This is a genomic window from Streptomyces sp. WM6386, assembly GCF_000972385.1.
Classification (GTDB): domain Bacteria; phylum Actinomycetota; class Actinomycetes; order Streptomycetales; family Streptomycetaceae; genus Streptomyces.
On sequence record NZ_JXTE01000010.1, the window covers coordinates 1 to 55,894 of the forward strand.

At 70.7% G+C, this 55,894-nt stretch carries 52 protein-coding genes and 2 pseudogenes (1 of these 54 cut by a window edge); 38 read left to right on the top strand and 16 right to left on the bottom strand.

Translation table 11 applies throughout. The features are described from left to right. The first annotated feature begins 79 nt into the window (after positions 1-79). The gene (gene sucB, locus TN53_RS08365) at positions 80-1,138 is read left to right on the top strand and encodes a 2-oxoglutarate dehydrogenase, E2 component, dihydrolipoamide succinyltransferase (protein WP_420719089.1); all 1,059 of its coding nucleotides are present in this window, start codon (positions 80-82) and stop codon (positions 1,136-1,138) included. A gap of 63 nt (positions 1,139-1,201) precedes the next feature. Here the strand turns inward: sucB and TN53_RS08370 are convergent, their stop codons facing one another. Next, entirely contained in the window at positions 1,202-1,903 is a 702-nt protein-coding gene (locus TN53_RS08370) for a hypothetical protein (RefSeq protein WP_046257781.1), read from the bottom strand. Between the two features lie 286 nt (positions 1,904-2,189). Between TN53_RS08370 and TN53_RS08375 the strand changes: the two genes are divergently transcribed. The 5 genes from TN53_RS08375 (at position 2,190) to TN53_RS08395 (ending at position 8,309) form a co-directional block, all read left to right on the top strand. Continuing rightward, complete coding sequence (locus tag TN53_RS08375) at positions 2,190-2,822, top strand: GntR family transcriptional regulator (RefSeq protein WP_046257782.1); 633 nt, start codon at positions 2,190-2,192, stop codon at positions 2,820-2,822. Between the two features lie 464 nt (positions 2,823-3,286). Beyond that, positions 3,287-5,992, top strand: coding sequence for a pyruvate dehydrogenase (acetyl-transferring), homodimeric type (gene aceE / locus TN53_RS08380; RefSeq protein WP_046257783.1), 2,706 nt, complete (start codon positions 3,287-3,289; stop codon positions 5,990-5,992). A gap of 204 nt (positions 5,993-6,196) precedes the next feature. Next, positions 6,197-7,174 carry a helix-turn-helix transcriptional regulator gene (locus tag TN53_RS08385; RefSeq protein ID WP_046257899.1) on the top strand — a complete coding sequence of 326 codons (978 nt, stop codon included), beginning with the start codon at positions 6,197-6,199 and terminating at the stop codon, positions 7,172-7,174. A 56-nt stretch (positions 7,175-7,230) separates the two neighbouring features. Then, entirely contained in the window at positions 7,231-7,749 is a 519-nt protein-coding gene (locus tag TN53_RS08390) for a DUF4240 domain-containing protein (protein ID WP_046257784.1), read from the top strand. A 20-nt stretch (positions 7,750-7,769) separates the two neighbouring features. Then, positions 7,770-8,309 (top strand): carboxymuconolactone decarboxylase family protein, encoded by a 540-nt coding sequence (locus TN53_RS08395; RefSeq protein ID WP_046257785.1) that lies wholly within the window; start codon positions 7,770-7,772, stop codon positions 8,307-8,309. Between the two features lie 3 nt (positions 8,310-8,312). Here TN53_RS08395 and TN53_RS08400 read toward each other — a convergent pair whose 3' ends face one another. Together TN53_RS08400 and TN53_RS08405 are read right to left on the bottom strand one after the other, a co-directional pair. Then, positions 8,313-8,525, bottom strand: coding sequence for a hypothetical protein (locus tag TN53_RS08400; protein ID WP_046257786.1), 213 nt, complete (start codon positions 8,523-8,525; stop codon positions 8,313-8,315). Between the two features lie 70 nt (positions 8,526-8,595). Further along, positions 8,596-9,432, bottom strand: coding sequence for a hypothetical protein (locus TN53_RS08405; RefSeq protein WP_063776239.1), 837 nt, complete (start codon positions 9,430-9,432; stop codon positions 8,596-8,598). 158 nt (positions 9,433-9,590) lie between these two features. Here TN53_RS08405 and TN53_RS08410 point away from each other — a divergent pair, with 158 nt between their 5' ends. Further along, the gene (locus tag TN53_RS08410) at positions 9,591-9,914 is read left to right on the top strand and encodes an ATP-binding protein (protein WP_267886527.1); all 324 of its coding nucleotides are present in this window, start codon (positions 9,591-9,593) and stop codon (positions 9,912-9,914) included. Here TN53_RS08410 and TN53_RS08415 read toward each other — a convergent pair. Next, positions 9,906-10,919: a methyltransferase gene (locus TN53_RS08415; protein ID WP_046257901.1), complete on the bottom strand. Its 1,014-nt coding sequence runs from the start codon at positions 10,917-10,919 to the stop codon at positions 9,906-9,908. The genes TN53_RS08410 and TN53_RS08415 overlap by 9 nt on opposite strands. A 332-nt stretch (positions 10,920-11,251) precedes the next feature. On the opposite strand from TN53_RS08415, the gene TN53_RS08420 reads away from it, so the two are divergent. Then, positions 11,252-12,379, top strand: a complete 1,128-nt coding sequence (locus TN53_RS08420; protein ID WP_046257788.1) for a lipid II:glycine glycyltransferase FemX — start codon at positions 11,252-11,254, stop codon at positions 12,377-12,379. 235 nt (positions 12,380-12,614) lie between these two features. On the opposite strand, the pseudogene TN53_RS08425 reads toward TN53_RS08420, so the two are convergent. After that, a pseudogene (locus TN53_RS08425) lies at positions 12,615-13,526 on the bottom strand (peptidoglycan recognition protein); the annotation flags it as partial. A gap of 142 nt (positions 13,527-13,668) precedes the next feature. Here TN53_RS08425 and TN53_RS08430 point away from each other — a divergent pair. Continuing rightward, on the top strand, positions 13,669-14,862 hold the full coding sequence (locus TN53_RS08430) for a MarP family serine protease (protein ID WP_046257789.1): 1,194 nt from the start codon (positions 13,669-13,671) through the stop codon (positions 14,860-14,862). 12 nt (positions 14,863-14,874) lie between these two features. Here TN53_RS08430 and TN53_RS08435 read toward each other — a convergent pair whose 3' ends face one another. After that, positions 14,875-15,660 carry an SDR family NAD(P)-dependent oxidoreductase gene (locus TN53_RS08435; RefSeq protein ID WP_046257790.1) on the bottom strand — a complete coding sequence of 262 codons (786 nt, stop codon included), beginning with the start codon at positions 15,658-15,660 and terminating at the stop codon, positions 14,875-14,877. Positions 15,661-15,743: 83 nt separating this feature from the next. Here TN53_RS08435 and TN53_RS08440 point away from each other — a divergent pair, with 83 nt between their 5' ends. Next, complete coding sequence (locus TN53_RS08440; RefSeq protein WP_046257791.1) at positions 15,744-16,376, top strand: TetR family transcriptional regulator; 633 nt, start codon at positions 15,744-15,746, stop codon at positions 16,374-16,376. A gap of 198 nt (positions 16,377-16,574) precedes the next feature. Here TN53_RS08440 and TN53_RS08445 read toward each other — a convergent pair whose 3' ends face one another. Next, positions 16,575-17,054, bottom strand: coding sequence for a GNAT family N-acetyltransferase (locus tag TN53_RS08445; RefSeq protein ID WP_046257792.1), 480 nt, complete (start codon positions 17,052-17,054; stop codon positions 16,575-16,577). 62 nt (positions 17,055-17,116) lie between these two features. On the opposite strand from TN53_RS08445, the gene TN53_RS08450 reads away from it, so the two are divergent. Beyond that, positions 17,117-18,013: a TIGR01777 family oxidoreductase gene (locus TN53_RS08450; protein WP_199924533.1), complete on the top strand. Its 897-nt coding sequence runs from the start codon at positions 17,117-17,119 to the stop codon at positions 18,011-18,013. A gap of 149 nt (positions 18,014-18,162) precedes the next feature. After that, positions 18,163-19,518, top strand: a complete 1,356-nt coding sequence (locus TN53_RS08455; protein ID WP_046257793.1) for an NAD(P)/FAD-dependent oxidoreductase — start codon at positions 18,163-18,165, stop codon at positions 19,516-19,518. A 90-nt stretch (positions 19,519-19,608) separates the two neighbouring features. Here the strand turns inward: TN53_RS08455 and TN53_RS08460 are convergent, their stop codons facing one another. Beyond that, the gene (locus TN53_RS08460; protein WP_046257794.1) at positions 19,609-21,042 is read right to left on the bottom strand and encodes a hypothetical protein; all 1,434 of its coding nucleotides are present in this window, start codon (positions 21,040-21,042) and stop codon (positions 19,609-19,611) included. Positions 21,043-21,258: 216 nt separating this feature from the next. On the opposite strand from TN53_RS08460, the gene lipB reads away from it, so the two are divergent. From lipB to TN53_RS08480, 4 genes are all read left to right on the top strand, one after another. Further along, complete coding sequence (lipB, locus tag TN53_RS08465; protein ID WP_046257795.1) at positions 21,259-22,056, top strand: lipoyl(octanoyl) transferase LipB; 798 nt, start codon at positions 21,259-21,261, stop codon at positions 22,054-22,056. Positions 22,057-22,248: 192 nt separating this feature from the next. Continuing rightward, the gene (gene lipA / locus TN53_RS08470; RefSeq protein WP_046257796.1) at positions 22,249-23,214 is read left to right on the top strand and encodes a lipoyl synthase; all 966 of its coding nucleotides are present in this window, start codon (positions 22,249-22,251) and stop codon (positions 23,212-23,214) included. Positions 23,215-23,482: 268 nt separating this feature from the next. Beyond that, entirely contained in the window at positions 23,483-23,683 is a 201-nt protein-coding gene (locus tag TN53_RS08475; protein ID WP_046257797.1) for a hypothetical protein, read from the top strand. 60 nt (positions 23,684-23,743) lie between these two features. Continuing rightward, entirely contained in the window at positions 23,744-24,445 is a 702-nt protein-coding gene (locus tag TN53_RS08480; RefSeq protein WP_046257798.1) for a DUF4191 domain-containing protein, read from the top strand. 65 nt (positions 24,446-24,510) lie between these two features. Here TN53_RS08480 and TN53_RS08485 read toward each other — a convergent pair whose 3' ends face one another. Beyond that, the gene (locus TN53_RS08485) at positions 24,511-24,981 is read right to left on the bottom strand and encodes an RDD family protein (protein WP_046257799.1); all 471 of its coding nucleotides are present in this window, start codon (positions 24,979-24,981) and stop codon (positions 24,511-24,513) included. Positions 24,982-25,180: 199 nt separating this feature from the next. Here TN53_RS08485 and glnA point away from each other — a divergent pair, with 199 nt between their 5' ends. The 4 genes from glnA (at position 25,181) to pspAB (ending at position 28,598) form a co-directional block, all read left to right on the top strand. Then, positions 25,181-26,590 (top strand): type I glutamate--ammonia ligase, encoded by a 1,410-nt coding sequence (glnA, locus tag TN53_RS08490; protein WP_046257800.1) that lies wholly within the window; start codon positions 25,181-25,183, stop codon positions 26,588-26,590. Positions 26,591-26,711: 121 nt separating this feature from the next. Beyond that, on the top strand, positions 26,712-26,969 hold the full coding sequence (locus TN53_RS08495) for a hypothetical protein (RefSeq protein ID WP_046257801.1): 258 nt from the start codon (positions 26,712-26,714) through the stop codon (positions 26,967-26,969). 121 nt (positions 26,970-27,090) lie between these two features. After that, positions 27,091-28,008, top strand: a complete 918-nt coding sequence (gene htpX, locus TN53_RS08500) for a zinc metalloprotease HtpX (protein ID WP_046257904.1) — start codon at positions 27,091-27,093, stop codon at positions 28,006-28,008. 5 nt (positions 28,009-28,013) lie between these two features. Further along, a complete protein-coding gene (gene pspAB, locus TN53_RS08505; protein ID WP_046257802.1) occupies positions 28,014-28,598 on the top strand; it encodes a PspA-associated protein PspAB in 585 nt (194 codons plus the stop codon). A gap of 31 nt (positions 28,599-28,629) precedes the next feature. Here pspAB and TN53_RS08510 read toward each other — a convergent pair whose 3' ends face one another. Further along, positions 28,630-28,914: a hypothetical protein gene (locus tag TN53_RS08510; RefSeq protein WP_046257803.1), complete on the bottom strand. Its 285-nt coding sequence runs from the start codon at positions 28,912-28,914 to the stop codon at positions 28,630-28,632. A 229-nt stretch (positions 28,915-29,143) separates the two neighbouring features. Here TN53_RS08510 and TN53_RS08515 point away from each other — a divergent pair, with 229 nt between their 5' ends. Further along, positions 29,144-29,656 carry a DUF1269 domain-containing protein gene (locus TN53_RS08515; protein ID WP_046257804.1) on the top strand — a complete coding sequence of 171 codons (513 nt, stop codon included), beginning with the start codon at positions 29,144-29,146 and terminating at the stop codon, positions 29,654-29,656. Between the two features lie 29 nt (positions 29,657-29,685). Next, complete coding sequence (locus tag TN53_RS08520) at positions 29,686-31,290, top strand: alpha/beta fold hydrolase (protein WP_046257805.1); 1,605 nt, start codon at positions 29,686-29,688, stop codon at positions 31,288-31,290. A gap of 18 nt (positions 31,291-31,308) precedes the next feature. On the opposite strand, the pseudogene TN53_RS08525 reads toward TN53_RS08520, so the two are convergent. Beyond that, positions 31,309-31,563 (bottom strand): annotated as a pseudogene (locus TN53_RS08525) (DUF2252 family protein); the annotation flags it as partial. Positions 31,564-31,608: 45 nt separating this feature from the next. Next, a complete protein-coding gene (locus tag TN53_RS08530; protein WP_046257807.1) occupies positions 31,609-31,917 on the bottom strand; it encodes a hypothetical protein in 309 nt (102 codons plus the stop codon). A 174-nt stretch (positions 31,918-32,091) separates the two neighbouring features. Between TN53_RS08530 and TN53_RS08535 the strand changes: the two genes are divergently transcribed. The 10 genes from TN53_RS08535 (at position 32,092) to TN53_RS08580 (ending at position 42,149) form a co-directional block, all read left to right on the top strand. After that, positions 32,092-32,451: an arsenate reductase family protein gene (locus TN53_RS08535; protein ID WP_199924534.1), complete on the top strand. Its 360-nt coding sequence runs from the start codon at positions 32,092-32,094 to the stop codon at positions 32,449-32,451. A gap of 58 nt (positions 32,452-32,509) precedes the next feature. Then, positions 32,510-33,301 (top strand): hypothetical protein, encoded by a 792-nt coding sequence (locus TN53_RS08540; protein ID WP_234441528.1) that lies wholly within the window; start codon positions 32,510-32,512, stop codon positions 33,299-33,301. A 96-nt stretch (positions 33,302-33,397) separates the two neighbouring features. After that, complete coding sequence (locus tag TN53_RS08545; protein WP_046257809.1) at positions 33,398-34,066, top strand: hypothetical protein; 669 nt, start codon at positions 33,398-33,400, stop codon at positions 34,064-34,066. Between the two features lie 341 nt (positions 34,067-34,407). Then, positions 34,408-35,436 carry a glutamine synthetase gene (glnII, locus tag TN53_RS08550; protein WP_046257810.1) on the top strand — a complete coding sequence of 343 codons (1,029 nt, stop codon included), beginning with the start codon at positions 34,408-34,410 and terminating at the stop codon, positions 35,434-35,436. Between the two features lie 87 nt (positions 35,437-35,523). Further along, positions 35,524-36,444, top strand: a complete 921-nt coding sequence (locus TN53_RS08555) for a DUF6891 domain-containing protein (protein ID WP_046257811.1) — start codon at positions 35,524-35,526, stop codon at positions 36,442-36,444. A gap of 299 nt (positions 36,445-36,743) precedes the next feature. Further along, on the top strand, positions 36,744-37,307 hold the full coding sequence (locus TN53_RS08560) for a winged helix-turn-helix domain-containing protein (protein ID WP_046257812.1): 564 nt from the start codon (positions 36,744-36,746) through the stop codon (positions 37,305-37,307). A gap of 69 nt (positions 37,308-37,376) precedes the next feature. After that, a complete protein-coding gene (locus tag TN53_RS08565; protein ID WP_046257813.1) occupies positions 37,377-38,384 on the top strand; it encodes an SDR family oxidoreductase in 1,008 nt (335 codons plus the stop codon). A gap of 106 nt (positions 38,385-38,490) precedes the next feature. Next, a complete protein-coding gene (locus TN53_RS08570) occupies positions 38,491-39,756 on the top strand; it encodes a sensor histidine kinase (RefSeq protein WP_046257814.1) in 1,266 nt (421 codons plus the stop codon). Next, on the top strand, positions 39,741-40,394 hold the full coding sequence (locus TN53_RS08575; protein WP_046257815.1) for a LuxR C-terminal-related transcriptional regulator: 654 nt from the start codon (positions 39,741-39,743) through the stop codon (positions 40,392-40,394). The genes TN53_RS08570 and TN53_RS08575 overlap by 16 nt, the downstream gene beginning before the upstream one ends. Before the next feature lie 180 nt (positions 40,395-40,574). After that, the gene (locus TN53_RS08580) at positions 40,575-42,149 is read left to right on the top strand and encodes a DUF1996 domain-containing protein (RefSeq protein WP_046257816.1); all 1,575 of its coding nucleotides are present in this window, start codon (positions 40,575-40,577) and stop codon (positions 42,147-42,149) included. Positions 42,150-42,203: 54 nt separating this feature from the next. On the opposite strand, the gene TN53_RS08585 is transcribed toward TN53_RS08580, so the two are convergent. Then, positions 42,204-42,617 (bottom strand): hypothetical protein, encoded by a 414-nt coding sequence (locus TN53_RS08585; protein ID WP_046257817.1) that lies wholly within the window; start codon positions 42,615-42,617, stop codon positions 42,204-42,206. A gap of 116 nt (positions 42,618-42,733) precedes the next feature. Between TN53_RS08585 and TN53_RS08590 the strand changes: the two genes are divergently transcribed. From TN53_RS08590 to TN53_RS08610, 5 genes are all read left to right on the top strand, one after another. After that, positions 42,734-43,246 (top strand): tetratricopeptide repeat protein, encoded by a 513-nt coding sequence (locus TN53_RS08590; protein ID WP_199924535.1) that lies wholly within the window; start codon positions 42,734-42,736, stop codon positions 43,244-43,246. Positions 43,247-43,295: 49 nt separating this feature from the next. Next, positions 43,296-45,215, top strand: a complete 1,920-nt coding sequence (locus TN53_RS08595; RefSeq protein ID WP_046257907.1) for a hypothetical protein — start codon at positions 43,296-43,298, stop codon at positions 45,213-45,215. Between the two features lie 99 nt (positions 45,216-45,314). After that, complete coding sequence (locus tag TN53_RS08600; protein WP_046257818.1) at positions 45,315-46,202, top strand: metal-dependent hydrolase; 888 nt, start codon at positions 45,315-45,317, stop codon at positions 46,200-46,202. Then, complete coding sequence (locus TN53_RS08605) at positions 46,202-47,215, top strand: PDR/VanB family oxidoreductase (RefSeq protein WP_046257819.1); 1,014 nt, start codon at positions 46,202-46,204, stop codon at positions 47,213-47,215. The genes TN53_RS08600 and TN53_RS08605 overlap by 1 nt, the downstream gene beginning before the upstream one ends. Before the next feature lie 56 nt (positions 47,216-47,271). Then, on the top strand, positions 47,272-47,961 hold the full coding sequence (locus tag TN53_RS08610) for a TetR/AcrR family transcriptional regulator (RefSeq protein ID WP_095046374.1): 690 nt from the start codon (positions 47,272-47,274) through the stop codon (positions 47,959-47,961). Here the strand turns inward: TN53_RS08610 and TN53_RS08615 are convergent. From TN53_RS08615 to pulA, 3 genes are all read right to left on the bottom strand, one after another. Continuing rightward, a complete protein-coding gene (locus TN53_RS08615) occupies positions 47,958-48,311 on the bottom strand; it encodes a 5-carboxymethyl-2-hydroxymuconate Delta-isomerase (protein WP_046257821.1) in 354 nt (117 codons plus the stop codon). The genes TN53_RS08610 and TN53_RS08615 overlap by 4 nt on opposite strands. Positions 48,312-48,377: 66 nt before the next feature. Next, positions 48,378-50,000: a fused response regulator/phosphatase gene (locus TN53_RS08620; RefSeq protein WP_046257822.1), complete on the bottom strand. Its 1,623-nt coding sequence runs from the start codon at positions 49,998-50,000 to the stop codon at positions 48,378-48,380. Positions 50,001-50,071: 71 nt separating this feature from the next. Further along, entirely contained in the window at positions 50,072-55,471 is a 5,400-nt protein-coding gene (pulA, locus tag TN53_RS08625) for a pullulanase-type alpha-1,6-glucosidase (protein WP_046257823.1), read from the bottom strand. A gap of 190 nt (positions 55,472-55,661) precedes the next feature. Between pulA and TN53_RS08630 the strand changes: the two genes are divergently transcribed. After that, positions 55,662-55,894, top strand: partial view of a hypothetical protein gene (locus TN53_RS08630; RefSeq protein ID WP_046257824.1) — the 5' portion only. It continues 133 nt past the right edge of the window; 233 of the gene's 366 nt are visible here — the first part of the coding sequence; it begins with the start codon at positions 55,662-55,664; its stop codon lies off the right edge, out of view.

The window sequence follows — 55,894 nt, forward strand, 5'->3', positions numbered from 1 at the left end:
GCCCCCGCCCCCCCCTCCCCCGCCCCCGCCCCCCCCGCCCCCCCCCGGGCCCCCGCCGCCCCCGGCCCCCGCCGCGCCCGTGGCCCCGCCGGCTCCGGTCGCCGCCGCCCCGGCTCCGGCTGCGCCGGCCCCCGCGCCGGCCGCTCCGGCTCCGGTCGCCGCCGCTCCGGCCGCGCCCGCCGCCACCGCGGGTGACGACGGCGCCTACGTGACCCCGCTGGTGCGCAAGCTCGCCTCCGAGCACGGTGTCGACCTGGCCGCCGTCAAGGGCACCGGCGTCGGCGGTCGTATCCGCAAGCAGGACGTCGTCGCCGCCGCCGAGGCCGCGAAGGCCGCCGCCGCTGCCCCGGCTCCGGCCGCTGCTGCCGCCCCGGCCGCCCCCGCCGCCAAGAAGGCGCCGACGCTGGAGGCCTCGCCGCTCCGTGGCCAGACCGTCAAGATGCCGCGCATCCGCAAGGTCATCGGCGACAACATGGTCAAGGCGCTGCACGAGCAGGCGCAGCTCTCCTCGGTCGTCGAGGTCGACGTCACGCGTCTGATGAAGCTCCGCGGCCGGGCGAAGGACTCCTTCGCCGCCCGTGAGGGCGTCAAGCTCTCCCCGATGCCGTTCTTCGTCAAGGCCGCGGCCCAGGCACTGAAGGCGCACGCGCCCGTCAACGCCCGGATCAACGTGGACGAGGGCACGATCACCTACTTCGACACCGAGAACATCGGTATCGCGGTGGACTCGGAGAAGGGCCTGATGACCCCGGTCATCAAGCACGCGGGCGACCTCAACATCGCCGGCATCGCGAAGGCCACGGCCGACCTGGCCGGCAAGGTCCGCGCCAACAAGATCACGCCCGACGAGCTGTCCGGCGCGACCTTCACCATCTCCAACACCGGTTCGCGCGGTGCGCTCTTCGACACGATCATCGTGCCGCCGGGCCAGGTCGCGATCCTCGGCATCGGCGCCACCGTCAAGCGCCCGGCCGTCCTGGAGACCGAAGAGGGCACGGTCATCGCCGTCCGCGACATGACCTACCTGACCCTCTCCTACGACCACCGTCTGGTGGACGGCGCCGACGCGGCCCGCTACCTGACCGCGGTCAAGGCGATCCTGGAGGCGGGCGAGTTCGAGGTCGAGCTCGGCCTGTAAGCCTCAGGAAGCAGTGCCTGTACGGTGCCCCGTCCGGAGCTTTCCGGGCGGGGCACCGTCGTGTCACCGGGGCGTCAGCCGCTTGTCCGACCAGCCCCACAGCAGCTCGATCCACACGTTCGGGACGGACAGTTTGTCGGCGCGCGTGAGTCCCTTCGTGCGGTACGCCTTCAGGACGTCGTACGTCGCGTCCAGGCAGTCCCGGGAGGTGAGGTCCCCGGTCTTCGGGTCGAAACCGACGAGGAAGCCGCGGGACTCGACGATTCGGATCATCGCGCGGGCGGCGTCCGTGTCGTGCGTCGAGGACTTCGTGCAGCGGTAACGGCTGTACGGGTGCTCGGAGTTGCCGGGGATGGGGGTCCCCCCGCTCGAGCGAAGCCGAGAGTGGGGGAGGGCGTCGCGGGACATCTCGCTGAGCATGCGGTCGTAGGACCCCTCCGCGTGCCAGGCGCCGATGTCGCCGCCCGGCGGGGTGTAGAGGCTGCCGCTCGGGTTCTCGACGGCGCCGTAGACCCAGCGGTCGGTGCCCGCGACGCGGAAGCCCCAGCCGACGTGGCCGAACTTCTGGGCGCCGTCGGGCTTGACGAAGACGCAGGCGCCACCGGAGGAACCGGAGGCCGCCATGCCGGTGATCACTTCAGAGGCCTGGGGCTTCGCCGCCGCCCGGGTGGACGTCTGCTGGCAGCCCGTCACGCCCAGGACCGTGCCGATCACGGCCGCCGCGGCCGTCCAGCGGAGTGCTCCGCGTCGTCCTTGGTTGTTCATGCCATCCCCCGATGGTTGGTGCCAGGGGGCGCCCCTGGCGGGCACTCCCATGCCGACCGCGACGGGGTGGGGGCTCACAGGGTTGCGGTGGTGACACGGTGGTGACCGCTCCGAGCCGGACCCGGTACGGGCCTTTACAGGGTGAGCCGCCCTGTGGAGCGTGTAAGTCTCGTCTCACCTGCATGAAAGCGCCCCCGTGCGCCCCTCGGGAAAGCGCGTGCGGCCTTATTGTCTAAACGTCAAACGCCCCCGGGGCCGATGGGCGGCCCCTCCTTAAGGAGCACTCATGACCGCGCCCGTCGTCCACTCGCTGCGCGAACAGATCCGCGAGCACATCGTGGAAGGGATCGTCAGCGGTCGCTGGAAGCCGGGCGAGCGGATCGTGGAGCGACGGATCGCCACCGAGCTGGAGGTCAGTCAGACCCCCGTGCGGGAGGCGCTGCGCGAGCTGGAGTCGCTGCGGCTGATCGAGTCGGCGCCGAACAAGGGCGTGCGGGTGCGGAACCTGACGGCGGCCGACCTGGAGGAGAGCTACCCGGTCCGGGCCGGTCTGGAGGCGATCGCGGCGGAGCTGGCGGCGGAGCGGCTGGCGCAGGACTGCTCGGCGCTCGAACCGCATGTCGCCGCGCTCTACGAGGCCGACCGCGCGTCCGACGGGACGGGACAGGTGCGGCACACGGTGGGCTTCCACCGGGAGATGGTCCGCGCGGCCGGCAACTCCGTCCTCCTGCACACCTGGGAGGGCCTGGGCATCGAGGTCTTCACGGCCCTGTCGATCCGCTGGCTGGGCACCGTCCAGCAGTCGTACGCGGAGGAGCACGAGGAGCTCGTGCAGGCGTTCCGGCGCCGGGATCCCCGTATCGCGGAGCTGGTGAAGGCGCATGTGCTGGGCTGCGCGCCGCGGCACGAAGCCGACTAGCCGTCGTCGCCGGAGGTGTTTCGCCCCCGCCGCCCCTACCCGCCCCGTCCCCAGGGGCTGCCGCCCCTTCGACCCCGCCAGGGGTGTTGCGGATGCGTTTGTATCTGCGGTCGTGCGGGGCTGGTCACGCCCGCGCGGCGGAGCCGCACATCGGCAGCAGGCCCGCACCCCTGGCCAACCGAGCACGCCCTCGCTCAAACGCACTCTCACCTGCAAAAACACCGGAGCGATAACGTCACCCCGTGCCACCGCCGGAGGCACCCCGTGCCTACTTTCTCGCAATCGAGAGGTTTTGCCCTTCAACCCTTTGATCGATCATCGATCAGGGAGTTAGAGTCGCCGACGGGCCTCTACCGAGGCTGACTGGCCTCCACCGAGGCTTGAGCCCTGTCCTGCCAAAGACCTAGGGCACCCCCGAACCCTTACCGATGAGGGAACCCCCTTCGACTGAGGAAGGCGGCGACATGACCGACCCCAACGCCATCCAGCCGAGCGAGCTCGACCAGCTCCCGGACCGTGACCCCGAGGAGACCGCCGAATGGCAGGCCTCACTGGACGCGGTCGCCAAGGCTGCCGGCCCGCACCGTGCCGCGTACCTGATGCGCCGCACGCTGGAGCGCGCGGAGGGCAACGGCATCGCGCTGCCCAAGCTCCTCGAGACGGACTACGTCAACACCATCCCCACCGCCGCCGAGCCCTCCGCGCCCGGTGACGAGGAGATCGAGCGGAAGATCACCGCGTGGAACCGCTGGAACGCGGCCGCGATGGTCACCCGTGGCTCCAAATACGGCGTCGGCGGCCACATCGCCACCTTCGCCTCCGCGGCCTGGCTCTACGAGACCGGCTTCAACCACTTCTTCAAGGGCAAGGAAGCCGACGGTTCCGGCGACCAGCTCTACATCCAGGGCCACGCCTCCCCCGGCATCTACGCCCGCGCCTTCCTCGACGGGCGGCTGGACGAGCACCAGCTCGACAACTTCCGCCGGGAGTCGGGGGGCAACGGTCTGCCGTCCTACCCGCACCCGCGCCGGCTGCCCTGGCTGTGGGAGTTCCCGACCGTCTCCATGGGGCTGGGCCCGCTCTCCGCGATCTATCAGGCGCGCTTCAACCGCTACCTGACCAACCGCGGCATCAAGGACGTCTCCGCCTCCCACGTCTGGGCCTTCCTCGGCGACGGCGAGATGGACGAGCCGGAGTCGACGGCGGCACTCGCACTCGCGAGCCGTGAGGGTCTCGACAACCTCACCTTCGTCATCAACTGCAACCTGCAGCGCCTCGACGGCCCGGTCCGCGCGAACTTCAAGATCGTGCAGGAGCTGGAGGCCCAGTTCCGCGGCGCCGGCTGGAACGTCATCAAGACGCTGTGGGGCACCGCCTGGGACGAGCTGTTCCAGCTCGACACCACGGGTGCGCTGGTAAGACGGCTCCGCGAGGTACCGGACGCGCAGGTCCAGACGTACCAGACCCGTGGCGCCGCCTACATCCGCGAGGACTTCTTCGGCAAGGACCCGGCGCTCGCCGAGATGGCGAAGCTGCTGAGCGACGACAAGATCCTCGAGTGTTTCCACTTCTCCCGCGGTGGCCACGAGGCGCGCAAGGTCTACGCCGCCTACAAGGCCGCCGTCGAGTTCAAGGGCGCGCCGACGGTCATCCTGGCCCAGACGGTCAAGGGCAACACCCTCGGCGAGGGCTTCGCGTCGAAGAACGCCAACCACCAGATGAAGAAGCTCACGGTGGACGAGTTCAAGACGATGCGCGACCTGCTGGAACTGCCCATCAAGGACAGCGACTTCGTCGACGGGGTCGTACCCTACGGGCACCCCGGCGCCGACTCCCCCGAGGTCCGCTACCTCCAGGAGCGCCGCGCCGCTCTCGGCGGTCCCGCCCCGGCCCGTCGTACGCACGCGCTCGCCCCGCTGCCCGCCCCCGCCGAGAAGGCCTTCGCCTCCTTCGACAAGGGCTCCGGCTCCCAGAACGTGGCCACCACCATGGCCTTCGTCCGCCTGATCAAGGACCTGGTCCGCGACAAGGAGACGGGCAAGCGCTGGGTGCCGATCGTCCCCGACGAGGCGCGCACCTTCGGCATGGAGAGCCTCTTCCCGTCCCTGGGCATCTACTCGCCCAAGGGCCAGACGTACGAGCCGGTCGACCGTGACCAGCTGATGTACTACAAGGAGGCCAAGAACGGCCAGATCCTCAACGAGGGGATCACCGAGGCCGGTTCGATGGCCGACTTCATCGCCGCGTCCACCGCGTACTCCACGCACGGCGAAGCGATGATCCCGTTCTACATCTTCTACTCGATGTTCGGCTGGCAGCGCACGGCCGACCAGATGTGGCAGCTCGGCGACCAGCTGGGCCGCGGCTTCCTGGTGGGTGCGACGGCGGGCCGTACGACGCTGACGGGCGAGGGTCTGCAGCACGCGGACGGTCACTCGCCGGTGATCGCGGCGACGAACCCGGCGTCCCTGACGTACGACCCGGCGTTCGCGTACGAGGTCGCGGCGATCGTCAAGGACGGTCTGCGCCGGATGTACGGCGAGGCGGCCCCGGGCGAGGACCCGAACGTCTTCTACTACCTCACGGTCTACAACGAGCCCATGCCCCAGCCGGCCAAGCCCTCCGGCCTCGGTATCGACGAGGGCATCGTCAAGGGCCTGTACCGCTTCAACACGGCGGAGTCGGCGGGCCTCGACGTGGCCGCGGCGAACGCCCCGCGCATCCAGCTGCTGAGCTCCGGCACGGCGATCCACTGGGCCCTTCGGGCGCAGAAGCTGCTGGCCGAGGAGTGGGGTGTGGCCGCCGACGTGTGGTCCGCGACCTCCTGGACCGAGCTGCGCCGCGACGCGCTGGAGGCCGACGCGGCCCTCCTGCGCGGCGAGGAGCGCGTGCCGTACGTCCGTCAGGCGCTGCACGGCGCCGAGGGCCCGGTGCTGGCGGTCTCCGACTACATGCGCCAGGTCCCGGACCAGATCGCGCAGTGGGTCGAGCAGGACTACTCGTCCCTCGGTGCCGACGGCTTCGGCCTCTCGGACACCCGCGAGGGGGCCCGCCGCCACTTCGGCGTCGACGCCGAGTCCATCGTGGTCGCGGCGCTCGCCCAGCTCGCCAGGCGCGGCGAGGTCAAGGCGACGTCGGTGAAGGAAGCGCGCGAGAAGTACGGGTTGTAGTTCGTCTGCGGGTGCGTGGGGGCTGGTCGCGCACCCGCGGCGGCAGCCGCATACCGACACAGCCCCGCGCCCCGAAGACGGGCGCGCCGAGGCGGGCCTGCTCCTGAGGGGCGCGGGGAACTGCGCGACCGACCCCCACCGGCCCGCACCCGAAAACGCACCCGACTCCGCCCAACCCGCGGAGCGCCCCGCATCATGGACTGTATGCGTGCCGCCCGTCTCATCAAGATGGTTCTGCTCCTCCAGTCCCGGCCCTCCATGACCGCCGCCGAGCTGGCGCGGGAGCTGGAGGTGTCCGAGCGGACGATCACCCGGGATGCGCAGGCGCTGTCGGAGGCCGGGGTTCCGGTGTACGCGGACCGGGGGCGGGCCGGGGGCTACCGGCTGATCGGCGGGTACCGGACCCGGCTGACCGGCCTCGCGCGGGGTGAGGCGGAGGCGCTGTTCCTGTCCGGTGTGCCCGGGGCGCTGCGCGAGATGGGCCTGGAGGACGCCGCCTCGGCCGCCCGTCTGAAGGTCTCCGCGGCGCTGCTCCCCTCGCTCCGGGACGCCTCGAAGACAGCGGCCCAGCGCTTCCACCTGGACGCCCCGAACTGGTGGAGCGAGCCGAAGACGCCCGAGCTGCTGCCCGCGATCGCCGACGCGGTGTGGGACGACCGGCGGGTCACCGCCCGCTATCGCAAGGGGGCGGGGGAGGTCGAGCGGGAGCTGGAGCCGTACGGGCTCGTGCTGAAGGCGGGGGTCTGGTACCTGTGCGCGCGGATTCCCGACCCCGGCTCCTTCCGGGTGTACCGGATAGACCGGTTCACGACGGTGGAAGCCTCGACGGACCGTTTCGAACGCGACGAGGAGTTCGATCTCCCCGCCTTCTGGGAGGACCAGTCGGAGCGGTTCGCACGGTCGATCCTGCGGGCCGAGGTCGTCGTACGGCTGTCACCGGACGGGGTGCGCCGGCTGCCGTACGCCCTGGCCGACCGGGTCTCCACCGGGGAGGCGCTGGAGCGGGCGGGGGCGCCGGACGAGGACGGCTGGGTGACCGTGACGGTCGCCGTGGAGTCGGAGAAGGTCGCCCGTACGCAGTTGCTGTCGCTGGGCCCGGAGGTGGAGGTGATGGCTCCGGAGGGTCTGCGGGCAAGTTTCGCGGAGGACGCGCGCCGACTGGCCGCCCTGTACGGGACATAACAATCCGCCGCACTCCACGTGCGCCTCACCCGTCCAGGGCCGATGCTGGACCCGTGATGGACGAGACGGAGTTCTGGGAGCTGGTGGACGCCGCCCGTGGGGCCGCCGAGGGTGACCCCGAGGAGCAGGCGGACCTTCTCATCGACCGGCTCCTCCAGATGGACCCCGAGATGGTCCTGGACTTCGCCCGTCACTTCGAGGCCCGCTACAACCGTGCGTACACCTGGGACCTGTGGGGCGCGGCCTGGGTCCTGCTCGACGGGGCCAGCGACGACGCCTTCGACTTCTTCCGCTGCTGGCTGATCGGGCAGGGGCGCGAGGTGTACGAGGGTGCCGTGCACGCGCCCGACTCACTGTCCGACCTCCTGGACGACTTCGACGAGGAGATCGACGGCGACGGGGAGGAGCTGGGGTACGCCGCGGACGAGGCGTACGAACAGCTCACCGGCGTCGTCGCCCCCGACCTCGGAATCCCGCCCGCGCCGCCCGAGCCGGAGGGGACACCGGTCGACTTCGAGAGCGAGCGGGTGTTGTCGGAGCGGTATCCGAAGCTGTGGGAGCGGTTCAGGGGCTGACGTCTACTTCAGGGGGAACCATGGCTCGAATCCCGTACCCGGAACATCCCGCCGACGGCGTCGCGAAGCTTCCCGTGCCGCTCAACGCCTTCCGCATGCTCTCCCACGCCCCGCCGCTCACGGACACGGCGATCGACCTGGGCCTGGCGGTCCTGCTCGAGTCGACGCTGCCCGTCCGGCTGCGCGAGCTGGTGATCATGGCGGTGGCCGCCGGCACGGAGTGCGCGTACGAAGCCGCGCAGCACCGGCCGATCGCGCTCAACTCCGGTGTCTCGGCCGCCCAGTTGACGACCATCGCCGAACTGCGCTCCAGTGGGCCGGAGTTCGACCCGGCGGAGTCGGCGGCGGTCGCGGCGACCTTCGAGCTCGTCTCCCGACACACCGTGTCCGAGGGCGTGTTGACGGCTCTCCGTGCCTCCTTCACCGATCGCCAGGTCGTCGAGATCGTCACGACTGTCGGCTACTACGTCATGCTGGCGGGCCTCATGAACGGCCTCGGCGTGGACGTCGACCCGTCCGGGGAACAGTTCCTCGGCCTGACGGGCGACGGAGCCGGGTGAGGCTCAGACCGCGGTCGCCCGCCTGCGGGTCGTGTCCGTCGGGATGTACGCCTGCGTCTGGTCGGCCTTCAGGACCACGTGGTGCATCGGGGCCGCGTTGGCCTGGTCGAGGGCGGAGGCCGTGACGGCGGCCGGGCCGAGGATGACGGCTGCGGCGGCGCAGAGGGCCGCCCAGGGGCCGCGGGTCAACTTGGTGCCGGTCTGAGTGCTGTTCATCTTCCCCACCTCCGGTCAGTGCGTATGACATGACCGTAGGGCGGCAGTTTCGGGGTGATCCATGAGCTGCCTACGAGACACCTGTGAGCGCGGCGCGCACGAGGGCGAAGTTCGAGAGGAAGGACCGCGAGGGGGAAGGGCCGGTCGGGGGCAGGGCCGCGCAGTTGCGGCAGATGCCCTTGCCGGTGCCTCGCGGCAGCGGGTCTCGGCATTCGGTGCATTCGCCGAGTGGGGCGACTCGCTTGTGTGGGGCGGGAGTTGTGGGGGTTCGGGCCTTCAGGCGGTACGAGATGAGGGCGGCCGCGGATTTGACGGGCACGGGGAGGTCCGCGGTGACCGCTTGACGGAGTTCGGCCTCCGTCGCTCCCGTCGCCAGCCAGCGGGCGGCGAGGGGGGTCAGCCGCTCGACCTCGCCTGCGCCCAGGCGCAGCGACGGGGTGTGGTCGCCGAGGCGGGCCAGGAAGTCGGCGGCCGGGTTGGAGGTGTTCTCCTCGGTGTTCTCACCGAAGGTGGATGTGCCGACGGCCTGGTCGGTCACCTCACCGACGGGCGGGTGCTGGTCAGTCGGCGGCGGTGCGGTTCCGAAGGCGGCGGCGATGTCCGCGTCCGTCGTCAACGCCACGTTCGACACCAGCACTTGGGTGGACCACCGGCCCGTCTGCGGGTTCTGTGTACGGCGGGTGTGGAGGTAGCCCTCCTCCTCCAGCTGGCGCCTTGCCTTGCGTACGGCGAGGCGGCCTTCCGGCATCTTCTCGCCGATCGACTGGACCGTGTCCCGCGAGCCTTCGGGGAGGGACAGCGCCCATTGGAGAAGCCTGACCGCCGTGCCGTTCAGACGGGGATGCCGGATGATCTCGTTCGGCGTCTGGGAGAAGAATCGGGCAGGCGGGATAGCATGCTTGAGCATCGCGGGTGGCTCCTAACCACTCGTCGGTGAAGGCCCTCAGATTGGTGTTGGCGCACCGCTGAGGGCCGCTCCGCACGTGGGAGCACGGAGTGTGATGACGCGGTTACTGTACCGCCGTCCGGGCGGTGGAGTTTACGAAAGTTGAGGGGTTCGCCGCCGTGCGGGACATGGTCCGTACGCAACTGCGCGACTGGGGGTACTCCGGTCTCGTCGACGCGGCTGCCGTGTGCGTCACCGAGATACTGGCCAACGTCCATCGGCATGTGGAGTCTCCGGAGTGCGAGCTGACGCTCCGCAGACTGCCCGACGGCGGCGTGCGCGTGGCCGTCCGCGACCACTCCCCCGTGCTGCCGGTCTGGTGCACCGAACCCGACTGGGAGACCGAGAGCGGTCGCGGCATCTTCCTCATCGCCTCCGTGTCGGACGTCTGGGGTGTGACCCCGAGGAACGGCGGCAAGCAGGTGTGGGCCCAACTACGCTGACGCGGCCACCGCCTCCACGACCGACAGGACCGTCGGTGTCGGGACGATGCGGGTGATCCTGAGGCCCGCCGCGGCGAGCAGTTCCGCGAAATCCGCCTCCGTGCGTTCACGGCCGACGAGGGCGGACATCAGCAGGAGGTCGAGGGTCTTGGCCTGGTGGGGTGCGTTGTCCCGGGGAACGACCGCGTCCACCACCAGGATCCGGCCGCCCGGCGCCATGGCCTCCCGGCAGCGCTCCAGGATGGTCACGCACCGGTCGTCCTCCCAGTCGTGGAGGATGCGCTTGAGGAGGTGGATGTCTCCCGGGGGCGCGGCGGAGAAGAAGTCGCCCTCCGCCACACTCCAACGGCCCTCGGTCTCCTCGACGTCGAGGCGGTGGCCGGCCAGTACGTGCGGCTGGTCGTAGAGCACGCCCCGCAGGCCCGGGTTGTGGCGCAGGACCTCCAGGAGGAGGCCTCCGTGGCCGCCGCCCACGTCGACGACCGTGCCCGTCGCCGGGAAGTCGTACGCGGCGGCGATCGGTTCGTTCTCGGGGTCGGACATGGCGGCCATCCCTGTGTGGAAGACGGCGGCGGTCGCCTCGTCCTGGGCGAAGTGTGCGAAGAACGGCATCCCGAAGATGCCCTCGAACACCGAGGTCCCCTCGGTCAGACAGCGGTCCATCTCGGCGGCCGGGAGCCACAGACTGCGGTCGGTGTTCATCAGGATCGCCGAGCGGGCGGAGTGCGGGGCGTCGGTGCGCAGGGCGTCGCCGGTGGCGGTGAGGCGGAAGCGGCCCTCCGCGTCCTCCGCGACGATGCCGCGGGTGGCGAGGAGTCGGAGCACCCGGGAGAGGTTGCGGGCGTCCGTGGCGGTGACCTCGGCCAGTTCGGCGGGCGAGCGGGGGCCGTCGGTGAGGTGGTCCGCCACCCCGACGGCCGCCGCCGCACGCAGCGCGGCGGGGAAGAGGTAGCCCAGCGACTCGTCGACGAGGAATGCGGCGGAACTGCGCGAATCGGTCGTCATGTCCTCCAGGATGACGGCCCGTCGCCCGACGCGGCTCGGTTCGGCCGCGCCGCGCGGGGGCTCGAAGGAGCAGGGGGACGGGGCACGGTCGGCGCACGCGTCGGCGGGCTCGGCCTTGGGTGCCGAGCGGCCCCGCACCCGCTCACCCGCCGCGTCCTGCGCCTCACCGCCGTCGACCGACACCTGGAGGTCCACCCCCGGCTGACCGAGGCGTTGCGGGCGATCCGGTGACCGACGTCACGGGACGCGTCCGGAAGGTTCACCTTTGGAGTCTTGACCAGTGCCGTGATCCCCGGCGTACCGTGGCGGCCCCGAACAGGAGCACCCTGCCCATGACCAGCCCGGACGTGCGGGAGATTTCGCGCGAGGAACATCTCGCCCACTTGCGGCTGCATCCCGACGCGAGCCATCTCCAGATCCCCGAGTGGGGCGACGCGAAGCCGGACTGGCGGGCGGAGAGCGTCGGTTGGTTCGAGGGCGAGGCGCTGGTCGCGGCGGCGCTGGTGCTGTACCGGCCGCTGCCCGGGACGCGGCGCTTCCTGGCATACCTCCCCGACGGGCCCGGGATCGACTGGCGGGACCCCCGGCTGGAGCGCTGGCTGGACCCGCTCGTCGCCCATCTGGAGGCACGCGGGGCGTTCTCGGTGCGGATCGGGCCGCCGGTCGTCGTACGGCAGTGGGACCCGGGGACCGTCGCGACAGGGATCGCCGACCCCGCCGTAGGCCATCTCAACGACCTGCCCGCGGCCGCCATCGACGGATACGCGCTGGACGCGGCCGAGCGGCTGGGGCGGCTCGGGTGGCGGCGGTGCGAGGAGGGCGACGGGAACGGCTTCGGGCTCGGTCAGCCGCGTTACGGGTGCCTCGTCCCGCTGGAGGGGCGCTCGGCGGACGATCTGCGCGAGGGCCTCGCCCCGCACTGGGAGCAGTCGTTGCGTACGGCCGAGGGGGCCGGGGTCCGGGTCTCCTGGGGCTCGGCGTCGGATCTGCCCGACTTCCACCGGCTGTATGTCTCGACCGCCGCGCACGACGGCTTCAAGGCCCGGCCGCTGGACTACTTCCGCCGTATGTGGAAGGCCCTGAACGCCGAGGACGACGACCGGGTGCGGCTCTATCTCGCCGAGTACGACGGCATCGTGCTCTCCGCCGCGCTCATGATCAACGTCGGCTCGTGCGCATGGCACTCCTACGCCGCGTCCGGGCGGCAGGGGCGTCAACTGCGGCCCAGCAGCGCCCTGTTGTGGCGGATGATGAACGACGCGCGGTCGGCGGGCTGTGAGACGTACGACCTGCGGTCCATCACCCCCGCCCTCACCGAGGACCGGCTGCTGGGGCGTCTGCGCTTCAAGACGGGCGCGGGCGGTTACGCCGTGGAGTACCTCGGCGAGTGGGAACGGCCCGTGGGCAGCCAGGGGAAGGTGCTCCAGCGGGCCTTGCGCGCGTATCTCGGGCGCCGGTGAGCCGGTCCGTGACGACGCTCATGGCGTAGGCCGGGGGCGGCTATTCGGACGGTGGGCGGCCCGCCTGCGGCCCGGGCACGCGGCTGTCCGGCGCCGGAGCGTCACCCCACGGCGGCATCGTCCGGTCCTGGGGTGGGGGAATGTGGTCGCCGGTCGTCAGAAGGCCGCGCTGCGGCAACGCCACCCGGTCGCCCGTCGTCGGGAGGCCGCTCTGTGGCGGGGTCGACGGCGGGTACCTGCCCTGGAGTCTTGCCGCCGTCTGTCTGATCTCCGGGAGGCGGGCCGAGAGGGCGGCGCCGGGGCAGCTGGTCATGTAGCCGTCCTCGTGGCCGGCGATGGCGGGGAGGGCGGCGGTGGTGCCGGCGGCGTAGCGGCTTAGGCCGTTGCTCGAGGTCAGTTTCACGGTCCGGCGCGGGTCCACGTCCGCGAGGCCCAGTTTCCAGGCCGCCAGTGAGGCGATCGCGTCCGTCATCGCCTGCGGTACCGGGACGCCCGCCGTGAAGGTGCCCAGGGCGGCGATGCCGGACGTGCGGTGGTTGAAGCCCTGGGTGTGGGCGCCGGTGACGGGGCGGTCGACACCTCCCGCGCGGCCCTCGTAGATCGTGCCGCAGCGGTCGACGAGGAAGTTGTAGCCGATGTCGTCCCAGTCGCGGGCGCCGGTCTGGCCGGCGGCGAGGTAGCGGATGATGCGGGGCGCGTCGGCGCAGTCGTAGGCGTTGGGCGAGTCGGTGTGGTGGATGAAGACGGCGACGACCTTGTCGTCGTAGCGGGCCGGCGGCGGGGTGCGGGCGGCCGTGTTCGCCTCGCCCGTGCCCGCCGTCCAGACCGACCTGGGCATTATGTGCGGCTTCGCCGCGTGGTGGAGTGCGGCGGGGCGGGCCGCGGGAGGGTGTGCGGAGCGGGCGCCGGCCCGGCGCTCGACGCCGTTCGCGCAGAGGACGAGGACCGCGACGGCCGCCAGCCCGGGGACACAGGCGAGCAGCAGCAGCACTCCGGTCGGCAGGTGGATCCTCCGGCGCGGCGCCCCGGTCCGTATGCGGACCGCTCGCCGCCGTCGTATCCCCCGCGCTCTTCGGACACGCATGGTCCCACTCTCGGCCGGATCGTCCGCGTCCGCGATGTGTGGTGTGCCACCCGGTGGAACCATCGTCCTGGTCCGGGGCGTTTCTCCGGATGCACGCACAGCGTGTGCACGCACGCGTGGCCGGTTCCGGGTGTCACGCGCGCGTGTCTGCTGATCACTGGGCCCGTCCCCTCCGTAATAAGGGGTCCAAGAGAAAGGCGGCTCCGTGGACCTGCTCGACATCCTGCTGGTGCTGGTGATCCTGGCCTATGCGGCATCCGGCTACCGGCGCGGCCTGGTGGCCGGCTGTGTCTCGCTCGCCGGTTTCGTGGGCGGCGCGATCATCGGCGTGTGGGTGCTGCCCTGGATGATGGACCTGGTGACCCCGGGCAGCACGTCGGCGACGGTGACGGCGGTGCTCACGGTGCTGGTCCCGGCCGTCGTCGGGCACGAACTCGCGGGGCGTCTGGCGCTGCGGCTGCGCCGGGAGCTGGGCCGTGCCAGTCTCGGTCCGCTGCGCGTCGCCGACGGGGTGGGGGGCGCCGCCGCCAACTCGATCGCCGTGCTGATCGTGGCGTGGGTGGCGGCGAGCGTGCTGGGCGCGTCCTCGTCCGCGGTGCTCACCACGGCGATCCAGGACTCACGGCTGCTGGGTGCCGTGCAGAACGCCATGCCGGACACCACTCCGGCCTGGTTCTCCCGGGCCACGTCCGCGCTCACCGAGGCGGGCTTCCCGCAGGTCTTCAACCCTTTCGAGAACGAGTCGACGGCCCGGGTCGCCAGGCCCACCGGCGACAGCGTCACCGCGAGCGCGACGAACGCGGCCAAGCGCAGCACCGTGAAGATCGAGGGCGTCTCGGGCACCCAGGGCCGCGAGGGCAGCGGCTTCGTCTACTCCACCGAGCACGTCATGACCAACGCCCATGTGGTGGCCGGCATCGACGAGCCGACCGTCCGGGTGGGCGGGGTCGGACGGTCGTACGAGGCACGCGTGGTGCTCTTCGATCCGGACAAGGACGTGGCGGTGCTGTACGTGCCCGACCTCGAGGCCCCGGTGCTGGGCTTCGACGCCGACGCCTCGCGCGGCGACTCCGCGGTCGTCGCGGGCTATCCGCAGGACGGCGACCTCAACCTCCAGGCGGCCACCGTCGCCAACCGGGTCCAGGCGAACGGCCAGAACATCTACAACGACGGGACCGTCACCCGCGAGATCTACTCGATCCGGTCGACGGTCCGCCCGGGCAACTCCGGCGGGCCGCTGCTGACGACGGACGGCAAGGTGTACGGAGTCGTCTTCGCCCGCTCGACGTCGGACGACGAGACGGGGTACGTGCTGACCGCCGCAGAGGTCGCCGTCGACGCCGAGCGGGCGGCGGAGGCGACGGCGCCGGTGGACACGGGTGAGCTGGTCACGTCGTAGCCGGTCGCCACGTCAGAAGTGCGTCCCGCCGTCGATGCGGACCTCGGTACCGGTGATGAACCGGCCATCCTCGCTCGCCAGCATCGCGACGACGCCTGCCACGGTCTCCGGGCCCGCGAAGCCCTGGCCGAGGGCGGGTGCGAGCTTGGTGTAGAGGTCCCAGTCGGTGTCCTCGGGCAGGCCCGGTCCGGCGCTCTGTCCGCTGGCGCCGGAGCCGTCGGTCATGCCGGAGGAGATGGAGCCGGGCTGCACGGCGGTGAAGCGGATGCCCTGCCTGCTGTACTCGCTCGCGAGCGCGTGGGTCATGGACTGGATGCCGCCCTTGCTGGCCGCGTACGCCGCCATGTAGGGGTGGGCGAACGTCGCCGAGGTCGAGCTGAAGTTCACGACGGCGGGGCCGGTGCCCTCGCGCAGCGCCGGTATCGCCTCGCGGATCATCAGGAAGGTGCCGGTGAGGTTGACCGCGATGATCCGGTTGAAGTCGGCGAGGCTCTGTTCGTGGGTGTGGGCGGAGCGCAGGATGCCGGCGGCGTTGACGAGCACGTCGAGCCCGCCCAGCGCCTCGACGGCGAGGGCCACGGCCTGCCGTACGGAGGCCTCGTCGGCGATGTCGACGAGGACCGTGGTCAGCCGCCGCGCGCCGGCGCCCGCCTTTTCGACGGTGTCCTTCAGGCCGGCCTCGCTGATGTCGGCGGCGACGACGGTGCCGCCCTCGGCGAGCAGCCGGAGCACGGTGGCCTGGCCGATGCCGGAGCCGCCGCCGGTGACGAGGGCGCGTCGGTTCTCGTAACGGTTCATGGCCTTCACGGTACGCTCGGGTGGCACGTTTTGCCATCAAGGCGAAAGGTGCCAATGTCGGTGGTCCGGCGTAGGCTTCCCCGGTGAGCACCAAGCCCCTCTCACTGACCGAGCGCCGCAAGGCGGCGACCCAGCTCGACATCGCACGCGCCGCCGCCGCGTTGTTCACCGAGCACGGACCCGATGGCACGACCGCCGAGGACATCGCCGAGCGGGCCGGGGTCGCCCTGCGGACCTTCTACCGGTACTTCCGCAACAAACAGGACGCCGTCGGCCCGCTGCTGGCCCGGGGCGCCGACCGCTGGCGCGAGCTCCTCGCCGCGTCGGAGCCGGGCACCGCCGGGCTGCCGCGGGCCCTGGAGCGGGCGATCGAGGAGTCGCTGTCCGTGCCGGACGCACACGCGGCGGAGGGCCTGCGCCAGACGCGGGCGCTGCTGCGGGCAGCCGTGGCCGACCCGGCGCTGCGGGCCGTGTGGTACCGGGTGAACCAGGAGTCCGAGGAGCGGCTGATCCCGGTGGTGGCGAGGCTGGCCGGGCCGGACGCCGACCCGCTCGACGTACGCCTCACGGCCGCGGCCGCGACGGACGCCATCCGGGTGGCACTGGAGACCTGGGCGGAGACGGACGCGGACACCAGCGGCCCGGGCTCACCCGCGGAGCTGGCGGTGCGATGCCTGCGGGAACTGGTGGGCGGCATGCGGCTGCTGACGGGCTGACGGCGACGGTTGCGAACACGTCGACGTGGCCTGCCCGCCGATCAGCGCCTTGATCGTCAGGATGGGGGTGTCCTCACCGACCGACTCGTCCGCAGGAGGCTTCCGTGCCCGTCTTCTTCCTGATCTCCCTGCTCGTCGCGGGGGCCGCGCTCTATCTGGTCGTCCGCAGGCGCCGTACGGCCGCCGAGGCCGACCAGGTCAGAGACTGCGCCCCATGAACACATCGTCCACGTACTCGCCGTCCAGCAGGAACTCCTCGGGCAGGACGCCTTCCACCACGAAGCCCTCCGACTCGTAGAGCTTTCGGGCCGGGGCATTGTGCCCGAGGACGCGCAGCGTGATGCGGCGCGCGCCCAGCTTCCTGGCCTCCTCCTGCACCGCCCGCAGCAGCGCCCGCGCCACTCCGGCACCCCGCGCCTCCTCGGCGACGACCAGGCCCTGGATCTGCCGGACGTGCGCGTTGCAGGCCAACGGGGTCGGGAAGCCGAGCCGGATGTAGCCGACGAGCAGGCCGTCGAGTTCGGCCACCAGATGGTCGCGCGGGCCGAACCGCTCACCGTAGAAGGGCTCGTACGGCGGCTGGGGGCGCGGCGAGACGGCGTGCAGCGTGGACCAGGCGACGCGGTCCAGGCGTCCCAGCGTGTCCTCGTCGTCGAGGGTGGCGTGGCGTATGTGCATGTCGGCCACCCTACGGCGCACGTGACCGGGCCTTTGCGTGAATTCGGAGCAGAATTGACGCCATGCAGCGTTCCCGAATCGCGGTGGCCGGCGCGTCCGGTCTCATCGGCGGTGCCCTGGTCCGGTCCCTGCTCGCCGACGGACACGAGGTGGTGCGCCTGGTACGCCGGGCGCCGAGAGACGCGGACGAGGTCCGTTGGGACCCCGAGGGAAGGCGGGTGGACACGGGCGGGCTCGCCGGCTGCGACGCCGTCGTGAACCTCGCGGGTGCCGGGGTCGGCGACCGGCGCTGGACGGAGGCGTACAAGACGCGGATCCGGTGCAGCCGGGTGCTCGGCACCTCCGCGCTCGCCGAGGCCGTCGCCTCGCTGGACAAGCCGCCGCGGGTCTTCGTCAACGGCAGTGCGATGGGCTTCTACGGCGAGACGGGCGACCGGGTCGTCGACGAGAGCGCGCCCGCCGGGGAGGGGTTCCTGCCCGAGCTGTGCGTGGAGTGGGAGGGCGCGGCGGCGCCGGCCCAGGAGGCGGGCGTACGGACCGTGTTCACCCGGACCGGGCTGGTGGTGGCGCGCAAGGGCGGTGCCTGGGGGCGGCTGTTCCCGCTGTTCAAGGCCGGGCTCGGGGGGCGGTTGGGCGACGGGCGGCAGTACTGGTCGTTCATCGCGCTGCACGACGAGGTGGCCGCGATCCGGCATCTCATCGACACCGACGGGCTGTCCGGGCCGTTCAACCTGACCGCCCCGAACCCGGTCACGAACCAGGAGATCACCGCCGCCATGGGGCGCGTGCTGCACCGGCCGACGCTCTTCACGGTGCCCTCGCCGGTGCTGCGGACCGTGCTCGGTGAGATGTCCGGGGACGTCCTGGGCAGCCAACGGGTGGTGCCCAAGCGGCTGCTGGAGTCGGGGTTCACCTTCGCGTTCCCGGAGATCGAGGGAGCCGTCCGAGCCGCCGCATGACCGTATGCGACCGGCGTGCGACCGTGCCCTGTTCATGCGCGACTGTTCCTGACCGGCCACCGCCTTAACCTCAAGCCGAACTCGGGTATCCCCGGAGCCAGTTGGGGGCATGACGTCTCCACCGGCCGCGCAACCTCGAGGAGGGGCACGTGCTTGAGCCCGCGTACCAGGCGGACGTCGTGATCGTGGGAGCCGGGGTTGCCGGGCTCTCCGCCGCGCATCGGCTGACCAGCGCAGGAGTGACGACCGCGGTGCTGGAGGCCGCCCATGGGGTGGGCGGCCGTATGTCGACGGAGAAGGTCGACGGTTTCCGGCTCGACCGGATCGGACAGCTGCTGTCCACGGCGTATCCGGAACTACGTATGACACCGGGGCTCGACGGGCTCGTCCTGCGCCCGTTCGCGCCGGGCGTCCTGCTGCACAGCGGCGGGCGCCACCATCGCGCGAGCGCGCCCCCCGGCGCAGGAGGCGCAAGGGGCGCACTCCACGCGGTGCGCACCCTGGCGAGCGCCCCCAGGCCGGCGGTGCCGAGAAGCGCACCACGGGGAGTGGCCCCTCTGGGCAGCGGCGTCGACCAGGCCCGTCTCGGGACCGCGCTCACCCGGATCGCGAACACCCCGATCGAACGCCTGCTGTGCCGCACCGAGTCGCCGGCCGCCCAGGCCCTCGCCACCCGCGGCCTCCCCGCCCGGACGATCGACGGCTTTCTGCGCCCGCTGCTCGCCGCGCTGTTGTGCGACCCGGAGCTGACCACGTCCAGCCGGTGCGCCGACCTCGCGCTGCGCGCCTTCGCGGCCGGGCGGCTGTGTGTGCCGGAGGGCGGCGCGGAGGTGCTGCCGGAGCTGCTGGCGCGCTCGCTGCCGGCCGGGACGGTGCACACGGGGGTGCGGGTCACCTCGGTGTCGACGAGCTCGGTGACCACGGCGGAGCACGGCGAGTTCCGCTGCCGGGCGGTACTGCTGGCGACGGACGCCCGCACGGCGGCGGACCTCCTCCCGGGCCTGCGCGTACCGGACTTCCACCCGGTGACGGTGGTCCACCACACGACGGACGAGCCCCCGGAGACGGGCGCCGCACTGCTGCTGGACGCGGACCGGGGCGGCCCGGTGGCCCACACGGCGGTGATCAGCCAGGTGGACCCGTCCCGCGCCCCGGCAGGCCGTCCCCTGATCTCGTCGACGGTCCTGGGCCCGCCCCCACCGGACGTCGAGACGGCCGTACGCATGCACCTGTCCCGCCTCTACGGCACGTCCACCACCCGCTGGGAGACCCTCGCCGTCCACCACACACCCGAAGCGGTACCGGCGATGCGGGCCCCGCACGACCTGCGCCGCCCGGTACGCCTGCTGGCGGGCCTGTACGTGTGCGGCGACCACAGGGACACCAGCACGGTCCAGGGCGCGCTGCACTCGGGCCACAGGGCATCGACGGCGATCCTGACGGACCTGGGCGCGGCGACCCCGATGCACAGGGCGGAACCGATGCCGACAACCCAGGCCGCCTGAAACGCGCCCCAAAGGGGCGCGGGGAACTGCGCGACCAGCCACAGCGCCGGCGCGCAGATCCCCACACCCTCCGAAGCTACGGCGAGACTCTCACCCCAGCGCCGCCACCTTGTCCCGATAGCCCCTCACCGGCGCAGCGTCCTTGTACGGCTCCAACCGCTTCTCGAAGTCCCGCACATACTCGATCGCCCGCACCGACCGCATCTCCACAGCGGCCCCCGCCGCCTCCGCCCCGAGCGCACAGGCCTGGTCGAGCTCACCCAGCCCCAGCCGGGCGGAGGCCAGCACCACACGGCAGAACAGCCGGCTGCGGGCATACGCGGGCGCCCGCAACTGCAGGGACCGCTCGGCATGCTGGGCCGCCGCCCGGAACTGCTGCAGATCCCGGTGCGCATGACCGAACTCGTCCGCCAGCTGCGCCTCGTCGAAGAACCGCGCCCAGTAAGGAACCTCGTCACCGGGCCGGGCCGCCTCCAGCGCCCGCTCGGCCCGTACCAGCGCCCCCGTGCACGCCCGCACCTCGCCCAGCACCCCGTGCGCCCGCGCCTCGACCGCGTGCAGCAGGGCCTGGACCACCGGCGGGGCATTGGTGCCGACCCCTTGCTGGGCCACCCGCGCCAGCTGCACCGCTTCGCGCCCGTGCCCGAGGTACACCGCCTGCCGGCTCATCGTGATCAGCACGTACGAGCCGTACGCCCGGTCCCCCGCCGCCTGCGCGAGCCGCAGCGACTGCACGAAGTACCGCTGCGCGAGCCCGTGCGCCGCGATGTCGTACGACGTCCAGCCCGCGAGCCTCGTGAGGTCGGCCGCCGCCGAGAACAGCCGACGGCCGGTCTGCTCGCCGTACATACCGCGCAGCATCGGCTCGCACTCGTGCTCCAGGTACCGCACGAGGGCCTGCCGGGCGTGACCGCCGCCGTACATGTCGTCCAGGGAGCGGAACAGGTCGCCGACCGAGCGGAGCGCCGCGATGTCGCCGCCGGTGACCTTCTGGCCGGGTCCGCGCTCCGCGCCGCGCTGGCGGGGCACCGCCGGGCGGCCCTGGGTGGGGACGCGGACCGGCGGCTCGCCGCGGGCCACCTTGTCGTCGGCCCGCCCGATCAGCCAGTCCCGGCTGGGCACGACGAGCCCCGCCGGGGTGAACGCGATCTTGCGCAGCTCGGCGTGGCTGCCGGAGTCCTTGCGCCACAGCCCGCTGACGATGTCGATGGCCTCCTCGGGGGTCGCGGCGAACTCGAGACCGGCGTACACCGGCGCGCAGGCGTCGAGCCCGAGGTCCTGCGCGGAGAGCCGGCGCCCCAGCCGTCGGGTGAAGACCTCGGCGATGAGAGCGGGTGTCGTGCCCCGCGGCTGCTGTCCGCGGAGCCACCGGGTCACGGATGTCTTGTCGTATCTCAGATCAAGCCCGTGTTCGAGACCGAGCTGGTCCACCCGACGGGCGAGCCCCGCGTTGGAGAACCCCGCTTCTGCGATGAGCGCGGCGAGCTGGCGGTTGGGAGTGCGCTGCGCGGGTCGTTCCGTCATCTGGGGTGGTGTCTCCTGCCCGGATTGCCTGTGAGCAGCCCTTATGGCCTCTATAGGACGGCGCGAATGTAGCGGAGAGTGAGCAGACGATCGCACACTTCGACGTTCGTTCATCCGATCGTGTGAGGATTGACCGCACGGCTGACGCGAGACGGCGAGTCGTACAGTGGCGTAGGCACACTTCGTGCCTTACGACTCTCCGGGGAGGCGCTTGCCGTGAGTGAGCTGCGGTTCGTCCGTATGGGGTTCGGCGCGGACGCCGTCGAGTACCAGGAGGCGTGGGACGAGCAACGCCGGGTGCACGCGGCACGGTTCGCGGACGAGACCCCCGACACCGTCCTGCTGCTCGAACATCCGCCGGTGTATACGGCCGGACGGCGCACGACGGACAGCGAACGCCCCCTGGACGGCACCCCGGTCGTCGACGTGGACCGCGGCGGCAAGATCACCTGGCACGGCCCGGGTCAGCTGGTGGGCTACCCCATCCAGAAGCTGCCGCGTCCGGTGGACGTCGTGGCGCATGTACGACGCCTTGAGGAAGCCCTCATCCGCACCTGCGCGGAGTTCGGCGTGGAGACCAGCCGGGTCGAGGGCCGCAGTGGCGTATGGGTGCTCGGCGATCCGGTCGAGCGGCGCCCGTCCATCGGGGGCCTGTCGCTGGACCTCGACCCCCGTCTGCACGACGAGGAGTTCGACCCGCGCATGAACGGCCCCGAGTACGCCCCGTCCAACGCCGGCCAGCGCCGCGAGGACCGCAAGATCGCGGCGATCGGAATCCGGGTGGCCAAGGGCGTGACGATGCACGGCTTCGCGCTGAACGTGAACCCGGACAACCGCTGGTTCGACCGGATCATCCCGTGCGGGATCCGGGACGCGGGGGTTGCGTCCCTGGCGAACGAACTCGGGCGGGACGTGACGATCTCCGAGGTGCTGCCGGTTGTCGAGCGGCACTTGAAGGATGTCCTTGAGAATGCCGATCTGAAGCCTCGGGAGATCGAGAAGACTCCGGCGTGAACGGTCGGTGGTGAGCTGCGGGCCGGTGGGGGCTTGTCGCGCCCACGCGGCGGAGCCGCATATCGATGCAGCCCCGCGCCCCTGGGTGGGGAATGGTGCCCGGCGCCCAGAGGTTGGCCTCGGCTGTAGGGCCCTACAAAACACGGGCGTACCCTGGTGTACGCCGAAGAATCGAAGCTACAGGGAGCCGATGTGTCCGCAGTCACACCCGACGGACGCAAGATGCTGCGCCTGGAGGTCCGGAACGCCCAGACCCCCATCGAGCGCAAGCCCGAGTGGATCAAGACCCGGGCGAAAATGGGTCCCGAGTACACCGCGATGCAGAAGCTCGTGAAGAGCGAGGGGCTCCACACGGTCTGCCAGGAAGCCGGCTGCCCCAACATCTACGAGTGCTGGGAGGACCGCGAGGCCACCTTCCTCATCGGCGGCGACCAGTGCACCCGGCGCTGCGACTTCTGCCAGATCGACACCGGCAAGCCCGAGGCGCTCGACCGCGACGAGCCGCGCCGCGTCGGTGAGTCCGTGGTCACCATGGACCTGAACTACGCCACCATCACCGGCGTCGCCCGCGACGACCTGGAGGACGGCGGCGCCTGGCTGTACGCCGAGACGGTCCGCCAGATCCACCAGCAGACCGCCGGGCGCGAGAGCGGCCACACCAAGGTCGAGCTGCTCGCCCCCGACTTCAACGCCGTGCCGGAGCTGCTCCAGCAGGTCTTCGAGTCCCGCCCCGAGGTCTTCGCGCACAACGTCGAGACGGTCCCGCGGATCTTCAAGCGCATCCGCCCCGGCTTCCGCTACGAGCGCTCGCTGAAGGTCATCACCGAGGCCCGTGACTTCGGCCTGGTGACCAAGTCCAACCTGATCCTCGGCATGGGCGAGACCCGCGAGGAGGTCAGCGAGGCGCTGCGGCAGCTGCACGACGCCGGCTGCGAGCTCGTCACCATCACGCAGTACCTGCGCCCGAGCGTCCGCCACCACCCCGTGGAGCGCTGGGTCAAGCCGCACGAGTTCGTGGAGCTGAAGGAGGAGGCCGACCAGATCGGCTTCTCCGGTGTGATGTCCGGCCCGCTGGTCCGGTCCTCGTACCGCGCCGGCCGGCTGTACCAGATGGCCATCGAGAAGCGTGGCGCGTACGTCGCGTCGCAGGCGGTCTGAGGACATCGACCTGGCACGGAGTGCCACCGGACGCGTGTGAATCCGAGCACAAGCAACTACCGCTCGGTAGTGACCGATTGACGCGGCCCTGGGCGTCCCCGCAGATGGGGGCGGTACCAGGGCCGCTTCATCGTTCTCGCGCCGCAAATCAAGGCTTCATTGGTGTTTGACCGGTCGGTCACGCCCTGGTAACACCAATCAGTGACCCTGGTTGTACAGCCCGTGCACCACTCACCAGAGCCGCTATCCCTGAGGAGGGACCTCCATCATGCAGGCCGCGCCGGTTCGCGCCACCGCCATCCCGTCGTTCACCGATGCACTCCGTGCCGTCGAGTCGTTGCTCATGAGCAGCGGCCAGCGCACCGCCCGCCGCAACGCCTGGACGTCCGTCCTGGAGGACCGCCGCCGCGCCAAGGACAGGGTCGAGGCGCAGCGCGTGCTGGAGCAGTCGTTCACCGTCCGTCCCTGAAGCTTTTCCTCCGGGACACTGCCGTCGTCTGCGCTCCTCGGGCCACGTAGACTTCGTCGCATGGCGAGAAGTGACAGTGCGGCCGATGCCGCTAACCCCGGGCGACTGAAGCAGATCGCCCTGACGTACAAGATGACCCGCAAGGCCGACAAGACGATCGGCCTGGTGCTCGCGGGCGTCTTCCTCCTCATCCTCGGTGTCTTTCTCGCGATCGGCTTCCTGATCGGTCACCCGGTCTACCTGGGCATCCTGGGCATCCTGCTCGCCTTCCTCGGAACGGCGATCGTGTTCGGACGCCGGGCCGAGCGGGCCGCCTTCGGACAGATGGAGGGCCAGCCGGGCGCTGCCGCGGCCGTACTGGACAACATCGGCCGGGGCTGGACGACGACCCCCGCGGTGGCGATGAACCGCAGCCAGGACGTGGTGCACCGGGCCGTCGGCAAGGCCGGCATCGTCCTGGTCGCCGAGGGCAACCCGAACCGGGTGAAGAGCCTGCTGGCCGCCGAGAAGAAGAAGATGAACCGGATCGTGGCGGACGTGCCGGTGCACGACCTGATCGTCGGCACGGGCGAGGACCAGATCCCGCTGAAGAAGCTGCGCACCAGCATGCTGAAGCTGCCCCGCGTGCTGACCGGCCCCCAGGTGACCGCGACCAACGACCGGCTGCGCGCCCTGGGTGACCTGATGAGCAACATGCCGCTGCCGAAGGGGCCCATGCCGAAGGGCATGAAGCTGCCCAAGGGCGGTCCGAAGGCGCGCTGATCGACCTCCTACGACGAAGGGGGCGCCCGGAGAGATCTCCGGGCGCCCCCTTCGTCGTAGGAGAACTAGATCCGCACCTCGACCGTGCGTGCCAGCCTGTCGTGCAGGCCCCGGCCGTCGCGGTCCCAGATCAGGGCCGGGACGGCGATGCACAGCAGGGCGCTGCGCAGGAGGCCGCGGAGCGGGCTCGGGCGGCCGGTCGCCAGGTCGACGACGCGCAGGCCGAAGAGGCGCTTGCCCGGGGTGTAACCGATGGTCCCGACCGTGAGCACGCTCATCACGAAGAAGACCAGCAGCGCCCAGTTCGAGGTCGCCGGGACCTCGTAGCCCTGAGTGATCAATTGGGATGCAATCAGAACGCTCATCGCCCAGTCCACGGCGAGTGCTCCGAGCCGCCGCCCCGGCCGGGCGATGGAGCCCGGCCCCTCCTCCGGCAGGCCCAGCTGCTGCCCGCGGTATCCGAAGTCCACACCGGCTTGCTCGGCGGCCGCACGGGGCCCCGAGAGCCACGATCCGATTGCTTCCCTCTTGTCCACCCGTCCACCGTACTGCCCGCGTTTCGGGATGCGGACAGGTGGGGTGCGGAGCGGGATGTCCGGTTAACTTGTGCGAAACAAATGGGTCACGCCCGAGAAATCACGCGTCCCTAGTGTCGTCGTCATCGTGTGCCACCGCACTGGCCGCACAAACGAACTACCACCCCGGCATGGAACCGTCGGGGGTAGGAGGAGCTGGATGTTCCAGAACGCCGACGAGGCCAAGAAGTTCATCGCGGACAAGGACGTCAAGTTCGTCGACGTCCGTTTCTGCGACCTGCCGGGCGTCATGCAGCACTTCACGCTGCCCGTCGAGGCGTTCGACCCGGACGAGGAGCTCGCGTTCGACGGCTCGTCGATCCGTGGTTTCCAGGCCATCCACGAGTCCGACATGGCGCTGCGCGCCGACCTGTCGACCGCGCGGATCGACCCCTTCCGCCGCGACAAGACGCTGAACATCAACTTCTTCATCCACGACCCGATCACGGGCGAGCAGTACAGCCGTGACCCGCGCAACGTGGCCAAGAAGGCCGAGGCCTACCTCGCGTCGACCGGTATCGCGGACACCGCGTACTTCGGTCCCGAGGCCGAGTTCTACGTCTTCGACAGCGTCCGTTTCGCCACCTCGGCGAACGAGAGCTTCTACCACATCGACTCCGAGGCCGGCGCCTGGAACACCGGTGCGGTCGAGAACAACCGCGGTTACAAGGTCCGCTACAAGGGCGGCTACTTCCCGACCCCGCCGGTCGACCACTTCGCCGACCTGCGTGCCGAGATCTCCCTCGAGCTGGCCGCCTCCGGCCTCCAGGTCGAGCGCCAGCACCACGAGGTGGGCACCGCCGGCCAGGCGGAGATCAACTACAAGTTCAACACGCTGCTCGCCGCGGCCGACGACCTCCAGCTCTTCAAGTACATCGTGAAGAACGTGGCCTGGAAGAACGGCAAGACCGCGACCTTCATGCCGAAGCCGATCTTCGGTGACAACGGCTCGGGCATGCACGTCCACCAGTCGCTGTGGACCGGCGGCCAGCCGCTGTTCTACGACGAGGCGGGCTACGCGGGCCTGTCGGACATGGCCCGCTACTACATCGGCGGCATCCTCAAGCACGCCCCGTCGCTGCTGGCCTTCACCAACCCGACGGTGAACTCCTACCACCGTCTGGTCCCGGGCTTCGAGGCGCCGATCAACCTGGTGTACTCGCAGCGCAACCGCTCCGCGGCCATGCGTATCCCGATCACGGGCTCCAACCCGAAGGCCAAGCGCGTCGAGTTCCGTGCGCCCGACTCCTCCGGCAACCCGTACCTGGCCTTCTCCGCCCTGCTCCTCGCGGGCCTGGACGGCATCAAGAACAAGATCGAGCCGGCCGAGCCGATCGACAAGGACCTCTACGAGCTGGCTCCCGAGGAGCACGCGAGCGTCGCGCAGGTCCCGACCTCCCTCCCGGCCGTCCTCGACCGCCTCGAGGCCGACCACGAGTTCCTCCTCCAGGGCGACGTCTTCACGCCGGACCTGATCGAGACGTGGATCGACTTGAAGCGCACGAACGAGATCGCGCCGCTGCAGCTGCGTCCGCACCCGCACGAGTTCGAGCTGTACTTCGACGTGTGATCGAACCTGGGCCGGTTCTCCCGGCTCTCTCGGCGCCCCCGTTCCTGGTTTCTCAGGGCGGGGGCGCCGTCGTATGGTTTCGGGAACAGACGTGCGAGAAGGGCGACCGGGGGTTACGGGGATGGCCGAACAGGACGACGAGGAGCGGGAGTTCGACATCCGGTGGGCCGACGGCGCCGAGGAGAAGGAGCCCTCCGCACGGGCCCGGATGCTCGCCGCGCGCTGGAAGGAGAACCCGCCTGAACCGCAGCCGTTCCGACCGGAACCGCAGCGGGTACGACGGCCGCGGTCGCCGTGGGTGTCGACGGTGGTCGTCTTCGGGATCGTGGCGGCGGTCATCGTGCTGCTGGGGTACACGAACTTCCGGGCGCCGTATTAGCGGACCGCGCCGGGCTCAAGGACTGAACCTTTGCTGGTCCTAGAGGTGATCACGACCGCTTCATGGTGGGGGCGGGTGCACACTGGCAGTGGGGCGAGTGCCTGACTGCGGGGTGATGCAGATGCAGAGCCGTTTCCGGAGCGATCGGCGGCTGACCGTGCGGATGGCGGTCACGCTTTTTCTGCTCGGACTGCTGTACGTGGCCTTCGTTGCCGCGTTGATCGTGTTGCTGAAGTCCTGGCTGCTGGTCGTGGTGATCGCCGCGGGGATGCTGGGCGCGCAGTACTGGTTCTCCGACCGGGTCGCGCTGTTCGCGATGCGCGGGCGGGTCGTGGAGCGGGAGGAGTATCCGCAGTTGCACGGGGTCGTCGACCGGCTGTGTGCCATCGCGGACATGCCCAAGCCGGTGGTCGCCGTGTCGGACATCGACATGCCGAACGCCTTCGCCACCGGGCGGAATCCGGATCATGCCGTGGTGTGTGTGACGACGGGACTGCTGCGGCGGCTGGCGCCCGAGGAGCTGGAGGGTGTGCTCGCCCACGAGCTGTCGCATGTGGCGCACAAGGACGTCGCCGTCATCACCGTCGCTTCCTTCCTCGGCGTCCTGGCGGGGCTCATCGTGCGGTTCGCGTTCTACTCGCAGATCTTCAGCGGGCGCAAGGACCAGAACACCGCCGTCGTCTTCGCGGGGGTGATGGGGGTCTCCGCGGCCGTGTACGCCCTCTCCTTCCTGCTCATCCGGGCCCTGTCCCGGTACCGCGAGCTGGCCGCCGACCGGGCCGCCGCACAGCTGACCGGACGGCCCTCGGCGCTGGCCTCCGCACTCACCAAGGTCTCCGGGGACATCGCGAGGATCCCCACCAAGGACCTGCGGACCGCGCAGGCGTTCAACGCCTTCTACTTCACCCCGGCTCTCGGGTCCGAGCCCGGCATCGCCCGGCTCTTCTCCACCCACCCGAGTCTGGAACAGCGACTGGATCAACTGGGCCGGATCTCCACCGAGTTGGGTGAGGCCGCGACCCCGGGGAAGGCGGACTGACACCCATGGGGCTGCTGGACATTCTGCTCGGGCGTACGAAACCGGTCGCGCCCGATCTCGACCAGCTCTTCGCACTGCCGTCGGCGGCCGTCACCCTGGAGGCCGCCGCGGGGTTCACCCCGACCGGCAGCGGGGCGGTGTGCTTCGCCACGGTCGAGGGCGCCGCGTTCGAGCAGACGCACCGGGAGGTGCAGGCACTCCTCGACGCGGACGCCGACCGCGACGGCCCCCCGGTCCAGCTGCGGCGCGACGAGTACGGCTACTCCTGGCTGGTCTCCGAGCGGGCCCCCGACGAGCTTCCCCAGCTCGTGAACGACCTGCACGCGGTGAACGCCTCGATGGAGGTCAACGGCTTCGGCCCGCAGCTGCTGTGCTCGCTGGCGGGCTTCCGTGACGGCGAGGGCCGTACGCTCGCGCTGGTCTACCTCTACAAGCGCGGTACCTGGTTCCCGTTCGCGCCACTGCCCGACGGGGGGCAGCGGCGCGACAACTCGCTGGAACTGCGGGTCAGAGCGGCTCTCGGGGACGATCTGCGGATCGAGCAGGATCTGAGCCGCTGGTTCCCGGTGTGGGGCGCCCCCGGCCTGTGACGCCGGTGGCCGGGGAGCGCCCGGCAAGGGCTCACTTGCCCTTCTTCTCGCGCTCCTGACGGCGGGACTCGAAGGGGCGGTCGCGGCGGTAGCGGCGCTCCCACTTGGCCTGCTTGTCACGGCGCTCCCGGTACGCCCGGTAGTCGCTGGGCATGACTCCGGACGAGGAACCGCCCCGGGAGGAGGGCGTCGAGGACGCGCCTCGCCCGTACTGCATGTACAGGAAGAGCACGGCAGCGGCGGCGAGCCAGTAGACGTTGTTTCCGAATCCGAGGACGACCAGGACCGCGGCCCCGGCCATGACGATGGTGCCCATCACGGGCCTCCGTGTGCGTGGGTGGGTGAGCAGCAGAGTAGTCCCGGGGCCGCCCGGTGAAACCGGTCCTGCGGCAAGCGGTGGGGAGCAGCTCCGCAATGCGTGTCCAGCGTAGGGAGACGGTCACTGCGTGTGCATCTCCTTTTCCCGCTCCCTGGCGTGCGCCCCGCATTCCGGGACCCTAGAGTCGGGCGAAACGTCACATTGCACCAATAAGGGGTGTTCCCGGATGAGTGATCTCTTCGTCGTCGCCTACAACGACCTCGCCACCGCCAACCAGGTCCGCGAGAAGGTGATCGAGCTGTCCAAGCAGCATCTCCTCGAGCTGGAGGACGTCGTGGTCGTCGAGCGGCGCGAGGACGGCAGGATCAAGCTGCACCAGGCCGTCAACCACACCGCCGTGGGCGCGGCGGGCGGCGCCCTGTGGGGCGGCGTGATCGGGCTGCTCTTCCTGGCCCCGCTGCTCGGCGCGGCGGTGGGTGCGGCGGCAGGCGCCGCCGGGGGCGCGGTCACCGACACCGGCATCAACGACAACTTCATGAAGGACCTCAGCCAGAACCTCCGGCCCGGCGCCGCCGCCCTGTTCGTCCTGGTCAAGCAGGCCGCCCGGGACAAGGTGATCCCGCAACTCACCCCGTTCGGCGGCGAGTTGGTGCAGACCTCGCTGAGCCAGGCCGACGAGGACCATCTGCGCGAGGCGATCGCGGCGGCGCGGTCACCGAAGGCGGAAGCCGCTTCCTGACGCCCGGGCCGCCATGAGTGAATGAGGTCATGATCTCCTCGTTCACTCAGCACCATGACGGCGAACGGCTCAGCGGGGTGTACGGCGGCGGTGGTCCGGACCGGGCCACCGCCGTTCTGCTGCATGGGGCGGGCAACGGCAGCAAGGAGCGGCTGGCGCCGGTCGTGGCGGAGTTCGCGGGCCGGGGCTGCGGCGTCCTGGCGCTCGACTTCTCGGGGCACGGCGAATCCACGGGTGAGCTGCGGGAGTTGAGTCTGCGACGGCGCTTCGAGCAGGCCGTCGCGGTGATCGACGCGAGAGTGCCGGCGGACGGGTCGCTGATCCTCGTCGGGTTCAGCATGAGCGGGCAGACGGTGGCGGATCTCGTACGGCACTACGGGGAGCGCGTGACGGCGATCGGGCTGTGCTCGCCGGCGGTGTACGCGGCCGAGGCGTGGGATGTGCCGTTCGGCAGCGGGGACAGCCGGTTCCGCACGATCCTGCGCACCCCGGACAGCTGGCGCGGGGCGCCCGCGCTGGACGCGCTGCGGGCGTACGAGGGGCGGGCGGTGCTCGCCGTCCCGGGCCACGACGAGGTCATCCCGCCCGCCGTGACGGAGGCCGTCCAGGACGCGCTGGCCGCGCGGTCGCAGTACACGCGCCTCGAACTCCCCGACGCCGAGCACCGATTGGGCCTCTGGTGCCACGATCACGCCGACGACCGGCGCGAGTTCGCCGACGCGCTGCTGGTCGAGGGCTGGACGGCGACCCGCGCCTGGGTGGCCAAGCAGCTTCCCGCGGGCCGTACGGTCGCCACCACCCGTTTCCTGTCCGGCGGTTGGAGCTCGCAGATGCGCGCCCTCACACTCGACGACGGCTCGGACCTCGTCCTGCGCTCCTTCGTGAAACCCTTCTTCCGGCACCACGCGCCCGGCCTCCTGAACCGTGAGGCGTCGATCTTGACCCTGCTCGCCGGCCAGGACGGCATCCCGGCCCCCGAGCTGCTCGCCGTGGACGCCACGGCCGAACACAGCGATCACCCGGGCCTGTTGATGTCCCGGCTGCCGGGCCGGGTGCGGGCCGACGAGGAGGATCTCGAACGGCGACTCGATCTACTGGCGGCCCAACTCGTACGGATCCACCAGGTCGTACCCGGCGAACGCCCGCGCGCCTATCAGGCCTGGACGTCACCCGAGCGGGTGCGCGTACCCGAGGGCGCGCTGTGGGAGCGGGCCGTGGACGTCATCCGGCGCGAGCCGCCGTCGTACGAAGGCGTCTTCCTGCACCGGGACTTCCACCCCGGGAACGTGCTCTTCACCGACGGCCTGCGGATCAGCGGTGTCGTCGACTGGGTCGAGACCTCGTGGGGCCCCGCCGACCTGGACGTCGCCCACTGCTCGACGGCGCTCGCGCTGCTGCACGGGCCCGAGCACGGGCTCGGCTTCCGGGACCGCTACGAGGCCCAGGGCGGACGTCGACTCGCCGACGGCACGGATCACCTGTACTGGCGGCTGCTCGACTCCCTCGCCTACGCCCCCGACGCCGGGAAACTGGCCGGGCCGTGGCGCGAGCTGGGGCGGACCGAGCTGACACCGGCGGTGCTGGGCGGGCGGCTGGAAGCCTATGTGGGCGGGCTGTTGGAGCGGTACGCCTGAGGGCTCGGTCGCGGGTCGTCAGAGTTCCGGGGCCGCTCTCACCACTCCCGCGGCGACCGTGGCGGCCAGGGTGGCGTGGTCGGTGATGGTCTGGGCGGCATAGGTCCGGGCGAACTCCGCGACGGCCTGGTCGAAGGTGTCGGCCTTGCCCAGGTAGGCGGCGATGGCGATGCGGTCGCCGGAGCGGGCGTGGGCCCGGGCGAGGGCGGTGCCGCAGAGCCGGGCGTACGAGGTGAGGGCGGCCGGGGTCATGCCGGCCACGACGCGATGTCCCAGCGCCGGGCACCCCGAGCGGCACGGGGTACCCGGCGCCACGGCTCACCGCGCGTAACGCATCAGCGCCCGCACCATGTGGCACGTCGTGTCCGACGGCGGATGGACGCCGATCGTCTCCGCCGTGGTCCGTATCGTGTCGTTGCGGGCCTGGTTGGGCAGATAGACGCCCGAGTCGAGCAGGGCGATGGCGAGCCGCATCGCCTTGAGGCGGCGGTTGTGCGTGATGTACCACTCGCGCGGGCGTCCGGGCGGCAGTGCGCGCTTCTCCACGGGCGCGTACGGCAGGTCCAGCAGCACCGGGTGCTGAGCGGTCGACCGGGTGGGCAACGGCTTCAGTGCGGCAGCGGGCACAGGCATCCTCCTGTCGCGGTCAGGGTCTCCACGGAGGGCCACGACGCCCCCCGCAACACCCTCGAACACTTCTACTATTCTACCCTCCGCCACTGACAAAAGGCCCTGGCCACAAGGGCTTTCGGGGCCGCTGTGACCCAGGTGGAGAACGGGTTTTCGCGTACCGTGGGCGGCATGGAGATCTGGATCAACCCGGCCTGTTCCAAGTGCCGCAGCGCCCTCACCCTGCTCGACGCCGAGGGCGCCGACTACACCGTCCGCCGCTATCTGGAGGACGTACCGAGCGAGGCCGAGATCAAGGACGTACTCGACCGCCTCGGCCTCGAACCGTGGGACATCACCCGCACCCAGGAGGCCGCCGCCAAGGAGCTCGGGCTCAGGGAATGGGCCCGGGACGAGTCCTCGCGGGACCGCTGGATCAAGGCGCTCTCCGAGCATCCCAAGCTCATCCAGCGGCCGATCATCACGGCGGAGGACGGGACGGCGGTGGTCGGCCGCACCGACGAAGCCGTACGGGATGCTCTGTCCCGGTAGGCAAGTGATTGTCGGGCGGCGGGAGTTCGGGGCCTCGGCGCTGTTACCCTCCGCCGCCATGAGCTTCGGTGATCAAGGAACGCCGTACGGGGCCGTGGACCCGTACACCCAGTGGGTGGTCGAGCAGGAGCGGATACGCCGGCGGCGGCGCACCCGGCGCGCGGTGGCCGCGGGGACGGGCGTCGTCCTCGTCGCGGCGATCGCCGCGGGAGCCGTGCTGTTCGCGGGCGGAGACGGTGGCGGGGAGGCGACCGCTCCCCCGTCGTCGGCGGCCGCGTCCGTCACCGCGTCCCTGCCCTCCGACGCCCCGTCCGCCCTGCCCTCCCTTCTCTCCCGGCCCGTGATCCGTCCGGAGCAGGCCTTCCCCGCGAAGAGCGTGCGGCTCGGCGACGGCTCCCGGTACGAGCGCGTCGACCTGGCCACCACCACCGACTGCTCCGAGGGCATGTCGCCGGAGCTGGCCGCGCTGATCCAACAGGGGCAGGGGTGCAAGCGGTTGACCGCCGCGCTGTTCACGGACGCCGAGCGGCGGTCGCAGGTGACGGTGACCGTGCTGAGCTTCCGGACCGTCCAGGACGCCTCGAAGGTGTTCGCGATGGCCTCGATGGACCCGGTGACCTATCAGGTGGTGTCGCTCGATCCGCCGCCGGAAGCCGGGCTGCCCACCGTGCCGCCCGGGTCGGCCGGGGTGTTCCGGCGGTTGATGACCGTGCGGTCCGTGGTGTTCGCCAACGGACAGTGGGGGGACGGGACCGAGACCGACGAGGCCGCGATCACCGAGGAGACCGAGGATCTCCTCCAGTACGCCGACGACAACGTGGTGGCGTACGAGGACCCAAGTACTGTGTGACGCAGGTTACTTCAGTGACTCCTGTAACCGCTGAGTAACCTCGTTCGGTATCTCGTACATAGCGGCGTACGCTCCCCGACCTCTCAGGAGGCGCGCATGTCGCGTAGGAGAACTGTCAGTACGGGCAAGAAGGTCGCGCTGTTCGTCGGTGCGGCCGCGGTGGCGGGTGGCGGGGCCTTCGTCATGGCGAGCACCTCGAACGCCTCGCAGGCTCCGCAGAATGTGCGGACCAAGGCCGACTCGGTCGTCTGCCAGGGGCTTGCCACCGCCCTCGGCAACAACCAGAAGTTCATCGACGGTCAACGGGCCGCTCCGGACGCGCAGTCCACGGCCCGGATCGCCAACCGCGAGGCCGTCATCGCACAGATCAAGGTGCAGCAAGAGGCGTCCGGGTGCGCCGTTGGGGAGTCGGCTCAGGACTCCCAGGCGGCACAGCCGGCCACACCGAGCGCCGCGGCGAGCGCGGCACCGAGTGCGGCACCGAGTGCGGCGCCGAGCGCACCGGCCGCCGCCTCGGGTCAGCAGGTCTGCAACGGCTCCACCGTCACCCTCTCCGGCGAGGGCGGGGCACCTGCCGCCTCCAGCAACCAGTTCCCGGCGGGGACGAAGCTGAAGGTCACCAACCTGGACAACAACAAGTCCACGACGGTGGAGGTCACTTCGGTCTCCGGCAGCTGTGCCCTGCTCAACAACGCCGCTTTCGAGCAGGTCCGCGAGCCCGGGAAGTTCCTGATCCGACGGGCCCTGATCGAGAAGGTGGGGTGAGGCCGACGGCGTAGAACCGCGTACGTGTCACAGTCCCGCTGTTCGCGGCCACGAACAGCGGGACCTCCACGTCTTCGGTAACCGCATCGCATACGAGCCATCGCGCCGTACCACCGCGAGCAGGGGTTTCTGTCGGCTTTCTGTGTCGGCTTCTGCACACCGGCCGTCCTCACGGCGTGAGACGCGCCACAGAACCACCAGGTAACACGGGGTTCACATTGGAGCAATGATCGGGAAATCGCCTGTTGACAGGCTGCCGGGCATCAAGCGCGGCGTTTCAGTGCCGCAGCGCCGCAGCACCCGCACATGCGCCTAGAGACCCACCCCGAAGGATGTGTCCCGTGACCTTCAAGGCTGAGTACATCTGGATCGACGGCACCGAGCCGACGGCCAAGCTTCGCTCGAAGACCAAGATACTCGCCGACGACGCCAAGGGCGCCGAGCTGCCGATCTGGGGCTTCGACGGTTCCTCCACGAACCAGGCCGAGGGTCACGCGTCCGACCGTGTGCTCAAGCCGGTGTTCACCTGCCCGGACCCGATCCGTGGCGGCGACGACATCCTGGTCCTGTGTGAGGTCCTCAACATCGACTTCACGCCGCACTCCTCCAACACCCGCGCCGCGCTGGCCGAGGTCGCCGAGAAGTTCGCCGCTCAGGAGCCGATCTTCGGCATCGAGCAGGAGTACACGTTCTTCAAGGACGGCTACCCGCTCGGCTTCCCCAAGGGCGGCTTCCCGGCCCCCCAGGGCGGCTACTACTGCGGTGTCGGCGCCGACGAGATCTTCGGCCGTGACGTCGTCGAGGCCCACCTGGACAACTGCCTGAAGGCGGGTCTGGCGATCTCCGGCATCAACGCCGAGGTCATGCCCGGTCAGTGGGAGTTCCAGGTCGGCCCGGTCTCCCCGCTGGAGGTCTCCGACCACCTGTGGGTGGCCCGCTGGCTGCTCTACCGCACCGCCGAGGACTTCGACATCTCCGCCACCCTGGACCCGAAGCCGGTCAAGGGCGACTGGAACGGCGCGGGCGCGCACACCAACTTCTCCACCAAGGCGATGCGCGAGACGTACGAGGCGATCATCACCGCCGCCGAGTCGCTCGGTGAGGGCTCCAAGCCCCTCGACCACGTCAAGCACTACGGCGCCGGCATCGACGACCGTCTGACCGGTCTGCACGAGACCGCCCCGTGGAACGAGTACTCCTACGGTGTCTCCAACCGTGGCGCCTCGGTCCGTATCCCGTGGCAGGTCGAGAAGGACGGCAAGGGTTACATCGAGGACCGCCGTCCGAACGCCAACGTCGACCCGTACCTGGTGACGCGTCTGATCGTCGACACGTGCTGCTCCGCGCTGGAGAAGGCCGGTCAGGTCTGATCCGCCGGCCAGTGGCTTCTTGAGGGGCGTCCACCTTCGGTGGGCGCCCCTCGGTGCGTTGTCAGCGGGACGTGCGAAGGTGGGGGCATGGAGATCGACGGGGGCTCGCTCGACATCAAGGTCGAGACGGAGAACTACGAGACGCACACCCGGATTTCGGCCGCGCGCCTGCGCGAGCTGGTGCACCGGATCGGGGGCAGCGGCGATCACTTCCTGATCGCGCAGCGGATACCGGACCGGCCGGCGGTGTTCATCCAGGTCGCCCACGAGCCGGGTGGGGTCTACGAGTTCCAGCACCGCACCGGCTCGGTCCCCCACATGTGGGTGACCGAGGTGACGGACCCGGACCTCGTCGCGGACGTCATGGCGCGCTGGGCGCGGCAGGAGAAGGACTGGGACGCCGGGGTCACCTGGCAGCGCGACGAGCTCGCGGCGCCCCAGGAGGTGCCGCCGCCCGACCCGGAGGTCGCCGCGCAGGCCGAGAAGTACGTGCGCGAGACGCTTGCCGACGGCTATCTCGGCCTCAAGGAGATCATCCGCGAGACCGTGTACATGGTGGAGGACCGGCTCACCACCGCCCAGGCCCGCCCGATCGTCGAGCGGCTGTGGCTGGAGCGGGTCGAGGAGCAGGAGACCTGGTCGGGGCCGACCGACCCGGACCGCCTGGAGCGGGCGTTCGCCGCGCTGGAGGGCGACGGCATCGTCGCGCGGGAGAACTTCACGTGTTGCGGCGGCTGCGGGAAGGCGGAGATCGGCGCCGAGATGGCGGACGCGGGCGCCCGGGGATTCGTCTTCTTCCACTACCAGTGCACCCGTAGCGCGGCCGAGCACGACGAACTCACCCTCTACTACGGAGACATCGACAACAGCCCGGAGGCCACCGCCGCCGTGGGCCGCAAGATCGTCGCCGCTCTCGATGCCGCCGGGTTGTCCACGGAGTGGGACGGCAGTGCGGACAAGACCATCACCATCACTCCCCTGGTCTGGCGCAAACGCCTGATGGGGTGAGGCACACCACGCTCGATTTCCTGTCGAAGAAGCGTCCAAGCAGTGAGAGGAGTCTCCTGTTGCGGGCCTGTGTCTGCTTCAATGAGCGCATGGCCAGCTTCCAGAACCCCAGCGCGACGGGTCGCCATGACCTCGAGCCGTTCTGGCCCTCCCGTCAGCACCATGACTTCGACCGGGTGTGTTGCCGCGCGGTGAACGCGCGGGCCCTCTAAAGCCGTACACCCCTTCGGCCTTCGGCCAGCGCGCAGTCGACGTACGTCCACCGACGAACCTCCTCGCGCGAAAAGAGCTGACTTCTCATGGCGACCACTCGTTCCCTGTCCACCGCCACTCTCCCCACCCCGTCCGAGAGCGGCGCACGGCATCGACTCCGGGCCGTCGGCCCGGACGACGTCCCCGGCGTCGTGGACTTCCTGCCGCCCGGCGCCACCTGGCTGCCCGCCCCGCAGCACACCCTGCCCACCCTGCCGGGCCGGCCGCCGATGATCGGCTACCTGGTGCTCGTCCCGGCCGACCAGCAGCCGCCCCTCCTGCCGGACCCGGCGGGCCAGGCCGGCGAGGCCGAGGGCGACCCGCTCGTCCGTATCGACACCGTGCAGCGCACCGCCGAGGTGAACGGCACGGAACTCGACCTGACCTACCTGGAGTTCGAGCTCCTCGCCCATCTCGTCGCGCACCCGCACCGGGTGCACACCCGCGACCAGCTGGTCACCACGGTGTGGGGCTACGGACATGTGGGCGACGGCCGTACCGTCGACGTCCACATCGCCCGGCTGCGCCGCAAGCTGGGCGCCGAGAACCGCCAGGCGATCCAGACGATCCGCCGGGTCGGCTACAAGTACTCCCCGCCGACCGGGCGCTGACGGCACCGGTCGTCTGCTGACGGCAAATATGCCTCCCGTGCGGCCGCTTCGGCGTGCAGAGTCGGTGCCATGAGACTTCTGGTGCTGGGCGGTACGGAGTTCGCGGGACGGGCCGTCGTCGAGGCGGCCCTCGGGCGCGGCTGGGACGTGACCGTCTTCCATCGTGGACGGCACACACCCGTGGCCGGGGTGCGGTCGCTGCACGGCGACCGCACCGCTCCCGACGGGCTCGCCGCACTCGCCGGGAGCGGCGGCTCCTGGGACGCCGTCGTCGACACCTGGTCGGCAGCGCCGTCCGCGGTGCGGGACGCGGCGCGGCTGCTGCGGGACCGCGTCGGGCGGTATGTGTATGTGTCGAGCCGCTCGGTGTACGCGTGGGCGCCGCCCCCCGGGTACACCGAGGAAGCTCCTCTGGTGGAGGGCGCCTCCGCCGACGCCGGGCAGAGCGACTACGCCCGGGACAAGCTGGGCGGTGAGCTGGCCGCGACCGAGGTCTTCGGCGCGGACCGCTCGCTGCTCGTCCGGGCGGGGCTGATCATCGGGCCATACGAGAACATCGGGCGGCTGCCGTGGTGGCTGCACCGGATCGCGCGGGGCGGTCCGGTGCTGGCGCCCGGGCCGCGGGAGCTGCCGTTGCAGTGCATCGACGTCCGGGACCTCGCCGAGTGGGTCCTCGGGGCGGTGGAGCGGGAGCTGAGCGGACCGTACAACGTGACGGGCGAGCGTGGGCACACCACCATGGGCGCGCTCCTCGACGCCTGCTCGAAGGTGACCGCAGGCGCCGCCGACCTGCGGTGGACCGACCCGGACGTGGTGCTCGGCGCGGGAATCGAGCCGTGGACCCAGCTGCCGGTGTGGGTGCCGCCGGGCAGTGATCTGGAAGCCGCGCTGCACAGCGCCGACGTCTCGCGGGCCGTCGGGGCGGGGCTGCGCTGCCGGCCGGTGGCGGAGACCGTGGCCGACACCTGGAGCTGGCTGCGGGAGATCGGCGGGAGCGCGCCGCAGCGGCCCGACCGGCCCGCGGTGGGCCTTGACCCGGCGGTGGAGGCGAAGGTGCTGGGCCTCGACGCGGCGTGACGGGGGGCGCACCAAGGGGTGTACCAGGGGGTGTACCCAGCACCACCCCCTGACCCGGTGTCCAAGCCCCGTGCCCCCGCCCGCCCCCTCGGCCAGACTGGCTGCCATGGACATCGAGACACCGCGCGACAGCGGTCGCACAGGGGCAAAAGGCATGGGGCGGGCGGCGGTTCGGGGGTTGGGGCTGGCGCTGGTGGCGCTGCCGGGGGCCGTGCTCTGCTTCACGCTCTCCCTGGTGTCCTTCGCGCTGATCCCGATCGGGGTCGGGATCGTCACCACACCGTGGGTGCTGACCGGCGTACGGGCGTTCGCGGACTGGCGGCGGGTGCTGGCCGCCGAGTGGGGCGGGGTGCGGATCCCGTCGGCGTACCGGCCGATCCCCCAGGACGCCAACCCGTGGACGCGCACCTTCGGCATGCTGCGGGACCCGGCGACCTGGCGGGACTTCCGGTGGCTGCCGGTCGACATGACGGCGGGCTTCGTCACCGCGCTGCTGCCTGCCGTGCTCGTGCTCTACCCCCTGGAGGGGTTCGCGCTGGCGGCGGGGCTGTGGCGGGTGTTCCCCGACGGGTACTGGTACGGATTCGTCCCCGTCACCGGACAGGCCTCGGCGCTGGCCGCCGCCGCCCTCGGGCTCGTCATCCTCTTCTTCGGCCACTTCTTCGCCCCCCGGGCGCTCCAGGCCCACTTCCGGCTCACCAAGGCCGTTCTCGGTGCCGGCCGGGGTGAACTCGCCGAGCGGGTACGGGTGCTGACCGAGACGCGGCGCGATGCCGTGGACACCTCCGCCGCCGAACTGCGGCGCATCGAGCGGGATCTGCACGACGGGGCGCAGGCCCGGCTGGTCGCCATGGGCATGGACCTGGGCACCATCGAGATGCTCCTCGACAAGGACCCGGGGAAAGCCAAGGAGTTGCTCGCGCAGACCCGCAAGTCCTCCGTCGACGCCCTGGCCGAACTGCGCGACCTGGTCCGCGGCATCCATCCGCCGGTGCTGGCCGAGCGTGGACTGGGGGACGCCGTGAAGGCGTTGGCGCTGCGGCTGCCGCTGCCCTCCGAGGTGACGGTGGAGCTGACCGGGCGGGCGGACGCGCCGGTCGAGGCGGCGGCGTACTTCGCGATCAGCGAGGTCCTCACCAACGCCGTGAAGCACTCCGGCGCCGACCGGCTCTGGATCGACCTGCACCACACCGAGGGCATGCTGCGGATCACCGTCACCGACGACGGCAAGGGCGGCGCGGCGATCGGGGCGGGTTCGGGTCTGGCCGGGGTCGAGCGCCGGCTGGGTACATTCGACGGCGTCCTGGCCGTCAGCAGCCCCGCGGGCGGTCCCACCATGGTGACCATGGAGATCCCTTGCGTGTTGTCCTAGCCGAAGACCTGTTCCTGCTGCGCGACGGACTGGTCCGGCTGCTGGAAGCCCACGACTTCGAGATCGCCGCGGCCGTCGAGTCCGGCCCCGAGCTCGCCCGCGCGCTGGCCGAGCTGGAGCCGGACGTCGCCGTGGTCGACGTACGGCTGCCTCCCACGCACACCGATGAGGGCCTGCAGTGTGCGCTCGACGCCCGCCGGGCGCGGCCCGGGCTTCCCGTGCTGGTGCTGTCGCAGCACGTGGAGCAGCTGTACGCGCGCGAACTGCTGGCCGACGGCACCGGCGCCGTGGGGTATCTGCTCAAGGACCGGGTGTTCGACGCGGCGCAGTTCGTGGACGCCGTGCACCGGGTGGCGGCGGGCGGCACCGCGATGGACCCACAGGTCATCCAGCAGTTGCTGACCCGGCGGGCCGCCGCGGACCAGCCGCTGGGCCGGCTGACCCCGCGGGAGCTGGAGGTGCTGGAGCTGATGGCGCAGGGCCGGTCCAACGCGGCGATCGCGGGACAGCTCGTCGTCACAGAACGGGCCATTGCCAAGCACACCTCCAACATCTTCACCAAACTGGACCTCGAGGTGTCGGATGACGACAATCGACGCGTTCTGGCGGTCCTCGCCTATCTGGACCAGGGCCGGTGAACGGTTGCTGATTTTCTGTAACTTCCGCTGTTCAGGCGATTGTTGTGGCCGGACAGCCGAGTAATCCTCTGATTTGTTTGTGAGGCGACTGAACACCCGTGGGACCAGGTCCGTATGGAACTGCGCCGCTTCACTCCTGTCGGGCGACTCGACGCCCCGCAAGGAAGTCAGAGGAGTTCCATGGGACGCAACATTCGCAAACGCCGTACGTCGATGACCACCAAGGTCGTGGCCGGGTCGGCAGCCCTAGCGCTCGGTGGGGGCGGGCTTGTCTGGGCGAACTTCTACGCCTCGGCGCATGAGTCGGGGTCGGGACAGAACCAGGTCAAGGCCGCCGCAGCACAGATCGCCACGATCCAGTGCCCGGACGTCGGCCAGAAGCTGACGAACGTCCCGAACGGCGCCCGGTCCGGCGTGAGTACGGAGCTGGCGAACCTGGACAAGCAGATCACGGAGGCCTACGCCCGGCTCGCCTCCACGCGCCAGGCGCAGACGAACGACACGGGATTCGTCCAGAACGCGATCCTCGGCCCGCTCAAGGACAAGCGGACCGCGGCTCTGGACCGGATCCGGATCAACATCCAGCGCGCCGGCGGCGCCAACCCCAACCTGGGCCAGTTCGCCGGATGCACCGGCGTCCCGGCCGAGCAGCCGCAGACCAACGACGGCGAGGCCGGCCAGAACGACGGCGGTCAGCAGCAGGGCGACGGTCAGCAGCAGGGTGACGGCCAGCAGCAGGGCGACGGTCAGGACCAGGGCCAGGACAACGGCCAGGATCAGGGTCAGGACCAGGGCAACGGCCAGCAGAACGGTCAGGGAGGCAACGGCCCGACGGCCGACGACTTCGTGGACATCACGCAGGTCCAGGCCAACGCCCAGCTGGGTGTGGGCGCCAACGGACTCGCGGCGAACGGCCGGTCGGGTTCGCGAGGCACCTTCACCACCAAGTGCGGCACCAACGGGAACGACAACCACAACACGGACAACGTGATCGTGGCGCCCGGTGTCTCCAACGGTGCTCACCACCTGCACGACTACGTCGGCAACCAGAGCAACGACGCGTTCGCGAGCGACCAGGAGCTGGCGGCGGCGCAGACCAGCTGCCAGAACCAGGGCGACAAGTCGTCGTACTTCTGGCCGGTGCTGCGACTGCAGGACGGTTCGCAGGACTTCGACCAGAACGCGGCCGGCGGTGGCACCGAGGGCAACGTGGGCACGATCCTCCAGCCCGCGCAGGCTCAGCTGAAGTTCGTCGGCAACAAGAAGGGCAACGTCGTCGCGATGCCGACGGCCCTGCGCATCATCACCGGTGACGCCAAGGCGTTCGTCAACGGCAACGCCAACGCCAACGTGAACTGGAGCTGCACCGGCTTCGAGAACAAGGTCCAGCTCGAGGACAAGTACCCGATCTGCCCGCAGGGCAGCCAGGTGGTGCGCACGACCAACTTCCAGAGCTGCTGGGACGGTCAGAACATCGACAGCGCCAACCACCGCACCCACGTGGCGTTCGTCCAGGCCGACGGCACCTGCGCGAACAACTTCAAGGCGATCCCGCAGCTCCAGGTCCGGCTGGTCTACAACGTTCCGGCCCCGACCATCGAGAACGGGACGGTCGTGAACCCGTACGCGGTGGACACCTTCCCGGAGAACCTGCACAAGCCGATCACCGACCACAACGACTTCATCAACTTCTTCTCCGCGAACACGATGAACAAGCTGGTCAAGTGCATCAACACCGGCCAGAAGTGCCAGTGAGCTAGCGCATGGGAAAGCCGGCGGTGGGATGTCCCACCGCCGGCTTTCTCGTGCTCAGTGACTGCCGGAGTGCGCGGTGTGGTCCTGGCCCTCCTCGATGTCGCCGCCGAGCGTGGCGCGCAGGGTGGTCACCGTCTTGGTCTCGCCGACGGCGATCCACTTGCGGCCCACCAGGTAGTGACCGCCGTAGTCCTTGGCCCCGTTGATCCACTCGCGCTGGCCGCGGTCGGTGGCGAAGGTGGCCAGGATGAACTTGCCGTCGGCGTCGCTCTTGCGGCACGAGGCCTGGCGGATCTCGTCGGCGTCGATCTGGATGGTCGGAGCGCAGCCCACCTCGGCGGCCAGGTGCTCGAGGCTGCCGGTCGCCGTCTCCGGTACGGCGGCCTTGTCGTCGTCGCCACCGGAGCCGCAGCCGGTCAGTACAAGAGCCGCCGCGGCAACCGCGAGCATCGGTCGGGTCAACCTCATCTGTTCCTCCGGAACCTTCCCATGGGCCTGGGTGCCCGTCCCCTTGCATACGGCTGTGGGGCAAGGTGTGCTCAAATTCGCTGCCTTCGTGGGCACACCCGTGCGACAGTGTGCCGGTGAACGAGGACTGGGAACAGCAGATCACGGCCGCCTGGGCCACTTTCGACGAGTATCCCGAGGACCGGGCCGCCGATTTCCGGGCGGTGATCGACGCCCTGGTCGCCGAGCTTCCCGCCGGCAGCCCGGACGGCCCCTTCGAGCGGGCTTGCGCCTGGGACTCGACCGGACACTCCGACAAGGCGGCCCCGCTGTACCGCGAGGCACTGGCCCTGGGGCTGAGCGGCTACAAGGGCCGCCGCGCCAAGATCCAGCTGTCCAGCTCGCTGCGGAACATCGGACAGGCCGAAGAGGGCGTCAAGCTGCTGACACCCGAACTCGACGCCCCTTCGGACGAGTTGGACGACGCCGTACGAGGGTGTCTGGCACTGTGCCTGTCCAGCCTCGGCCGGGACCGCGAGGGCCTCTCCCTCGTCCTGGGCGCGCTCGCCCCCCATCTGCCGCGCTACCAGCGGTCGATGGCCAACTACGCGCGGGCGCTGGTCGAGCCGGAGGATCCGTCGGGGAGCTGAGCCACCCGGACGGTGGTGACCAACCAACGATTCGCTCGTTTTGCTGAACGTGCAGTCACAGGATGTCGCCCCGCCCCCCGCACCCGCCTCCCCCGAGCCGTTCGTCGATGTCGAACAGGCCGAGGCCGCGCTCGTCGAACACTACCCACGGCTCGTCCGGCTCGCCTATCTGGTGCTGCCGCCGAGCCTGGGCCGCAATCGGCGGGTCCTGACCGCGCACGCCCTCACCCAGCGCGCCCTGCCCCGGGGGCGTGCCTCCACGCCCGTCATCCCGGCCCAGTCGACCGGCCGCGACGGCGACCCCGGGTACGCCCTCGTCCGTCTCCAAGTGCTGCGTACGGCACTGGAGGCGGGCCTGCCACTGGTCCGCAAAGCGTGGCCCAAGCGCTCCCAGCTGCCGCCGCTGCTCCCCCAGGTGTGGGGCCTCAGACTCTTCCCCCGCTCGGGCGGGGCCGATGAACTCGCCCTGGACCAGAAGCTGTCCGCCCTGTCCGGCCCGGCCCGCGCCGCCTACGTACTGCGCGGCCTGGAGCGGCTCCCGGACGGCGATGTCCGCCGGGTACTGACGGCGGCCGGTGTGGCGGAGCCGGACGAGGCGCTGGAGGAGGCAGACACCGTCCCGGCCCAGTACCCGCTCCTCGACTCCGCCGAGTTCGACCCCTGCTCGCTCCAGGCCCGGCCCACCGACCTGATGCGGCGCCGGCAGCACATGAAGGCCGCGCTCGCCGCGGCCGTGGCCGTCACCGTGTGCGGGGCACTGCTCGGCCTGCCCGGTGACGGCTGGGGCCCGGACGGCGCGGCCGCTCCCGCGTACGCGCAGAACCCGGCCGCCCAGGCCGCCCTCGACCCGGGCCGGGTGACGAGGGTCCCGGCCACCGCCTGGCAGGCCGCCTCGCGCAACGACTTCTCCGTGTGGCCCGCCCGCGGCGACCTCACCGACGACACCGCGCTGCTGCGCCGCGCCCTCGCCGTCTGGGCCCGCCCCGGCGAGACGGTACGGGTCTCCGCGACCCCCGGCACCCCGTCCGGCGGCCCCTCGGGACCGGCCCAGCTCCTGTACGCCGGAAACGTCGACAACGCGCGCGTGGTGATCCTCTACGACGGTCTGCGCATCGCCCGTTACGCCGAGCCGCAGGACGGCACGCAGGGCGCGGCCCTCGACTTCGCGCGGGTCGACGGGGCGACGTCGGCCGAGGCGAGCGCGGTCGTGCTGGGCCGGGCCGACGGCAATGTCCGCTATCTCATGGCGCCTTGGGTGACAAAGGCCGCCGAGCGGGATCTTCTGAAGCCCTCCGCCGGCACGATGGCCCTCACCCTGACCGACGGGGTGACCTCGCCGCTGGCCGGACCCGCCCAGCAGACCGGCGGCTGCACGTCCTGGAACGTCCTCCAGCTGAGCGACCGCAGTGGCACCCGTCTGATGAGCGACCTCGGCGAACTGGTCCCGGCCCGGCTCACCACCGGCCGCCCCGGCGCGCTCCACGAGGCGTACGGCGCTCAGGCGCTGCGCACCTGGGCGCCGTACGCCTGCTCCCTGTCGGCGATGCGCTCGGCGGGCGTACGGACGGTGAACGCGTGGCCGTACGCCGAGCAGCGGCTGCCCGACGCGAGCGGTGCCGCGGAGTGGATGTGCACGCGCGCCGAGACCTGGCGTGGTGGCGGCACCCGTGTGCTGGCGCAGTTCCGCACTCCGGGCGGGGCGTACGGGGCGGTCGCGGCGAAGGCCGAGAACGTCCCGGCGTGCGGACCGCGGGACCCGCATGTGCTGGCGGGTGTGCTGTGGAAGTCGGAGGCGGGCGACTGGTATCTGCTGGCGGCCGGCAGCAAGGACACGGCGTCGGTCGGTGCGACGGGTGCGGTCAGTGGCTCCGCCCGGGGCAACCTGCTGACCGTGAAGACCAAGGAAGGCGCGCAGGCCGGGCTGAAGGGGACGCTGGAGGACGGGCGGTCGATCAACGGGCTGCGGTAGGGAGCGGGCCCGCTCAGCCCAACAGGCTTGCTGACACTGACGTAAACAAGAGCGTGCGCGAGGGTTCCCGGAAGACTTACCCGTCAGTACATTGACGCCATGTCCAACACGCCGGACCGGGTGCCGCTCAAGGCGCGGAAGGTGTCCTTCGCCTGGGAGGACACTCCGCTCCACTGGGTGCCCGGCGATCCCTTCACCACACACACCATCAATGTGCTCCATCTTCTGCTGCCGGCCGGCGAGCGCTGGTTCGTCCACGTCTACAAGCAGGTGTTGCCGCTCATCCGGGACGAGCAACTGCGCGAGGACGTCATCGGGTTCATCGGCCAGGAGGCCATGCACTCGCAGGCCCATGACGAGGTGCTGCCCCATCTGAAGGAGCTGGGTCTCGATCCGACGCCCTACACCGCGCAGATCGACTGGTTCTTCGAGAAGCTGCTCGGCGACCGGACCCTGCCGCCGGGCAAGGCGCGCAAGTGGTGGCTGCTGGAGCGTGTGGCCCTCATCGCGGCCATCGAGCACTACACCGCCTTCCTCGGCAACTGGGTGCTGAACGCCGAGGAGTTGGACCGGCGAGGCGCCGATCCCACCATGCTGGACCTGCTGCGCTGGCACGGTGCCGAGGAGGTCGAGCACCGCTCGGTCGCCTTCGACCTCTTCCAGCATGTGGACGGCAGCTACCGGCGCCGGGTACGCACCTGGGCCACGGCGTTCACGACGCTGGTGTTCCTGTGGCAGCGCGGGGCCCGCTTCTTCATGACGAACGACCCGACACTGGCCGACAGCAGGGCGAGCTTCAAGGACTTCCACGTCCGGGGGCGGCGCGGTGTGCTGCCCGGGACCGGCGACATGCTCAGGTCGATACCGCGCTATCTGAGCCGCGCCTACCACCCCTCCCAGGAGGGGTGCACCGAGCAGGCCGTCGCCTATCTGGCCTCCTCCCCCGCCGCCGTCGCGGCCCTCGCGGCGGAGAAGGGTGCCGAGTGATGCCGAAGCCCCTGACCGTCGTGCTCGTCGCGGGGGCCGCGCTCCTCACCCGCCGGGCGATGCGCCGCCGTATCCAGGCCTCGCCGCTGTGGCCGATGCCCGCGCTGGACGAGCCGGTCTCCGGGCGGCCCCGGTCGCGGGCGCTGCGGCTGCTGGTGGCCTCGCGCGAGGAGGCCGCCGACGGGGTCGTACAACTGCTCCTGGAGGGAAAGGACTTGCCGCGCTGGGAGCCCGGCGCGCACCTGGACCTCGTCCTGCCGTCGGGCCTTGTCCGGCAGTACTCGCTGTGCGGGGACCCGGCGGACACCTCGTCGTACACGGTGGCGACCCGGCTGGTGACGGACGGGCGGGGCGGCTCGCGCGAGGTGCACGAACAGGTGGCCGAGGGGATGGAGCTGGAGGTGCGCGGGCCGCGGAACCGCTTCCCGCTGGTCGAGGCACCCTCCTACGTCTTCGTCGCGGGCGGCATCGGGATCACGCCGATCCTGCCGATGCTGAGGGCGCTGCCGGACGGTGCGGAGTGGCGGTTGCTGTACTGCGGGCGGTCACGGGAGTCGATGCCGTTCCTGGCGGAGCTCGAGGAACTGGACCAGGTGACCGTCGTGGCGGGTACGCCCGAACTCGGCGCGCTGGACGTGCCCGAGGATGCCGCCGTCTACTGCTGCGGTCCTGAAGGGCTCATGGCGGCGGTCGAGGAGCGGTTCCCGCAGGTGCACCTGGAGCGGTTCACGCCCCGCGCCACCGCGCCGGGGGCCGCGTTCGAGGTCGAACTCCGGCGCAGCGGACGGACGTTGGCGGTCCCGGCGGACTCCTCCGTGCTGGCCGCCGTGCGCCGGGAACTGCCGAACACGCTCTACTCCTGCGAGCAGGGTTTCTGCGGGACCTGCCAACAGCGGGTGCTGGAGGGCGAGGTGGACCACCGGGACGAGTTGCTGACGGACGCGGAGCGCGGGGACTCGATACTGATCTGCGTTTCGCGAGCACGAAGTGAGCGACTTGTGCTGGATATGTGAACACCCGTGTCCGGACCGGGCCGTTCCGGGCCGGATCCGATCGGTAAGGTGTTCGCATGACTACCGGGGTACGGCGAAGAATGGGAGTCGAGGAGCGGCGGCAGCAGCTGATCGGCGTTGCCCTCGAACTGTTCAGCCAACGCTCGCCCGACGATGTCTCCATCGACGAGATAGCGACCGCGGCAGGCATCTCCCGCCCGCTGGTCTACCACTACTTCCCCGGCAAACTCAGCCTCTACGAGGCCGCGTTGAAGCGTGCGGCCGACGATCTCGCGGACCGGTTCGTCGAGGCGCGGGAAGGGCCGCTGGGCACGCGGCTGCTGCGGGTGATGCGGCGGTACTTCGACTTCGTGGACGACCACGGGCCCGGTTTCGCGGCGCTGATGCGGGGCGGCCCGGCCGTCGGCTCCTCGACGACCAACGCGCTCATCGACTCCGTACGGCAGGCCGCGTATGACCAGATCCTTTCGCATCTGCGGGTGGAGAACCCGCCCGCGCGGCTGGAACTGGTCATCCGCTCCTGGATCTCGCTCGCCGAGTCGACCGCGCTGATCTGGCTGGACGGCCGGCGCATCCCGCGCGACGAGCTGGAGGTGCAGCTCGTGCACGACTTCGCGGCACTGGCCGCGGTGAGCGCGGCCCACGACGAGGAGATGTCCGCGCTGCTGCGCCACATGCTCAGGGACGAGCCGCACGACGGCCCCTTCACCGACCTGGCGGCCCGGCTGATCGCGCTGGCGTCCTAGAGCACGGCCTTGGTGTAGGAGGCGTCCAGGTCGCGTACCTCGGCGGAGAGGTGCACGGCGACGCCGTCCGCGGGCCCGACGTGCTTGCGCAGCAGTTCCACGACCGCCTCGGTGAGCTTCGCCTTGGTCTCCTCGGACCGACCGGCGAGCAGGGCGAGCGTCACGTTCACGATCGCGTGGTTCTCCTTCTCGCCGCCGACCGCCTCGTCCTCGGTGCGCAGCACCCGGGTCTTGCACGCCTCGAGCTTCGCGGCCGCCGTCTCGACGACGACCGGGTGCAGCGCCAGGGCGAACTCCTCCCAGTCGACATGGTCGAGATACGGGGAGCGTTCGATCGTGATCTGCGGCATGAGGACTCCTGTTCTAGGGCGACGAGGGCACCCTAACCGTCGTACAAGAGCCCTCACAGGGCCGTCTCACCCCAGCCGCAGCGCCAGCATCGCGATGTCGTCGTCCCGGTCGTGGCCGAAGGAGGCCAGAAGGGTGTCGCACAGGGCGTCCAGGCCGGGCAGGGAGCCGGCGGCGGCCGCGCGGAGGTGCTCCATCGAGGCCGAGAGGTCGGTGCCCCGGGTCTCGATCAGGCCGTCGGTGACCATGAGGAGCCGGTCGGTGGGTTCGAGGAAGAGCTCGGTGGTCGGCGGGTGGGGCAGCCCGACTCCGAGCAGCGGACCGGCCGCCTTGACGTAGTCGGCGCTGCCGGTGTCCCGGACGATCAGCGGGGGGATGTGTCCCGCGTTGGCGATCAGGGTGCGCCCGGTGCCGGGGTCGATCAGGGCCAGACAGACCGTGGCCGTGAGGTCGGGGTGGTAGCGCTGGAGCATCCGGTCGAGGCGCTGCGCGAGCACGGCCGGGTCGCTGTCCTCGACGGCGTAGGCGCGCAGCGCGTGCCGGATCTCCACCATGACGGTCGCCGCGTCCAGCGAGTGCCCGACGACGTCGCCGACCGCGGTGAGCACGCCCTCGTCCGTACGCAGCGCCGCGTAGAAGTCGCCGCCGATCTCGGTCTCCGGGGACGCGGGCACATAGCGGACCACGACGTCCATGCCGGGCAGCTCGGGCAGCCGGTGCGGCTGGGGCAGGAAGCTGTGCTGGAGGGTGAGGGCGACATGCCGCTCCACCTGGTACATGAGCAGCGGTTCCGCGGCGAACGCGGTGGCCTGGGTCAGCTGGGCCAGCAGGCTCTCGCGCTCGGGGCCCAGCCGCCGCATCCCGCGCGCGGGCGCGGCCAGGCACACCGTGGCCCTGCCGTCCTGTGTGCGGACGAGCGCCAGCCGGGCGTCGTGCTCCACGCCCGGCCGGAAGTACCCGGCCGGCCACAGTGGCGCGGGCACCGTGGTGAGCTGCACGCCGACGGCCTGTCCCCGGGTGAGCCGCTGGAGCAGCGCGGCCACCGCCCGGTCGGCCCCCTCGTCCGGCAGGGCGACGGGAACGCGGTCCCGGGACAGACCCCGGTACAGCCGGTCCTCCTGGTCGAGGACGAAGACGGCGGCGGGGGTGCCGGTGACCCGCGAGATGCCCTCGGCGGCCGCGTCGGTGAGTTCCGGCAGGGAGCGCGCCGCCTGGATGGTGACGATCGTCTCCGACAGCAGTGTCAGCCGTCGTACCAGCGCCCGGTCGTCGGCCCGCACTTGTGCGTTGCGCACGGCGGCCCGGACCACGGCCTCGATCTCCAGGGGCTCGGCGGGCACCTTCAGATAGGACTCGAATCCCGCGCCCAGGCCCTCGCAGCAGTCGACCGGGGCCACGTTGGCCGCCGAGAAGTGCACGACGGGCAGCCCGGCCGTGTGCGGCCGCTCCTTGAACAGACGGCACAGTTCGAAGCCGCTCATGTCCGGCAGGCCCACGTCGACGAGGGCCACGTCCGGCAGGGTGCCCTTGCGCAGCCGATCGTCGAGTTCGGCGAGCGCCTCGTGACCGCTGGCGACCGGAACGACCCGGTGGCCCGCACGGCTCAGCAGGGTGCTCATGGCGTACCGGCTTGCCTCCGCATCGTCCACGACCATCACGGTCGTGCCTGTCAGGTCTCCGTTGACGTCCATGTGTTCAGCCCTTGGACAGCACGATGGGGCAGACCCGGTTCCGGGTCTGCCCCACCAAGGTAATGCCGTTGTCAGGACTTGCGGGAGAATACGGCCACAGTCCGTCCCGGAACGGCGAAGGTGCCCGAAACCCGCTCGTAGGAAGACGCCTTGACGGTAGAGTCCGCACCCGTCGCCTGCACCTCGTGCAGCGCGTACGCCGTGCCGGCCAGGGCGGCCACCCGCTGCTTCTGGGCCTCGGGCGTCGCGTTGAACACCACGACGAGGTCACCGAGTTCCATGGTGATCACACCCGGCGTCTCCTCCTTGCCCGACAGCGGGAAGGACAGCTTCGACTGCACCTGCGCGGCCGTGCCGAGGGAGAACACGCTCTCCGTCGAACGGATCCGCAGCAGGTCCTGGTACGCCGCCGAGCTTCCCTCGATCTGCGGGCAGCCCACCTTCACCGCACCCAACAGGGGCTTGGCGAAGGACCACTTGGACTCGTTGTCGGCCGCCATCGGCAGCCCGCGTCCGAAGCCGTTGCCGTCCTCGCAGCTCCAGTGGATGGCGTTGAACCAGTCGCCGCTGTCGTAGGAGTTGCGGTCCAGGGACTTGGAGCGCAGCAGGTCGGTGCCCGCCTGGGAGAGCGCCGGGCCCTGCGAGAGGGTCGCGGTCGCCATGGCGAGGACCTGCATCCGGGCGCGGTCGTCGGCACCGGTCGTGGCGGGCAGCTTGTACGTCAGCGCGTCGAACAGCGACTCGTTGTCGTGGGCGTCGGCGTAGGCGAGGGCGTCGCCGGGCGCGTCCGCGTAGCCGGCGGGCTGGCCGTTGTAGTCGACCTCGGCGCCGGTGACCTCCTTGCCGTCGGTGTCGGTGAACGTGTACTTGGCGAGGTTGCCGCTCAGCCCGACCTTGATGAGGTCCTGGTAGTGCAGCAGACGGGCCTTCTGCTCGGCCGTGGTGCCGTTGTTCTTCGAGGAGTTGGGGTCGGTGTAGAGCCCGGACGCGAAGCCCTGGACTCCGGGGTCCTCGTCGAAGGGGCCGCCGCCGCGCACCGCGTCACGGGCCCGGTCGGAGAAGGTGGCGATGCCGGTTCCGGCCATGTTCTTCTGGGTGGCCTGCACGAAGCGGGCGTCGTCGGCTACCTCGCCGAAGTTCCAGCCCTCGCCGTACAGGATGATCTTCTTGCCGTCGACGCCGTCCTTGGCGAGGGTCAGCCCGTCCAGGGCCTTGCGGACCGCCAGGATGTTGGCTTTCGGGTGGTGGCCCATGAGGTCGAAGCGGAAGCCGTCGACCTTGTACTCCTTGGCCCAGGTGACGATCGAGTCGACGACCAGCTTGCCCATCATGGCGTTCTCGGGTGCCGTGTTGGCGCAGCAGGTGCTGTTGGCTACCGAGCCGTCGGCGAGGAGCCGCTGGTAGTAGCCGGGGACGAGCTTGTCGAGGACGCTGGTGTCGGCCTGCCCGCCGGCCGTCGTGTGGTTGTAGACGACGTCCATGACGACCCGCAGGCCGTCCTCGTTCAGGGACTTGACCATCTCGCGGAACTCGACCGTGCGCCCGGTGCCGTCGGGGTCGGTGGCGTAGGAGCCCTCGGGGACCGTGTAGTGGTACGGGTCGTAGCCCCAGTTGTAGGCGTCCTTCGCGGCCGTCTTCGCGACACACTCCTGCTGCTTGCCGGAGTCGGCCGCGTAGGAGGCCAGGTCGCAGTCGGGGGTCGCCTGGTCGGGCTTCTTCTCGGGGATGGTGGCGATGTCGAACGCCGGGAGGAGATGGACGTAGGAGGTGCCCGACTTCGCGAGCTCCTTCAGGTGCTTGGAGCCGTCGCTGTTCTTGTCGGTGAAGGCGAGGTACGTGCCCGGGTCGCCGGCCGTCTTGTCCGCGACGGAGAAGTCCCGGATGTGCAGCTCCTGGATCTGGGCGTCCTTGAGCGGGGTGGCCTTCGGCTTGGTGTACGTCGACCAGCCGCTCGGGGCGAGGGACTTGTCGGCCAGGTCGACGACGAGACTGCGCTCCGAGTCGGCGGTCAGGGCGACCGAGTAGGGGTCGGTGACCTTGTTGGTGACGACCTTCTGGACACTGGGCGCCCAGACCTTCACGACGTACCGGTACTCCTTGCCCTTCCAGGACTTGGGGCCGGTGACGGACCAGACGCCGGTGGAGGTGTCGCGCTTCATCCTCACCGTGGAGCCGTCGAGCTCCAGCGCGACGCTCTGCGCGGTCGGCGCCCAGACGGACAGCGTCGGACGGCCGCTCCTGTCGAACGTCGGGCCGAGGTCGGCCTTGGTCGCGGCCGGGTGGAGATCGTCGAGCACGCCGGCGATCTGCACTCCGGTGGCCGCGAGGACGGCGCCGTTGACGGCCCGCTGGGAGGCGACGAGCTGGCCCCGCAGTGCCTCGCGTACCCGGTCGCGGTCGCGCGGGTCGACGGACCAGGCGGTGTAGTCCTTCAGGTGCGGGAACTTCTCCTTCTGGGCGTCGGTGAGAGTGGTCTTCGACAGCCGGAGCCGGCGCTCGTCGTCACTGGTCAGCGCGCCGTCCTTGGCCGCGATCGAGCCGTCGCGGCTGTACAGCAGCTGGGTGGAGACCGCGGCGTCGGAGCCGTTCCAGGCGACCGTGTTCCGGTCGATCCAGACCGCCTTGGAGGTGGTCAGGTCGAGGGCGGCCGCGGAGCCCGCGGGCTGCGGGAGCAGGTACTTCTCCTGGCCGTTCACCAGCCACACCTCGTGACCGCCCGCCGTGAGGTCGAGCGACTGGTCGCTGGGCAGGTCCTTCTCGTCGCCCTTGTGGAGGATGTAACTGAGGCTGGTGGCCCCGTCGGTGAGCGGTACCTCGTAGACCGCGCCATAGGCGTCAGTCTTCACCGGCTCCAGGGGCTTCGACCAGTCCGTGGGGTTCGCGGCGCCCGTCCAGACGTGCAGTCCCCAGCCGTCGTAGTTCCCGTCGGCCCGGTGGTAGTGCAGGACCGCCTTGGTCTTGTCCTGCGCGGGATAGTCGGGCCTCTCGGTGACGACGTCCGTCCTGCCCTGCTCGATCCAGACCTCGCCGGTTCTGGTGACGTCGATCGTGCGGTCGGCGGAGACGTCCTTGTCGCCGTCCTTGTCGATGACGAGGAAGCCGACACCGGAGGCGCCCGGCTTCAGCTTGACGTAGGCGAAGGCGCCGTAGGCGTCACGGCCGACGAAGGGGTGGCTGTCCGGCCAGTTCGTGGCCTCGCCGTCGGCGATGTCGCCCCAGGCGTACAGGCCCCAGTTCACGTAGTCGCCGTCGGCGCGCTTGTAGTGGACGATCGCGTAGTCGCGGGAGGAGGCGGTGGGGATCTCCGCGGCGGGCGGGGTGCCGGTGGTGGAGGCCGCCGTGGTGCTCGCGGTGCGTCCGGCCGAGTCGATGACAACGGCCTTGTACCGCAGGGCCGTTCCGGCCGCCACGTCCTCCCCGACGACCTGCGTGACCTTGTAGGGCGCGTGGTCGGCGGAGCCGAGGGTGCGCCACTTGCCGTTGCCGACCTGCGCGGCGAAGACGACGCGGTTGAGCTGTCCGCCGGTGACATCGGCGCTGATCTCGACCGTGCCGGTGGCTCCGGCGTCGGGCGCCTTGAGGGTGAGCGTCGGCGCGGTGGCGGGCTTGGCGAGCTTGCCGGCCGCCTTGAGGACGATCGCGGAGCCGGCGGGGACGGTGACGGTGATCTTCTTGTCGGCGTCGGACGTCGCCGCGCTCGAAGTCCCGTAGATCCCGGAGAACTTCATCCCGGCCGAACCGGTCGCGAAGGTCGCCGACTTCGCCTCACCGGCGTTGTTGAACGCGACGACGTACTCGGTGCCCGTCTTGGCGTCGGTGCGCGAGAAGGCGTAGACCCCGCTGCCGTCAGCCGCGTAGCGCTCGGTCTGGACGCCGTCGGTGAGGGCGGGGTTGGCCTTGCGGAGGTTGGACAGAGCGGCGATCTGCCGGTACAGCGGCGCGCTCGTGTCGTACGCGTCGCTCGCGTGCGTACGGTCGGTGCCGATCTCGTCGTCGTCGAGGTAGTCGGCCGTCTTCGACGCGAACATGGTCTGGCGGGCGTCCTTGTCGCCGCCGGCGCCGGTGAACCCCTGCTCGTCGCCGTAGTAGACGACCGGGTTGCCGCGGCTGAGGAACATCAGCTCGTTGGCGAGCTTGTCCTTGGCGAGGAGCTCGGCGTCGGTCGCCTTCGGGTTGTCCTGGTTCAGGAAGTACCCGATGCGGCCCATGTCGTGGTTGCCGAGGAAGGTGACCTGCTCGTACGCGTTGGCCTTGTCGGTCGTGTACTTGTAGTCGTCGCCGAGGACACTGGCGAGCTTCTGCGCGCTGCCGCCCTGGGAGGCGTACTGCCGTGCCGCCTCCTGGAAGGGGAAGTCGAGCGTGGCGTCGAGGCGGCCCTGGGTGACGTACGGCGAGGTGATCGACGTGTCGGCGGAGTAGACCTCGCCGAACATGAAGAAGTCGTCGCGGCCGTGCTGGGCCGCGTAGGAGTCGAGGGCGGTGGCCCACTGGGTCCAGAACTCCAGGTCGACGTGTTTCACGGTGTCGATCCGGAAGCCGTCGATGTCGAAGTCGCGGACCCACTTCTCGTAGATCCTCTCCATGCCGCTGACGACCTCGGGACGCTCGGTCCACAGGTCGTCGAGGCCGGAGAAGTCGCCCTGCTCGGAGCTCTCACCGGCGAAGGTGGAGTCCCCGCGGTTGTGGTACATCGTCGGGTCGTTGAGCCATGACGGGACCTTGTTGTTCCTGGTGGCCTTGGGGGTGCGCGCGAAGGAGTCGGTGTCGACCGCCGGGAAGTCCTTCGTGCCGTCCGCGTAGTCGGTGTCGTCGAAGGGCTCGCCGTCCTTGGTCAGGTACGGGAACGCGCCCTTGGAGAGGTAGTCGTAGGACTTCTCCTCGTAGTCGACGACATCGGCCGTGTGGTTGGTGATGACGTCGAAGTAGACCTTCATGCCCTTGGCGTGGGCCTTGGAGATCAGGGTCTCCAGGTCCTTGTTCGTGCCGAAGTGCGGGTCGACCTGGGTGAAATCCGTGATCCAGTAGCCGTGGTAGCCGGCGGAGGCGTCGCTCCCCGTCCCCTGCACGGGCTGGTTCTTGAAGATCGGGGCCATCCAGATGGAGGTGGTGCCCAGATCCTTGATGTAGTCGAGCTTCCTGGTCAGACCCTTGAGGTCGCCGCCCTGATAGAAGCCCTTGTCGGTGGGGTCGTACCCGGTGGCGAGGCGGGTGCCCGTCAGCCCGCCCTTGTCGTTGCCGGTGTCGCCGTTGGCGAAGCGGTCCGGCAGGACGAAGTAGAACTGCTCGCGCGTGGAGTCGTGCCGGGCGGGCGCCGCGGCGAGCCTGGCGTCGGACGGGGGTGGCGGCGGGGTGTCCGCCCGCGCCGCGAGGGGTTGGACGAGCGCTGCGGCCAGCGCGGTCACGGTGACCGCGGCGACCCGTCCGACATGGGCGGAACGACGCCTCGACGGCGACGGCCATCTCGGTATCACAGATGGACTCCTTGCGATTGCGGCGGCTCTACGTGGGTCCGACCCCGCGCGAAACGTATCGCCGCCGCAATGCTTACAGCAAGAGTCCTGAAAGCAACGGAAAGAAGTTTCAGCAGGGGAACACGTCAACCCCCCGCGCAGCGCGCATAATCGATCGCCCCACGCGGCCACCCCTGGCTATCGTCCCCCCATGGAGCAGGAACCGCCCCTCGTTCGCGACCTCTACCCGGAGCTCGTCGCCGAACTGGCCGCCCTCCTGACGGAGGAGGGGGAACACTGGCTGGCCATCTGCGTATGGGACGTCCGGATGGTCGGCGAGTGCGGCTGCGGCGACGACTACTGCCAGAGCATCCGGACCGCGGAGCATCCGGGCGGACAGCCCTACGGACCGGGCCATCGCTGCGTACCGCTGGTGCCCTCGAG

What these genes read in the sequence shown, in the direction of transcription:
- TN53_RS08370 (WP_046257781.1), bottom strand. Translation starts at nt 1,903, where the DNA reads ATGAACAACCAAGGACGACGCGGAGCACTCCGCTGGACGGCCGCGGCG.
- TN53_RS08375 (WP_046257782.1), top strand. Translation starts at nt 2,190, where the DNA reads ATGACCGCGCCCGTCGTCCACTCGCTGCGCGAACAGATCCGCGAGCAC.
- aceE (WP_046257783.1), top strand. Translation starts at nt 3,287, where the DNA reads ATGACCGACCCCAACGCCATCCAGCCGAGCGAGCTCGACCAGCTCCCG.
- TN53_RS08385 (WP_046257899.1), top strand. Translation starts at nt 6,197, where the DNA reads ATGCGTGCCGCCCGTCTCATCAAGATGGTTCTGCTCCTCCAGTCCCGG.
- TN53_RS08390 (WP_046257784.1), top strand. Translation starts at nt 7,231, where the DNA reads ATGGACGAGACGGAGTTCTGGGAGCTGGTGGACGCCGCCCGTGGGGCC.
- TN53_RS08395 (WP_046257785.1), top strand. Translation starts at nt 7,770, where the DNA reads ATGGCTCGAATCCCGTACCCGGAACATCCCGCCGACGGCGTCGCGAAG.
- TN53_RS08400 (WP_046257786.1), bottom strand. Translation starts at nt 8,525, where the DNA reads ATGAACAGCACTCAGACCGGCACCAAGTTGACCCGCGGCCCCTGGGCG.
- TN53_RS08405 (WP_063776239.1), bottom strand. Translation starts at nt 9,432, where the DNA reads ATGCTCAAGCATGCTATCCCGCCTGCCCGATTCTTCTCCCAGACGCCG.
- TN53_RS08415 (WP_046257901.1), bottom strand. Translation starts at nt 10,919, where the DNA reads ATGACGACCGATTCGCGCAGTTCCGCCGCATTCCTCGTCGACGAGTCG.
- TN53_RS08420 (WP_046257788.1), top strand. Translation starts at nt 11,252, where the DNA reads ATGACCAGCCCGGACGTGCGGGAGATTTCGCGCGAGGAACATCTCGCC.
- TN53_RS08435 (WP_046257790.1), bottom strand. Translation starts at nt 15,660, where the DNA reads ATGAACCGTTACGAGAACCGACGCGCCCTCGTCACCGGCGGCGGCTCC.
- TN53_RS08445 (WP_046257792.1), bottom strand. Translation starts at nt 17,054, where the DNA reads ATGCACATACGCCACGCCACCCTCGACGACGAGGACACGCTGGGACGC.
- TN53_RS08450 (WP_199924533.1), top strand. Translation starts at nt 17,117, where the DNA reads ATGCAGCGTTCCCGAATCGCGGTGGCCGGCGCGTCCGGTCTCATCGGC.
- TN53_RS08460 (WP_046257794.1), bottom strand. Translation starts at nt 21,042, where the DNA reads ATGACGGAACGACCCGCGCAGCGCACTCCCAACCGCCAGCTCGCCGCG.
- TN53_RS08475 (WP_046257797.1), top strand. Translation starts at nt 23,483, where the DNA reads ATGCAGGCCGCGCCGGTTCGCGCCACCGCCATCCCGTCGTTCACCGAT.
- TN53_RS08480 (WP_046257798.1), top strand. Translation starts at nt 23,744, where the DNA reads ATGGCGAGAAGTGACAGTGCGGCCGATGCCGCTAACCCCGGGCGACTG.
- glnA (WP_046257800.1), top strand. Translation starts at nt 25,181, where the DNA reads ATGTTCCAGAACGCCGACGAGGCCAAGAAGTTCATCGCGGACAAGGAC.
- TN53_RS08495 (WP_046257801.1), top strand. Translation starts at nt 26,712, where the DNA reads ATGGCCGAACAGGACGACGAGGAGCGGGAGTTCGACATCCGGTGGGCC.
- htpX (WP_046257904.1), top strand. Translation starts at nt 27,091, where the DNA reads ATGCAGAGCCGTTTCCGGAGCGATCGGCGGCTGACCGTGCGGATGGCG.
- pspAB (WP_046257802.1), top strand. Translation starts at nt 28,014, where the DNA reads ATGGGGCTGCTGGACATTCTGCTCGGGCGTACGAAACCGGTCGCGCCC.
- TN53_RS08510 (WP_046257803.1), bottom strand. Translation starts at nt 28,914, where the DNA reads ATGGGCACCATCGTCATGGCCGGGGCCGCGGTCCTGGTCGTCCTCGGA.
- TN53_RS08515 (WP_046257804.1), top strand. Translation starts at nt 29,144, where the DNA reads ATGAGTGATCTCTTCGTCGTCGCCTACAACGACCTCGCCACCGCCAAC.
- TN53_RS08520 (WP_046257805.1), top strand. Translation starts at nt 29,686, where the DNA reads ATGATCTCCTCGTTCACTCAGCACCATGACGGCGAACGGCTCAGCGGG.
- TN53_RS08535 (WP_199924534.1), top strand. Translation starts at nt 32,092, where the DNA reads ATGGAGATCTGGATCAACCCGGCCTGTTCCAAGTGCCGCAGCGCCCTC.
- TN53_RS08540 (WP_234441528.1), top strand. Translation starts at nt 32,510, where the DNA reads ATGAGCTTCGGTGATCAAGGAACGCCGTACGGGGCCGTGGACCCGTAC.
- TN53_RS08545 (WP_046257809.1), top strand. Translation starts at nt 33,398, where the DNA reads ATGTCGCGTAGGAGAACTGTCAGTACGGGCAAGAAGGTCGCGCTGTTC.
- TN53_RS08555 (WP_046257811.1), top strand. Translation starts at nt 35,524, where the DNA reads ATGGAGATCGACGGGGGCTCGCTCGACATCAAGGTCGAGACGGAGAAC.
- TN53_RS08560 (WP_046257812.1), top strand. Translation starts at nt 36,744, where the DNA reads ATGGCGACCACTCGTTCCCTGTCCACCGCCACTCTCCCCACCCCGTCC.
- TN53_RS08565 (WP_046257813.1), top strand. Translation starts at nt 37,377, where the DNA reads ATGAGACTTCTGGTGCTGGGCGGTACGGAGTTCGCGGGACGGGCCGTC.
- TN53_RS08570 (WP_046257814.1), top strand. Translation starts at nt 38,491, where the DNA reads ATGGACATCGAGACACCGCGCGACAGCGGTCGCACAGGGGCAAAAGGC.
- TN53_RS08580 (WP_046257816.1), top strand. Translation starts at nt 40,575, where the DNA reads ATGGGACGCAACATTCGCAAACGCCGTACGTCGATGACCACCAAGGTC.
- TN53_RS08585 (WP_046257817.1), bottom strand. Translation starts at nt 42,617, where the DNA reads ATGAGGTTGACCCGACCGATGCTCGCGGTTGCCGCGGCGGCTCTTGTA.
- TN53_RS08600 (WP_046257818.1), top strand. Translation starts at nt 45,315, where the DNA reads ATGTCCAACACGCCGGACCGGGTGCCGCTCAAGGCGCGGAAGGTGTCC.
- TN53_RS08605 (WP_046257819.1), top strand. Translation starts at nt 46,202, where the DNA reads ATGCCGAAGCCCCTGACCGTCGTGCTCGTCGCGGGGGCCGCGCTCCTC.
- TN53_RS08610 (WP_095046374.1), top strand. Translation starts at nt 47,272, where the DNA reads ATGACTACCGGGGTACGGCGAAGAATGGGAGTCGAGGAGCGGCGGCAG.
- TN53_RS08615 (WP_046257821.1), bottom strand. Translation starts at nt 48,311, where the DNA reads ATGCCGCAGATCACGATCGAACGCTCCCCGTATCTCGACCATGTCGAC.
- TN53_RS08620 (WP_046257822.1), bottom strand. Translation starts at nt 50,000, where the DNA reads ATGGACGTCAACGGAGACCTGACAGGCACGACCGTGATGGTCGTGGAC.